Genomic DNA, 57,671 nt, shown 5'->3' on the forward strand with positions numbered 1-57,671 from the left:
CGGTGGCCGGCACCGCGGCCCTGACCGGCACCGCCGCGGCCACGCCGGCTGCTCCGACGCGGGTGCGCCCCACGGCCGCCTCCGCGTCGTCGGGCGCGTCCACCTGCGTCCAGATCCCGAACCGCTACAACAAGCCGTTCGAGGTCTGCGACGACGAACTGTTCGTCTTCATGGCCAACTACAAGCCCTTCGAGAACCCGGGCTTCTTCGACGCGATCATCGGCGACAAGCTCAGGGCCGCGTTCCCCGACCTGAAGATCAAGGCGGTCACCTGGGACTTCCCCATCCGCTACGAGGACCTGGACAAGGCCGGCGTGGTGCCCGACATCATCCTGGAGGACCCGCGCAGACGCATCGACCGCGACCTGGAGCCCCGGGGCTGGGTACGGGACCTCAGCGACGACCTCACGGCCCAGGGCATCGACCTCGGCTCGCTGAACCGGGCTGCGGTCGAGCTGGTCAAGTCCCGTTCGGACGGCGGGGTGTACGGCGTCCCGCTGTTCGTCGACGAGTACGTCCTGTTCCACAACAAGAAGATCTTCGATCTGCGCGGGGTCAGGACCCCGGCGAACGGCATGACGTACGACCAGGCGTACCGCCTCGCCAAGAAGCTGACGTTCGAGCAGGACCTGGTGGCATACAAGGGCTACCTCCAGCATCCCGACCTCTACCTGGAGTTCAACCAGCTCGGGCTCTACCCCTTCCTGCCCACCGGCAGCGAGAATCCGGCGCCCGAGGACATCGAGGTGAACATCACCTCGGCGGGCTGGAACCGGCTCGGCGACAACCTGGAGCGCTTTCTGCTCCTGCCGCACAACATCTTCACCACCGTCGACGACTTCCTGCTGACCGGGCATGTGGCGATGGCCGTGGACAGCCTCTGGAAGCTCAGCGCCTACGCCCTGAGCCCGCTCTACCTCCCCGAGGACGACGCCGACGAGTGGCGCGAGCTGGCGAAGAACATCGACCTCGGCGTCACCTCCCTCCCCGTGCTGGGCGGGGACTCGCGGTCGGTGTACCAGCCGAACACCATCGCCGCGTTCGTGCCGCCCCAGTCGGGCAAGCGCAGGCAGGCCCTCGAGGTCGTGAAGTGGCTGGTGTCGCAGGAGGCGCAGACCGAACTCGCCCGGTACGGCATGAAACCGGCGCTCAGGTCCGACGCCGCCCAGGCCGCGTTCGGTGAGGCGATCCCGGGGCTGGCCGGCGTGGACACCTCGGGCGTCTTCTGGGGGGACAACGCCGTCGTGAAGGGCTACGAGGAGACCGAGTACTGGGACCTCCCGCTGTACATGGTGTTCCGCCAGCATGTGCTCAAGGACGGCCTCGCGGTGCGCTCGGCGCTGAAGGTGACCGAGGCCAAGGACATCCCGGCCTACATCACATCGCAGGCGGCGTCCGGCAAGGACTGGTGACACCAGCAGGTAAGGCCCGGCGGATCCGTAACGCGAGGTACGGCTCCGCCGGGAGTTCCACCTCGAAGCTCCCGGTGTGCGTGGAGTCGAGGGTGCGCACGGTCATGTTCCAGGTGTCGATGACATCCACCCGACAGGGGCCACCGGGCAGTTCGAAGGGGCGGCGCGGATAGCGGTGCGGGCCGAGGTACTGCAGCCAGTACTCCCCCGGCGCCTCCAGGGTCGAGGCGTCGTACGTCTCGGGGGTGTGCGCGAGGCCCTGCGGCGCCTCGTCGAGGATCGAGCGCAGGAAGGCGACGCGGGGCGCGCTCGAACCGCGCAGCCGGCCGCCGTGGTCCTTCCAGGGGCGTGGCCCGTACGCCTCGCCGTGGGCGACGTAGCCGCCCCGGCACACCCCTTCCCAGACGCGGAACACCAGTTCCTCGGCCGACAGCGCGGCATCGGGTTCCGGGTCGTCCCCCTCCGCACCGCAGTCGTCGATGAGCACCGGCTTGCACAGATCCCCGGTGAGCCGTGAGACGGCCCGTACCTGCTGGTGGCGGAGGGAGGCGTGGGTGATCCAGGGGACGCCGAAGTCCGTGTGGACACCGCCGTGCACGGTGAGCGGGTGGTGGCCGCGGTCGTACTCCTGGACGTCGGTCTGCGCCTCGGGGTCCTCCGGGGCGCACCACCATACGTTGGGGTGCCCGGCGAGGCGTTCCACCGTATCCGGGATGTCGCGGCCGTGCAGCATCACCTCGGCCTGCACACCGATGGCGCCCAGGGCGCCGATCTGCTGGTCGAGCCGGTCGAGGGAGAGCGCGGCCGATGCGGTGAGCCGGACCCGGTTGAAGGGGGAGGCCGCCAGGGCGCGGAGGGTGTCGGGGTCGGCCTCGGGGACGGCGGTGGTCCAGGGGTGGAAGGGGGTGCCGTCCGCGTACCGGAAACGCGTTCCGTGGACGCGGACGGGGCCACGCTCAGGGCCTGTCATATCGCCCTCCGCAGGCGCAGTGCCAGGTCGGGGCGGCGGTCCAACGGGACGCGGACCCGTCCGCGATGGACCCCGGGCAGCGGGGTCACGGTCATCTCCCAGGTGTCGACGAGGTCGAGGCGCCAGGGCGCCCCGGTGTCGGGGAGGTCGATGTCGCGGTGGGCGTGGCGCCGGTCGCCGAAGTAGACATAGGTGTCCTCGGGCCCTTCCTCCCGCAGCCGGCGCAGGAAGGCGATCCTCGGCGGGCTGTCGCCGTGCAGCCGGCCGCCGCGCGAGATCCAGGCCGCGTGGTCGGGGTCCTGCTCGGGGTAGCACTCGCCGTGGCCGACGTGGCCGCCCGCGCTCACGCCGTGCCAGAACTGGCGCACCAGCGCGCGCCCGGTGAGGTTGCCCCAGCGGCGGCCGAGCTTCCCCTCGTAGCCGATCTCGTCGAGGACCACGGGCTTGGGGCAGCCGGCCAGCCACCGCGAGGTCTGGGCGGCGTCCCAGTGCTGGATGGACTGGTGGGTGGTCCAGGGCTTGGTGAAGTCGTAGCTGCGCTCGTACTCGTACATGCGGGTGCCGTTGTGGATCGACCGTGGGTGCTGGTAGGGGTCGTGGCGCTGTACGTACTGGCCGATGCGGTCCCAGTCCTCGGTGGTCTTGGCGGTGTTGAAGTCGTACTCGTTGGCGATGGACCACCACACGTTGCGGTACGCGGCGAGGCGGGCGAGGGCGTGGCGGACCAGGGAGAGGTCCTCCTCGCGGGTCATGTTGTCGACGCCCCAGTGGCCCTGGTCGTAGGGGTGGAAGAGGATGATGTCCGCCTCGATGCCCAGGTCGCGCAGGTCGCGTACGCGCCGCTCGAAGTGGGCGAAGAAGGCGGGTTCGAAGCGGGCCGTGTCCAGGGCGCCGGGGGTGCGGCCGGGGAAGGGCAGGCGGGGCGGGTTCATGGCCCGGGTGGGCAGCAGGCACATGCGGACCTTGTTGAACGGCGAGGCGGCGAGGGTGCGCAGGGTCAGCTCCTCCAACTCCTCGTCCTCGTCGTGGGTCCAGTGGTAGCAGGTGGTGCCGAACGGCTCGTACGGGGTGCCGTCGGCGTATCGGAAGCGCCGGGGACCCGCGACCCGGACGGGTCCGTGGTTGCCTGGTCCGGCCGCCACGCACATCAACTCACCGCTGTGCCCGTCCAGTTCGGCGGTGTCGGAGCGCGTGGTGTACGTCCACGGCCCGGTCCGGTCGGGCATGAAGCGGACCCGGTACACCCCTTGGCCGTCGTAGAAGCCGTCGACGCTCACAACACGGTGGCGGTGGCGGAAGTCGGCGCCGAACACCACGTCCCGGTACGGGTTTCCGGTTGATGGCCCGGTCAGCCGCAGTTCGTACACGTCCCACCGCTCGACGCCGCGCGCCGTCACGGGCGGCCGTCCCGGGCCCAGTCCTCCGTCACCGTCAGGTGTTTGATGGTCTTGCGCAGATAGGAGTAGGCGATGTGCAGCAGCCCGTCCCGGGTCTGGATGACGCTGGGGTAGGAGTAGCCGTACTCGTTGTCCCAGTACTCCGTGTCGGCGGTCTGCACATCGCGCCGATGGGGCCAGGTGCGGCCGCCGTCGTCGGACAGGGCGAGCGTGAGCGGGGTGCGCAGGGCCTTCTTCCGCCGCCCGGCGCCCTCCCCGACCCAGCGGTACTCACCGCGCTCCAGGCTCGCGTGGTTGTAGACCAGCGCCAGTGCCCCGCCGCGCAGCCGGATGAGCTGGACGGCGGAGTTGTTGTTGGGCAGCACGGTCCTGGTCGGCGGTGTCCAGGTGCGGCCACCGTCGGTCGACTCGGAGGCGTGGATACGGTCCGCCGCGCGGCTGCGGAACATCGCGAACAGCGACCCGTCGTCCCGTGGCACGGCGGTCAGCTGCACCAGGTGTTCGGCTCCGGGCAGTTCGTGCTCCTTCCAGCTCCCGCCCCCGTCCTCGCTGAGCAGCACGGTGCTGCGCTCCCCCGAGCGCCGGCACCGGTAGCCGGGCAGCAGCCAGGTGCCGTCGTCGAGGGTCAGCGGCGGATTGCGGACGAAGACACCGGGCCCCTCCAGCAGGACGCGTGGCGGGCTCCAGGCGCGGCCCCGGTCTGCGGACGTACGGGCGATCAGGCGGGCGGTGGTCTGGTCGTGGGGTTCGTTGGACGGGTGGAAGAGCCAGACGGTGCCGTCGGGCCGCTGGGTGAGCACCGGGTTCTGCTCGGAGCGGCCGGGGTCGGCGGACAGCGGCACCGGGGTGGTCCAGCGGTCGGATCCGAGGGGCAGCCGCGAGAGGACGACATTGGTGTCCCGGTCGCCCTCCTGCGGGCCGTTGAACCAGGTGCACAGCAGATCGCCGTCGTCGAGTTCCAGGAGATTGGCGGCGTGGCTGTCGCCGGGGTGGGCCACCGGCAGCAGCGCCTCGCGCACCCTCCCGTCGTGCGCCGAGAGCCGTACGACACCGTCGAACCGCGGGTCGCTCATGTGCCGTGCACTCCTTTCAGGTTGAGCCCTGCGGCGAAGTGGCAGGACACCGCCCGGCCCGGCGCCACCTCGCGCAGGGCGGGCACCTCGGTGCGGCAGGGGTCCTGGGCGTAGCGGCAGCGCGGGTGGAACGGGCAGCCGGGCGGCACCCGCGACGGGTCGGCCACCTCGCCGCGCAGCACGATGCGCTCACGGCGGCGCGCGCCCGGGTCCGGGTCGGGGACGGCAGACAGCAGTGCCTCGGTGTAGGGGTGCAGGGGCCGCTCGTACAGATCGTCGGTGGCGCCGGTCTCGATCACCTTGCCCACGTACATCACGGCCACCTCGTCGGCCATGTACTCCACCACGCCCAGGTCGTGCGAGATGAAGAGGTAGGTGAGGTCTGACTCCTCCTGGAGGTCCTTCAGCAGATTGAGGATCTGGGCGCGCACTGACACGTCCAGCGCGCTCACCGCCTCGTCGGCGACCACCAGCCGGGGCCCGGGCGCCAGCGCCCGGGCGATGCCGACGCGCTGCCGCTGGCCTCCGCTGAAGGCGTTGGGGTAGCGGCGCAGATACTCGGGGGGCAGGCCGACGCGGCGCAGCAGTTCGGCGACCCGCTCCTCGATCTCGGCGGTCCGCAGTCCGAGGTTGGCCCTGAGGGGTTCGCCGACGATCTGGAGCAGGGTCATCCGCGGGTTGAGCGAGGCGTACGGGTCCTGGAAGACGAGCCGGATCTCGTTGCGGTACGGCTTGAGGGCCCGCTCGCCGAGCGCCGCCAGGTCGACGGGGTCGCCGCCACCGCGCGGGTGGTAGCGGATCTGCCCGGAGGTGGGCTCGTGGACCCTGAGCAGACAGCGGCCCAGGGTGCTCTTGCCGCAGCCTGACTCCCCGACCAGCGCGACGGTGCGACCCGCCGGCATACGCAGGTCGATGCCGTCGACGGCGCGTACGTGGCCGACGGTGCGGCCGAGCAGCCCGCGGCGGATGGGGAAGTGTTTGGTCAGGCCGTGGACCCCCAGGAGGGTGGGGCCCGGCTGTGTGGTCATGCGCGGGTCTCCTCGTACAGCAGGCACCTCACGGCGCGCGCGGCCTCGGGGCCGGTGATCGGCGGCGGCACCGTCACATCGCAGCGCCCGGCCATGAACTCCTCGCAGCGCGGATGGAACGGACAGCCGTCCGGGCGCCGGGAGGGCGGCGGCACCATGCCGCGTACGGGCCGCAGCCGTTCCCGGGGCCGGGCGCCGAGCCGGGGCACGGATCGCAGCAGGGCCTTGGTGTACGGATGGCCGGGCCGGCGGAACACGTCCGCGAGGTCGCCGTGTTCGACGACCGTGCCCAGATACATCACGGCGATACGGTCGGCCAGCTGTGCCGCGACCCCGAGGTCGTGGGTGATGAGCATGAGCGCCATGCCCGTGTCCCGCTGGAGGGAGCGCAGCAGATCGAGGATCTGGGCCTGTGTGGTGACGTCGAGCGCGGTGGTCGGTTCATCGGCGATGAGCAGTTCGGGGCCGCAGGAGAGGGCCATCGCGATCATGGCGCGCTGGAGCATGCCGCCGCTCATCTGGAAGGGGTATTCGTCGATGCGCCGTTCGGGGGCGGGGATGCCGACCCGGCCGAGGAGTTCGACGGTCCGCGCGCGGGCCTCGGCCTTGGTGACCGGTTCGTGCAGCAGGATGGCCTCGGCGATCTGGTCGCCGAGGGTGTGCATCGGGCTCATGGACGTCATGGGCTCCTGGAAGACCATGGCGACGCGCGCGCCGCGGATGGACCGCACGGTGCGGCCGTCGGCGGTCAGCACATCGGCCCACCCGGTGTCCGTGCGGACCCGGACCTGACCGCCGACGATACGGCCGGGCCGGTCGACCAGCCGCAGCACGGAGCGGGCCATGACGCTCTTGCCGCAGCCGGACTCGCCGACGACCGCGACCACCTCGCCGCGCCGGATATCCAGGTCCACGCCGTCGACGGCCCGTACCACTCCGTCCTCGAGCTCGAAATGGGTGCGCAGGTCCCTGATCTCGAGGATCGTCTCGGCGGCTGCCACCACGAGCGCTCCTAACTCTTGTACGGGTCGGCGGCGTCCCGCAGCCCGTCGCCGACGAAGTTCATGGCAAGGACGGTGATGACGACCGCCACCCCGGGGAGCAGCAGCCATGGCGCGGTCTCCACCGTGCGGACGTTCTGGGCTTCCTGGAGCAGCACGCCCCAGCTGACGGCCGGGGACTGGAGGCCGAGGCCGAGGAAACTCATCGCGGTCTCGCCGAGGATCATCGCCGGTACGGCCATGGTGAGCGAGGCGATGACATGGCTGGACATGGACGGCACCATGTGACGGAAGATGATCCGGCCGCGCCCGCAGCCGTCGAGGCGGGCGGCGATCACGAAGTCCTCCTCGCGCAGGGAGAGGAACCGGCCGCGCACGACCCGCGCCAGGCCCGTCCAGCCGATCACCGACAGGATGGTGGTGATCGCGAAGTACCGCATCAGCGGACCCCAGTCGGGGGGCACGGCGGCGGAGAGGGCGAGCCAGAGCGGCAGGGTGGGGATGGCCATCAGGAATTCGATGATGCGCTGGATGACGGTGTCGGCCGCGCCCCCGAAGTAGCCGGAGATCCCGCCGAAGAGGAGTCCCAGCAGAAAGCTGACGGCGACGCCGATGAGGCCGATGGAGAGCGAGACCCGTGAGCCGTGGATGATCCGGGACAGCAGATCGCGGCCGGCCCGGTCGGTGCCCAGGAGATACACCTTCTGGCCGGGGTCCGCGGGGCCGATGAGGTGCCGGTCCCACGGGATGATCCCCCACAGGCGGTAGTCGTCTCCGCGGGCGAAGAGCCGCAGCGGGATGCGCTTGTCGTGGTCGATGGTGTGGATCTGCTCGAAGGTCTCCGGATCGCGTTCGGTGCGGAAGCCGTTGACGTACAGCTGGAGGCCGTCGTCCCAGCTGAAGTCCACCTTCACGATCTGCGGCGGAGCGTAGGTATGACGCTCGTCGGCGGCGCTCGGGGACCCGGGGGCCAGGAATTCGGCGAAGGCGACGACGAGATAGGCGCACAGCACGACGACCGCCCCGGCCACCGCCAGCTTGTGTCTGCGGAACTTCCGCCACACCAGGCGCCATGGGGAGGCGCGGCCGGGTTCCGGAGCGCGGCCGTCGGCGCCCGGTGTGGCGTGCTTGGTTCGCCTCGACATGGGCCCTCACCCGCCCCCGCCCTCGTAGCGATGCCGGATCCTGGGATCCCACCAGGCGAGTACGAGGTCGCTCACCAGGGTCCCGATGACGGTGAGTGTGGAGAGGATCAGCACGAAGCTGCCGACCAGGTACATGTCCTGGTTCTCCACTCCGCTCAGCAGCAGCGGCCCGGTGGTGGGCAGGCTCATCACGATGGAGATGATGGTCTCGCCGCTGATCAGGCCGGGCAGCAGCCATCCGACGGTGCTGAAGAACGGGGAGAGCGACATCCGCACCGGGTATTTGAGCAGGAGTTTCCACTCCGGCATGCCCTTGGCGCGGGCCGCCACGACGTAAGGCTTGTAGAGCTCGTCCAGCAGATTGGCGCGGGTGGTGCGGATCAGCCCGGCCGTCCCGGACATGCCGATGATGAGGATCGGCAGCCATAGGTGGCCCATCAGGTCCAGCAGCTTGCCCAGGTTCCAGGCGGCGTCCTGGTACTCGGGCGAGAACAGCCCACCGGGGCTCTGGCCGAAGTAGCGCATCCCGACCCACATGAGGACGAGCGCGAGCAGGAATTCGGGGACGGCCATCCCGATGAAGCCGAGGAAGGTGGCGAGATAGTCACCGGCCGAGTACTGCCGTACGGCGGAGTAGATGCCGATCGGGAAGGCGACCGCCCACACCAGCAGCAGCGTGGACAGGGAGAGGAAGAAGGACAGGCCGACCCGGTCCCAGATCAGATCCGAGACCGGGCGGTTGTTCCAGGCGAAGGCCTGTCCGAAGTCGCCATGGAAGAGGATGTTCGAGATCCACTTCCAGTACTGGGCAAGGAATGGCTGATCGAGTCCGTACCGCTGGCGCAGCCCGATCAGTTCCGCGTCGCTCATGAGCTCGCCGCGGTTCTCCGCCTCGGCCTGGAGGGTCGCGACATAGTCGCCGGGCGGCAGGCTGATGATGAAGAACGAGGCGAGCGAGACGGCCCAGAGGGTCAGGACCATCAGCAGCAGTCGGCGGGTGAGGAAGGACAGCATGTCGGCGGTCCGTCACGCCTTGCCGGAGATGAAGTACGTCGAGGGATTGCTGGGCCCCGGCGCCTGGTGTATCACGGCCCCGCTGAACTTCCTGGGCACGTTGTGGACGTTCTTCTTGACGATGCCGTATTCGGCGGGCGGGGTGGAGATGCCGAGGTAGTAGAACTGGTCCTTGGTGATGGCCAGGACCCGCCGGGCGAGGGCGAGCGCCCGATCCGAATCGAAGGTGAACCGCATCTGGTCGAAGAGATCCAGCTGCTTTTCGATCTCGGCGGGCGGCCTTTCGCCGTCCTTCCCGTTGCGGGTGTACCACCTGGCCCAGGCGCCGCCGTAGCGTGAGGAACCACGGGGGTTGGTGGGCAGGTAGTAGTGGTCCCCGCCCGGGCCGGTGCGCAGGTCGAAGGGGCCCCCGGCCCAGGTGGCGGCCTCCGACGCGCCGGCCTCGACGCGCTCCCAGTACAGCGTCTCCGCGACCCGCTGGATATTGGCGTCGACCCCGACCTTCTTCCAGTCGGTGCGGATCAGGTCGAGCGCGTCCACATGGTCGGGCATATCGGAGATGACCAGCACATTGAACGTGACGGGGGCGCCGTCCGCGGTGCGTCTGATGCCGTCGCCGCCGCGCCGGGTCAGCCCGGCCCGGTCCAGGGCCTCGTTGGCCTTGTCGATGTCGTACTCGGTGTACTGGCTGCCCAGTTCCTCGTCGAAGAGTTCGTTGCCGGGGAGCGGGGCGCACTGCCAGGGGCGGCCCTGACCGCCGTAGAAGGTGTCGATGATCTTCTGGCGGTTGATCGCGTACGACAGGCCGATCCGGAAGTCCTTGGTGGCGAACAGCGCGCGCTTGGCCTTGTCGGGGTGGGTCTGGTTAAAGCCGATGATCATGGTGTTCACCAGGTCCGGGGCGATCTCGATCAGTTCGTAGCCGCCCTTGCTCCGGTTGCGGGCGACCACCGGCTTGTTGCGGACCGTGCCGAAGTTGTAGAGCTGCATGCCGAGGTCGCCATTGGACACCTTCAACACCTCGACCTCGACGTCCTGCACCACATCGACGATGACCTTGTCGATATACGGCAGCTGGCTGCCGTCCGGGTCCACCTGCCAGTAGTAGGGGTTGCGCTCGGCGATCACGCTGCTGCCCTTGCCGACCGCGTTTCTGGCCACCCACGGGTTGAGGGTGGGCAGGTCCGGGTTGGCCCAGGGGTCCGCCTGGATGACCATGTAGTCGATCCAGCTGTTCTGGCCCGCCTTCTTGGCCAGGGCCTGGGCGCCGTCGTTGTGCCCCGCGTGGAACTTCTTCAGATAGTGGGCGGGCAGCACCATCGTCACACCGGAGGTGCCGGCGATCTCCTCCAGGAAGCCGGCCTTGGGCTCCTCGTACACATAGCGCACGGTGAGGTCGTCGACCTTCTCGAAACGGGCGGGGCGGCCGGACTTCGACAGCCACAGCTCATAGACGCCCGCGGTGTGCATCTCCTTGTCGGCGTTGAAGTCGGCGAAGGCGAAGGCGAAGTCATCGGTGGTGACGGGCTTACCGTCGGACCACTTCAGGCCCTTGCGCAGATGGAAGACGAACTCCCTGCCGCCGCCGCGCACTTCGTACTTCTCGCAGACGTTCGGCAGGATCTCCGTACGGGCCACTCCCCGCCACTCGGGCGCCCAGCGCACCAGCGGCTCGTATCCCATGCTGTAGCGCAGCCAGTTCATGTCCTCCTGGGTGAGCATCGCCGAATGCCAGGTGCCGCCGTAGACACCGGTCTTCTCCAGCGGTGTCACCTCGCGGGGCTTGTCGGGCAGGCGCTCGGCCACCGGGGGCAGGTCGCCCGCGTCGACCCGCTTCTTCAGCGAGGGCGCCTCCTTGCCCTTCTTCCCCTCCGACTCGCCGTTGTCGGCATCCGTCTCGAAGAATCCGCAGCCGGGCAGGCCGGCCACCGCCAGCATGCCGACACCGGCGCGCAGCAGGGCGCGTCGATCGAGAGTGGCGGCGCGGTACCGGGTGGCCCCGGGGGTACGTTCGGGAGTCATCTCCACGCTCCAGAGAGTCCACGGGGTGGGATTCCGGTTGGCATTCCAGATGGCATTCCAGTGCGGACCGATCCACCGCGCCTCACGCCGTCGTGATACGGGACGGCCGAGCCGATGTTCCCGTGCAGCAGGCTCTGGGCGGATGCTTCAAGGGGCATGTCGGTGGTATGCCATGAGTTTGTTGGCGGCCTGATGGAGCGTCAACCCCCCTCGCAGGAGTATTTCTTTGCCTCCGCCGACCCGCAGACGCCCGGTCTACCAGCGGCATACCATAGGGGTGGCACATCGTTCGGGAGTGGGAACAGGGGAGGCGGCATGATCCGACCGCGAGCGGCGGGGGCCCGCGAGGCGGAGTCACCGGCTCCGGAGCCCGGCCCCGCCGAGAGCCTGGAGACCCGGGCCCGCACGGCGATCGTGGAGTGGCTGACCAAGGAGAACCCGGCGCCCGGCCAGGCCGTTCCGGTGCGGGAGTTCGCCCGCCGCCTCGGCATGAGCCGCACCCCGGTGCGCAGCGCGGTCGGCCGGCTCTACGAGCGCGGTCTGCTGGCGTACGACGCCTCGGTCGGCTTCACCGTCGCCATACCCTCCCTGTCGAGCCTGTACGAGCTCTTCGAGCTGCGGCTGATGCTGGAGTCGCATAGCCTGCGGCTGTTCGCCGAGCGCACGGACCGCCAGGTCCCGGCCCGGCTGCGGGAGCTCGTGGACGAGGCGGCGGAGCTGGCCCGGCTGTCCCTGGAGGACCCCAGCCGCTATGGGGAGTTCCGGGAGAACGACGCCCGTTTCCACCGCGAGCTCGTCCGTCTTGGCAGCCTCCCCATGCTGCTGGAGCTCCACGACGATCTGCATCTGAGCCTTCATGTGACCCGGGCCGGCATGGAGGCGCCGATCACCGCCTCCCGGCTGGACATGGCCGTCGCGGAGCACCGCGCCGTGGTCGACGCGCTGGAGGGCGGCGACCGGACGCGGGCCAGGGATCTGCTGGAGGCGCATATCCTGCGGGTCCGCGACCAGATGATCGCCTTCCTCGCCCGGCCCCGCATGTAGCGCTCCGCCCTCCGTTCAGGCCTCGCGCAAAGCCCTCACGCCAAGCCCTCTTACGCCCAGGAGGCACCCGTGGACGGCCCCGTACTCCCCTCCCCCGGCGCGCGTACGGCACACCGCCCGCCGCACGGCGGGCGGATCCGCGTGACGGACGGCCTGTGGCGGCTGTGGCAGCGGGTCAACCGCGGCAGCAGCGTGCCGCTGGCCCTGCACTGGCTGGAGAAGTCCGGCGCCCTGGCCAATCTGCGCATCGCCGCGGGCGAGGAGCAGGGCGCCTACCGCGGGCCCGTGTACGCGGACTCCGATGTGCACAAGATGCTGGAGACGGTGGCCTGGGAGCTCCAGGCGGGCCCGGAGGACACGCTGGCCGGGTTCCTCTCCCGTACCACCGGGCTGCTGGAGCGGGCCCAGCGGGACGACGGCTACCTCGACTCGTACTACCAGGTGGCCGAGGTCGGAGGCCGCTACGGCCGGCTGGTCGACAGCCACGAGCTGTACTGCGCCGGCCATCTTTTCCAGGCCGCCGTGGCCGCCCACCGCGCCACCGGGGATGGACAACTGCTCGCGGTGGCGCGGCGGTGCGCCGACCACCTGTGCGCGGTGTTCCTCGAGGACCCCGGGCCCGGGCTTGACGGCCACCCCGAGGTGGAGACGGCGCTCGTGGAGCTGTTCCGGACCACCGCCGATGTGCGGTATCTGACCCTGGCGGCGCGGCTGGTGGAGCGGCGCGGACACGGCCTGGTGGGGCGCCACAAACACGGGGCGCGGCACCGTCTCGACCACCTTCCGGTCCGCACGGCACCGGCGGTGACCGGGCATGTCGTCCGGGCACTGTACCTGGAGGCCGGGGCCGTGGACGTGGCCGTGGAGACGGGCGACGACACACTGCTCCAGGCGTCGGCCGCCCGCTGGGAGGACATGGCGGCGACCCGGACGTCACTGACCGGCGGTCTTGGCTCACGCCAGGTCGGGGAGGTGTTCGGCGAGCGCTACGAGCTGCCGCCCGACCTGTCGTACAACGAGACCTGCGCGTCGGCGGCGAGCATCCAGTGGAGCCGGCGGCTGCTGCTGGCCACCGGCGAGGGGCGCTACGCCGATCTGGTCGAGCGCACCCTGTACAACGCCTTCGCGGCGGCCCGCTCGCTGGACGGACGGAAGTACTACAAGGGCAATCCGCTGCAGCGGCGCCCCGACCACGCGGAGGCGGTCGGCGATCCACGCAGCCGCGACGAGTGGTTCTACTCCGCCTGCTGTCCGCCGTCGGTCACCCGGCTGGTGGCCTCGCTCCCCCACTACGCCGCGACCACGGCGGGGGACACGCTCTTCCTCCATCTGTACGCGCCGATGGACCTGTCCTACGCCCACGCGGGTGGCACGGTGGGGCTGCGGATCGACACCGACTATCCGTGGCACGGGACGGTCACCGTCACCGTGGAGCACGCGCCGGCCGGCGAGTGGGCGCTGGGGCTGCGGATTCCGCCGTGGAGTACGCGGACGTGGCTGACCGAGCCGGGCGGCGCGCGAGAGCCGGTGGCCGGCGACGCACAGGGGCGGGTGGTCGTCAGGCGGCGCTGGCGGGCCGGGGAGCGGGTGGTGCTGGAGCTGGACATGGCGCCGCGGCTCACCGTGCCGCATCCGAGGATCGACGCGGTGCGCGGCTGTGCGGCCATGGAGCGGGGGCCGCTGGTGTACTGCTTCGAGCAGCTGGACCAGCCTGCGGACACGCTGGTGGACGAGCTGGCGCTGCGCGCGGACACCGCGCTGCGGGTACGGGACGAGGCGGACCTGCCGGGTCTTGGCCGTACGGTGATGATCGAGGCGGACGCGGTCGCCGTCACCGGCCCGCACGAGGCGGGGCTCCCGTACCGCACCCACGGCGCCGTCGATACGCGCCGGCCCACCACCGCCACCGCGGTGCCCTACTTCCAGTGGGACAACCGCGGTGACGGCGCGATGCGGGTGTGGGTGCCGCTGGACGAGAGCGGCGCGGTAAATACTTGATTCAGTTGCTGATTCAGTTGTTGATGCGGACCTTGCTGAACTTCGCCGTCGGGTAGTGCGCGACGGCGTTCGCCTCCTTGTTGCCCTCCACCACCAGCCCCGCGTAGACCCGTGGCCCCATGGGGACGCGCTCGTAGCCGACGCGTGTCCACTGGAGGGAGTCCGGCGAGACCTCGGCCGTGAACTCGTCCCCGCGCAGGGTGATACGCAGCCAGTACGGCTTGTTGCTGAGCATCTCGTCCTCCTCCCACGGGTAGTTGCCGACGTTCATCTCCGTGCCGTGGGAGTGCATACGCTTGGCGGTGGCCTTGATGCCGCCGTTCGCGATGTAGATGCCCATGAGGCAGAACGGGGAGTCGGGCGTCAGGTCCTCGCGGATCATGATTCCGGCGAGGACGTCCTGGTACACCACGCTGATCGAGTCCAGGCGTGCGATGAGCTCGACGACCTCGTCGTCGGGGGCGTCGATGGCCCGGTACACGAAGTGACAGGAGTCCTGACGGCCCTTGATCTTTCCGGAGCCGCACACGGTGAACACCCCGCCGTCCAGCGCCGCGGCCCCCGCGATGGGCACCGCCCCGATGTCGACCGCCGTCCAGGGCGCCACCGAGGTGGAGCGGTTGACGTGGACGGGCACCATGCTCGATGTGGTGGCGGTGCCGGTGCTGTCGGTGGCGCGGGCGGTGAGGTGGTGGGTGCCGGCGGGGGCGCCCTGCCAGACGATCTCGTGCGGGGCGGCGGTGGTTTCGCCGAGCTTCTTGTCGTCGGCGTAGAAGGCGACTGAGGCGATGTTCGCGCCGTCTGCCGCGGTGGCGGTGGCGCGGATGGTGAGGTCGCTGGTGCCGCCGTCACTGGCGAAGATCTGGTCGATGGCCGGGGCGGTGAGGGCGACGGCCGGGTTCGGGGCGCCGGTGGGCCCGATGGAGTTCAGATAGAGCTCCAGGTTGCTGTAGCCGGTGTCCGGGTCGATGGCCCGGCCGTCCGCCGGGTCGTCGGGGTCGAGGCCGTGTGCGCGCTCCCAGTCGTCGGGGATGCCGTCGTGGTCGCTGTCCTTGGGAGGGTCGGCGGAGGTGAGCGGCACCGGGCCGCCCACCTCCTTCTGCGAGTTGATGCTGCGTCCGGTGCCCTTGCGGACATCGTTGACCAGCCGCGCGTCGATCGCGTCCCGGCGCGGCAGGATGGCCCCGGCGCCCGCCAGGACCGCCTTGTACGCCTGTTTCGGGGTCTGTTCCTCGATGGGGCTGGGGAAGGCCACCGGCTCGTCCAGCAGGGTGGCGCCACCGGGCGGGAAGCGGACGCCGAGCCGGTTGTCGGCGGTGACCTTGCGGTGTCCCTCGATGAGGTTGCCGTCGACGTACCAGATCCCGCCGCGGTTGGGGGCGATGATGACGGGCGCGATCTCGGCGACGGTGTTCGGACCCGGCTTGTAGTAGTTGCCGACGATGTTGATGCCGTCGGCCCACTCGCCGCCGTACGCAGAGGTGTAGCCGTAGTTGTAGATCACGTTGTTGCGGTGGTCGGCCTTGAGGGCCATGTCCTCGACAAAGCTGAACCGCGGGTTGCGACCGCCGTTGTGGACCAGCAGGTTGTGGTGGTACGTGACGTTGTCGCCGCCCCACAGCCCGCCGTAGCCGTGTCGTCCCTTCTCGTGCGCGGACATGGTCAGCCCCTCGGCGATGACGCACCACTGCATCGTCACGTTCTCGTTGCCGTACGGCGAGCACACCTCGTCGACCGCCCAGCTGAACGAGCAGTGGTCGAGGATGACGTTCTCGCAGCGCTCCATGCCGAAGGTGTCGATGGGGGTGCCGAGGGTGTCCGTGCCCCGGAACCGCAGATGGCGCAGGATGATGTTGCCGACGTCTTTGATCTTGGTTTCGTTGCCGACGACGCAGATGCCGTCGCCGGGCGCGGTCTGGCCGGCGATGGTGAGGTTCGACCCGGTGATGTCCAGGCCGCCCCCCAGTTCGATGGTGCCGGAGACCCGGAAGACGATGGTGCGGTCGCTGCCGGACACCGCCTCGCGCAGCGAGCCGGGACCGGCGTCGGCGAGCGTGGTGACCTCGTAGACCTCGCCGCCGCGGCCACCGCTGGCGTATCTGCCCCCGCCCTCGGCCCCGGGGAAGGCCAGGACGCCGTCCACGGCGTCGGCGGCCGCGGCGAGCTTGTCGTCCGCCCGCGCCGAAGGCGTCCACAGTGCGGCGGCGCCCAGCAGCGCGCCGGTGCCGGCCACGAACGCGCGCCGGGCCAGCGGCCGCGCCCCGTCCCGTGGCGCCTCCCGTCTGTTTCCTTCGCTCATGTCCCGTTTCCCTTCGGTCGCAGCAAGTGGTCAGGTCGCCGTGTCCGGTCGCGGAAGCTCTCGTTGAGTTCGGTCAGCAGCCTTCCGAGTGGCCGCCCGTCGGCCAGCCCTTCGCGCAGCAGCCGGGAGGCGGACCGCTGGAAGTCCGGATAGCCGGCGGCGCGCGGGCGCACCCAGGCGTGTTCGACGGTGGCGAGGGTGGCGCGGTAGAAACCGCCCCAGCGGCTGTTGGTGCGCGGGTCCAGCCAGGCGGCGCGGTCGGACGGCTGGCCGCCGGTCACCGGAAACAGCTCGCACTGCACCGGTTCGGCGAGCAGCCGCCGCAGATGGTCGCGGATGGCCTCGCGCACCAGCGGGTCGTCGGTCCGGCGGCGCGAAACGGCGAGCCCGGCGCCGCCGAGCACACTGCCCGGCCGTCCTCCGGGATAGTGGGCCGGGGCGTCGGCGAAGGTGAGCGGGTACGGTCCCGACTGTGTGGCGGGGGCGTAGCCGTACACCAGCGGACAGTAGGCGGGCCCCTCGGCGGAGGCCATCGCGGCCAGCAGCCCCACCGGGCCGAGCCGCCACAGCCGCGGGTCGCCGCGCGCCAGCAGCCGGGCCATGGTGTCCAGAGCAGCCCCGCCCGTCTCCCGCGAGACGAACTCCGGTCCGCGGCCCGGCTCCTCCCCCAGCGCCACGCACAGCGCGCAGAACGTGAGCAGGGCGTGCGGGCCGCCCAGGCAGAGGGTCAGCGGGACGGGCAGCGTCAGCACCTCGTCCCAGGTCCGCGGCATCGGGTGGTCTGCCATCAGATCGGGGCGGGCCGCGGCGACCTGGGCCGCGGCGTCCAGCGGCAGCGCCCAGAGCCGGCCGTCGAGCACATGGCTCTCGTAGCAGGCGCCGACGGTACGGCCGCGCCAGTGTTCCAGCTGGGCCGTGGGGAACAGGTCGTCCATCGCCACCAGACATCCGGCCTCCACCGCGGCGCCGAGGCCGATGTGTTCGACGACCAGGAGATCGTAGTCACCGGCGAGGCCGTCGATCGGCGCCGTCTCGAAGGCGGCCGGTGGCTGCCGGTCCCAGCGCAGTGGCAGACCGACGGTCTCGCAGCCGGGCGGGACGGCGGCGTCCAGCCGGGCCAGTTCCTCCAGCGGCGCGTAGCCGCGCGGGTGGTCCCAGGTCAGTCCGCGCAGCTCGTCCGTCACGGCGGGCGGCGAGCCGGTCGGCATGATGTCCATGTCATCTCCTGACGGGCGTGGGCCGGGGCCCGCCGGGCCGCTCGCAAGGGAGTGGCGGCCCGGCGAGGGCCCACGCGGGTGCGCCTGTGCGCTCAGCCGTCCGAGCCGGGCAGCGGATAGGGGAAGGAGGGCTTGACGCCGATCTTGTCGTACTCCATACGGGAGGGATCGAAGCCGTTCTGCCAGTTGGCGTTCTCCACGGTGTTGCACTGGTAGCTCTGGTACTTGTCGTCGGTGACCTTGCCGACCTGGATGTCGGTGAGGGTGAAACCGCAGCCACCCGCGTCCATGTGCACCCCTCGGGTGCCGCTGTCGGGCATGGAGTCGTCCGGTATGACATCGCCGACGACGAGCTGCGAGACACGGTTGTTGCTGGTGTGCGGCTCGGTGTTGTCGACGCCGTAGGTGTAGAAGGCGCCCATGTCACCGCTGTCCAGACCGGCTTTCTCGATGCGCAGATACTTGAAGGTGTTGTTGCGCGCGTACGAGTCGCCGGGCCCCACCTCGGGCATCACCTCCAGGGTGACCCCGTAGCGGGCGCTGTGCTCGAAGTAGCTGTAACTCACCTCATTGGAGCTGGTGTTGAGGAGTTCGACACCAGCCGCGTCGCCGGGGACGAGCTCCCCGTAGTGGGTGATGTAGTTGTCGGTGAACAGGTGGTGGCCGGTGATGTCGCCCTCGCCCGGGTAGCCACCTTCGACCTTGATGCCGTCGCCGCCGAGGTTTTCCAGCAGGCTGTCGCGGACGGTGAGGCGGTCGTTGGCGAAGAGCGCGTAGACGGCGGTGAAGCCGGTGTCGGAGATCCGCATCCGCTGGAGGGTGATACCACTGCTGTTGGTGACCGTGACGGCCCCGAAGCGGTTGCGGTTCATCTCGATCTGCCGGTCGTACACCGGGTACTTGTGGACATCGCCCGAGTCCCCGTCGCTGATCCAGCCGTAGCGGTACCAGTCGACGAAGTCGGTGTACTGCAGGGCGAGGCCGTCCAGGGAGATGTCCGCCACCCGCCGGTCGGCCGCCGCTCCCGCGAACTTGAACAGCGTCTTGACCGTGGGGCGCATGACGGTCACGTCATCGATGTCGCCACGGGGCTTGTAGTAGAGCTGCCCCTTGCCGTAGTCCAAGTAGTACTCCCCGGCCTGGTCGAGGAAGTCCAGGGAGTTCTGGAGGAAGTAGCGGGAGCCGCTGCGGGAGTTCATCAGCGCGTACCGCGTCCAGTGGGACAGCGTCATCTGGTTCTTGGCGGGGTTCCAGTCCCTGATGGGCACGGTGTCGGTGAACCAGCTCCAGCTGCCGCCGGACCAGACAACCGCCTGCGCGTTGCTGAGGTCCCAGGACGCCTGCCACTCACCGGGCTTGGAGTACAGCCACTGGTGCACGGCCTCCTTCTCCGGCTCCTTGAGCACGGAGAAGAGATACGGGGCCCAGGTGTCGTCGGTCCCGCGGTTGGGGTAGCGGGCGGTGGTGGCCCGTTTCCCGTCCTCGAACAGGGTGTAGAAGCGCCGGTCGGTGCCGACGTCGGCGCGGTAGATGCCGTCCTTGTACGCGGTCCAGCCCGTGACGGGCGCGGCGCCCAGGACACGGGCCTTGCCGGGCCCGTCGTACGAACGGTAGACGACGCGGTGGCCGCCGTTCCCTGAGTCGCGGTCGTCGAACTCGACGGTGCGGCTGACCGGGTAGTCGCCCGCGCGCAGGTTGACCACGATGTCGCAGCGCATCGTCCCCGGCCGGTTGAGGCCCTTGGCGCGGATGTGGTCGCGGGCCTGCTCGATGGTCCGCCACGGGGCGTCCTTGCTGCCCTTGGCCGTGTCCCGGCCGTCGGGTGCGAGGAAGAGCTGCGTGGGCCGGCAGCCGGTGGCGGCCGCGTCCGCGCGGTGGCCGGGCAGCGCCGCGCCGCCGATCAGCAGCAGCGCGCCCGCCACCGCCAGGGTGAGCCTGAGCTGTGGTCTTCGGATGGTGCGCAACACGGTCGTAGTCCTCCTTGTGTGGGGGTGCGTCAGGCCAAGTCCTGGTCGCGCCAGCGCTCGTACTCGGCGCGGGTGTCGGCCGTCAGCGGGTAGTAGTCGGTGAGGGCTCCTCCCTCCTCGATGCGGGCGCGGCTGAAGCGCTCCCACTGCTCGTGCTCGCGCGCGGCGGCGATCACGGCGGGCGCGGTGCGCCGGGGCACCACCACGGGCCCGTCGTCGTCGGCCACCAGCAGATCCCCGGGCAGCGCGAGCACTCCGCCGCAGGCCACCGGCACGTCGTACGCCCAGGGGAAGAGCTCGGCCTGCGAGGCGTAGTGGGGGGTGACGCCGGTGGCCCAGACGGGCACGCCGGTCTCGCGCACCCGCGGCGCGTCGCGGATACGGCCGTCGACGACGATCCCGGCGCCGCCCTTCTGCCGGAAGTAGCGCACCAGCATGTCGCCGAAGCAGCCGGTGTACGGGGAGCCGTAGGCCTGTACGACGAGGACGTCGCCGGGTTCGATGGTCTCCAGGACGGCCCACAGGGCGGTGTGCCGCTCCACGTACTCCTGGCCGAGGCCGGAGGCGATGTCCTCGCGCTGCGGCATGAACTGCAGGGTGCGGATCCGGCCGGCGATCTTCAGACCGGGGGCGAGCGGCCGCGGTCCGCAGACGAAGGTGCGGCGGATGCCCTGCGCATGCAGTTTGGCGCAGGCGGTGGCGGCGGACACCTCGGCGAGCCGGGTCAGGACCTGGGGGTCCGCGGGCCCGGGGGTATCCCCGCGTACCGGCAGCTCCCACACGGGTTCCTCGTCCACGAACGGTCTCCTCACTGTCGGGTCACTGTCGGGGCGCTATCGGGTCACTGGCGGGGGCGGGCCGGTCTACGGGGCGGGCTGGTGTGCGGGGCGCTGGGCCCGGGGGGTGAGTCGCAGATCGAGCCGGACGCGGTGGCCCGGGGGCAGCTCAACCTCGATCCGCGGTCCGCCGACCGGCAGGTCGACGGTGCTGATGGCGGGGTCGGGGACGGTGTACGAGCGGGGGTCTCCGGGGTAGCCGGGTGCGGCCGTATCGACCAGGGCGCGGTCGATGCGGTGTTCACCGAAGGCACCGGCCTGGACGACCACCGTGCGGACACCGGACAGGCCGGTGTGGACGAGTTCGACGCGGACCCGGTCGGCGGTGACGGTGTCCACGAGGGCGGCCACGTCGGGGGGCAGCCCCGGGCGGCCGCGCTCAAGGTCGTAATAGGCGAGACGGGTGGGCAGCAGACCGCCGTTGTAGAGCACCTGCGGGGTTCCGGTGGTCAGTTGCAGCAGCGCCTCGGTGAGGACCGGGTTGAGGCGCTGCCAGTGGTGGATGTGCAGCTCCGCCGGGTCGGTGGTGTCCGCGTCGATCAGCGCCATGCGGCGGGCGGCCTGACCGAGGGCGGTGCGCAGGATCGCGGCCGGGTAGCCGGGGTTGTCGCCGCTCAGGTAGGCCAGCCAGGGGGCTTCGTGGCCGCCCTCCTCCTTGTTGCGGAACGCGCGGACGGTGCGCCAGTCGTAGCCGCACACCTCGCGGAGGCGCCGCAGGCGGTCGTGGTCCTCGTCGGCGAGCGAGGCGTGCCATAACCACAGGGGCAGGGCGATCTGGGGCGGCTGGTAGTCGAACCAGCCCCCGTCGTCGTACCGGTTGGGGACGAGGAGGGTGGGGCGGTCGGCGTCCTCGCCGAGTTCGGCGAGCCAGCGGTCGGACGTGCTCATCTCGGTGTCCGTGACCGCGCCCCGGGCAGCGTGGGCGAGGACTTCGTCGAGCGGTCCGCGGCCGAGGGGCAGCAGGTCGGTGGTTCCGGTGAGGAGGACGGAGTTGACGGCGGCGATCACGGCGGCGTTGCCGACGCTGTAGAGGCCGTGCGGCCAGGTCCACCCGTACAGGCCGCCGTACCAGCGGCCACCGTGGTCCTCGCCCACCTCGCCGGAGGGTCCTACGTTGTCGGGCAGAAAACCGCCGCACGCACGCGCCCTGTGCTGCCAGGCGGTGAGGTAGTCGAGGGCCCAGTCGCGGTGGCGGTCGTCGTGGTCGTACAGCCAGGCGTTGACGGCAAGGCTGGTGGCGGCGAGGTTGACCGCGGTGTCGCCGCGGCCGAGGCGGGCGTTCATGGCCTGGCCCATGCGGCGGGCGCGGGCGGGGTCGGCCAGGTCGTCCCAGGTGCGGATGGAGTCGAGGTCGCGCAGTGGCAGGCCGTAGGGGCGCATCACAGCCAGGTCGGCACCGTAGGAGGCCCACTCCTTCTGCAACCCGTACCGGGGGCCCGCGGCGCCGTTGTGCGGGGCCCGGATGGTGTGCGTCGCCGGATCGAAGTTGCCCGCCGGGGAGCCGGGCAGATACAGCTCGGCGAAGCGCAGGGCCCGGGCGCGGAACTCCTGGTCGGCCGGGTCGGCGGCGCAGATGCCGTAGAACAGCAGCATCGACTCGCCCAGGTGGAACCAGTCGTATCCGCGCTCGAACTCGTCCACGGCCAAGCCGAGCTCGGTGAGCTGGGCGGTGACTCCGGTCCAGTGGTGTTTACAGGCGTCCAGCAGATCGTCAGCGCCGCCCAGTTGGTACAGGACGGGCCAGTTGAAGAACGCCTCGTAGAAGTCGTCGCCGCCGTCGCGGTCGGCCACCGGTCCGCGGTAGCGCAGCCGGCCGTCGGGTTCGCAGTAGCGGTGGGCGAAGGCCCGCCACGCCTCGTCGAGCACATCGAACAGCCTGCGCTGCAGCACCGCCCACTCCGGCGGTGCGCCCAGCGGAACGGTGGCGGTCACCCGGATGGTGTGCGTCATGGGTCAGCCCCTCGTCGCCCCGGCCGTGAGGCCGCTGATGATGTGCCGCTGCATGAACACGAAGAAGACGAGCGGGGGCGCGATGGCCAGCAGGAGGGTGGGGAAGACGACGGTGTAGTCGGTCTGGTACTGGCTGACCGCCGCGTATACGCCGGTGGTGACCGTGTACAGGCCGCTGCCCGGGCCGAGGATGATCTGCGGGTTCACGAAGTCGTTCCACACCGAGAAGGTGTTGAGGATGACCATGGTGGCGACCACAGGCCGCATCAGCGGAAAGATGATCCGCCAGAAGGTGCGGATGCGTCCGGCGCCGTCGACGGCCGCCGCCTGGTCGAGTTCGCGGGGGATGGTGGCGATGTATCCGGCGTACAGGAACACCGAGAACGGCAGTGTCAGGACCGTCTCGAAGAGGACGAAGCCACGGACGGTGCCCATCAGGCCGAGGGTCTTGAGGACGTAGACGACGGGGATCACCAGCACCTGGCCGGGGATGAACGTCCCGGCGAGGAAGAACAGCATCAGCGCCCGGTAGCGGCGCCGTGTGCTGCGGGCGATGACGTACGCGGCCGGCCCGGCCAGTACGAGGGACAGGACGTTGACGCACACGACGAACAGCAGTGTCACCGCGTAGCCGCGCACCATGTCGAACCGCTCGCTGTCCAGGGTCCGTTCGAGGTACTGGAGAGAGCCGCCGCCGTCCGGCAGGCCGAACGGATCGGTCAGGATCTGCTGCTGGGACTTGAAGGCATTGACCACCAGGACATACAGCGGCACCAGCATCAGCACGCTGACGGCTCCGAGGAACACCAGTCTGGGTGCGCCGCCAAGTCGCCCGCGCCCACGCGGGGCTCGGGCAGCTTCACCACGGAGGCTCATGAGTACACCGCCATCTCCGACCGCCGCCGCAGCCGGGTCACGAGGAGAGCGAGCGTGGCCGTGACGGCCATCAGGACCACGGACTGCGCGGAGCCGAGTCCGAGGCGGCCGTCGTGGAAGGAGTTCCAGAGGATGAGATACGCGATGGTGCGGGTCTCCCCGGCCGGTCCGCCCGCGGTCAGCGACACCACCAGGTCGTAGGTCTTGAGCAGGGTCACCAGGGACAGAACGATGTTCACGGTCACCGACGGCCCGAGCGCGGGCAGTGTGACATGCCGGAACACCTGCCACTTCGTGGCGCCGTCGATACGGGCCGCCTCGGTGAGGGAGCGGGGCACGGCCTGGAGCCCGGCGAGATACAGGACCACGTTCACGCCGAACGCCGACCACACCACCAGGCACACCAGGGTGGCCAGCGCCCAGTCGGGATCGGCGAGGAACGGCAGGACCTCGCCTCCGTGGGAGGTGATCAGGCTGTTGACGGCTCCGGTGGTGCCGAGGATGGCGCTCCACAGGAATCCGATGACCAGCGCGCTGAGGACATGGGGGTAGAAGAGGACCATCCGGAAGAAGGCGTTGACGCGCGAGGAACCGTTCAGCAGCAGCGCGAAGCCGAGGCCGAGCACGTTCAGACCCACCGTGCCGAGCCCGGCCAGCAGCAGCGTGACGGTGATCGAGTGGCGCAGATCCGGATCGTCCAGCAGGGCGGTGTAGTTGGCGGTGCCGACGACCGAAGGGTTTGCGCTGAAGCCGTCCCAGTCGGTGAGGCTGAGATAGCCGGCCAGCGCCACCGGTACGGCGAGCAGCCCGGTGTAGAGCACGGTGGCGGGGAGGATCATGATGGCGGTGGCCAGCCCGCCCCCTCGTACGCCGGACCGCCGGCCGCGGCGGGTGAGACCGGTTTCCCGATCGATGCGCATCGTGTCCCTTCCTGTGCGCTCGCGGACATGGTGTGGCTCAGGAGGAGGGTTGCTCAGCCCCCGACGACCCGGGGCCTGAAGAATGGGGCGTTCAGGAACGGTCGCGGACCCAGCGGTCGACGGCCTTCGCCGCGTCGTCGGGCGAGCGCCCGGTGTACAGGCTCTGCACCGCGGTGTTCCAGGCGGCGTTGAAGCCCCGGGGCAGGGTGTTCTCGCCGTATCCCTCGCCCTGCGCGACGCTCGCGGGAGCCTCGTCGAGGATTTTCTGTATCTCGCCCTCCAGCGGGCTGAAGGTCCGCTCGGAGCCACGGCGGAAGTTGCCGTCCTGCCGCAGTTGGCTGTCGACGGCCTTCTCGTCGGTGACCAGCCACTTGACGAGTTCGAGGGCGAGTTCCCGCCGCCCGCTGTCCTTGAGGATCATGTACGGCATGGACATCGTGGCCCCCTGCGGGCCGGGATGGCGCTGCCCCTCCTCCACCGGGGCGGGGAACACGCCCACCTCGAAGCCCTTGTCGGCGGCCCTGGCCTCCGCCGCGGTGAACCAGCTGCCCATGACGTACATCGCGGACTTGCCGGAGAGGAAGTCGGTCTCCGCGTCGGCGTATTTGAGCCCCAGCGCGTTCTTGTCGAGGTATCCGCGCTCCAGCCAGGTCTTGTACAGCCGCAGATACGGGAGCATGACCTCCCCCACCGTGAGCTTTTCGTCGCGCACCTGCCCGTACCAGCCGGGGCGGCTCTGGGCGAGGGAGGGGTCGGAGAGCTGGAGCAGCTGCAGCCCGGTGACGAAGTCACCGGCGGTCCGCAGCGGCAGACGGCCCGCCTTCTTCAACTTGCCCATCGCCTCGGTCAGTTCCTCGAGTGTCCTGGGCGGCCGGGTGATCCCGACCTCGGTGAAGGCTTCCTTGTTGTAGAAGACGAGCGACTGCGCCTGTTCGCCCACGCCGACGGTGTAGGCCTTCCCGTCCAGCATGGCCTCCTTGGCCAGCGGGGTGTCCGCGACCCAGGGCTGGTCGGTGAGGTCCAGCATCTTGGGCGCCAGCGTCTCGTCCACGACCAGGGTTTCGACGATGTCGGGGGCGTCACCGGCGGCCAGCTGCTGCTGGAGGGTGTCGGCCACACCCGTGCCGGTCGGCGCCTCGATCTTGACGTTCACCCCCTGGTGAGCCTTCTCGAAGGGCTCGACGAGGTCGTTCCAGAACTCCTGTGTGAGGTTGGGTGTGATGTTGACCAGGACCCGGAGCGTCTTGCCCCGCCCGCCGTCGCCACCGGAGCCGCCGTCGGAGAAGCCACCGCCTCCGCATGCCGTGAGCCCCAGGGCCAGCAACACCATCGCGGCGCCCGTCTTCCGTCGTGTCCGTCGTCGGAGCATCGGTCCTCCAGGAGGGCTCAGGTTCAGGGACTCTTTGGGGCTCCAGGCTTTTATTGGGTCAGTTATCGAGCAACGATTACTTCATAAGTGCGTTGTGACACGATGGTCAAGTCGGTACGCACAGCCAAAAGTTGATGACGTAAATACTGCAGGTACATGTCATGACCCATAAGTTCCTCACACACGGGAGGGGGATGGCTCATGGTCGCGCCTGAGGGGTCGGAGGAGTCCAAGGAGTCCAAGGCGCCGCGGATGCCCCGGCTCGGCGCGGCGGACCGTGACACCCTTGTCCAGTGGTCGGCGCGGGACTCCGGCCCGCTGTGTCTGCGCAGCCGTATCGTGCTCGCCTGCGCCGAGGGCCACTCCACCCGTCAGATCGCGCAGCGGCTGGGCGTCAGCCCGGCGACGGTGGCCAAGTGGCGGCAGCGTTTCCTGGAACACGGCCCGGCGGGGCTGTCCGACGCCCGCCGCTCCGGCCGTCCGCGCAGCCCGGGACGCCAGGACGCGGAGCGCCGTGTCGCGGCGGTGCTGGACCTCGCGCACGAGGGCGAACCCGTGCCGTCGACCCGGGATCTGTCCGAGGAGCTGGGCCTGTCCCAGTCGACGGTCGCCCGCATCCGGCAGGAGCAGGCCGGCCGGCGTACGGCTCCGTCCGCCCCCTCAGGCCCGGTCCCGCGGCCGGCACGCACGGCCCTCGACGCCCCGCTCCCCCGCCAACTGCTGTCCGACCACGTCTACGCGCGGCTGCGCGACTGGATCGTCTCCGGCGAGCTGGTGCCGGGCCAGCGCGTGGTCGAGTCGGAGATCGCGCGCCGGATGGGCACCAGCCAAGCTCCGGCCCGCGAGGCCATCAAACGGCTGGCCCACGAAGGGCTGGTGAACTCCCTGCCGCGCCAGGGCACGTATGTGACCCAGGTGTCCGACCGGCAGGCGCGGGATGTGCGCGAGATCCGTGTGATGTTCGAGATGTACGCGGCCCGCAGGGCGACCGGCCGCCTGGACGCCGAGTGTCTGCGGCGCCTGGCCGAGGACATCGACGCCATGCGCCGCGCGGCGGACGGTGGCGACATCGGGGACTTCCGCGACGCCGATATGTCGTTTCACCGCACGGTGTGCACGGCCGCCGGCAACGCGGCGCTGCTGCGGCTGTGGCACATCATCGAGCCGAGCATGTGGGGGCTGCATGTGCTGGGCAACCCGCGCTACCGGGGGGACTGGCGGGCGATGGCCGAGCTCCACGCGGAACTGCTCGCCGCGCTGCGCGACGGCGACCCGGACGAGACCGCGGCCCTGTTCGCCGCCCATGCGGCGGGCGAGGCATCCCGCTACCGCCGCGGCCACCTCCCGTCATGAACTGTCCATGAACCGTCAGGGCTCCCGGGCGCAGTTGACCTCGAGATCCCAGAGGATGACGGAGAGGGCGAAGGGGCTGATGGTGTGGTCGCCGTGGGTGGCATCCTCCAGCAGCTCCCAGTGGCCACTGCCGATGCCCTGGACGCGCTGCCGCACCACGGGTTCGTAGGCCCGGTGTCCGACACCGTTGAAGCAGCATGAGTCGAACCGGTTGAGGATCTGCGTCTGACGGCGGTGCTCACCGACCGACGCCAGCGCGTACAGGTCCGGGAAGTCGCAGATCCCGTAGAAGGCGGGATGCCGGTCCCGCCGCTGCTCCCAGTCCCCCGTCGTCGGCCTCGGGCTGGGCGGCGCCGAGCGCAGGAAGAAGGGCAGCGACCCGGCGGTCGGATAGCTCCGGGTGATCCGTGGGTCGAGCGCCGGGTACACGGTGGTCGCCCAGCCTCCCCCGGAGAACCCGATCATCTGCAGCGACGGCGGCTCGTACACCCTCCGCACATGGTTCACGGCCACCGCGAGCGGTTCCAGGAAGAAGCGCAGGGTGGAGAAGTCCGCGCTCTCCCAGGGCCCCAGATCGTTGTGCGACTCCACGACGACCGAGGTGTCGGGGTCGGTGGGCTCCCGCAGCTCCTTCGGGTTCCAGTGGTACAGGGGCATGGCGAACAGCAGCACGCCGTACCCGGCGTCCAGCAGCGCCTGGGCGGTGCGCCGCATGGTGTCGGGCACCTCGCCGTGGCCGTTGTGGTAGAGCGCGAAGCGGCCGTGCGCCGTACGGCGCGGCAGCAGCAGGAAGACGACGGATGTCAGCCCATACGGCAGACGTACGGTGAGCCGGTCGATCCGGTGCACGCCGCTGAACTCGGGCAGCTCCGGGGCCATGACCCCGCGCTCCACCTCGGGCAGCGCGTCGGGCAACCGCCCGTCGGTGGACTTCCACACCTCGGCGATCAGCGCGGTCCGCAGCCGCTCGATGTCCGCCCGCGTGTGCACCGCCATCAGCGCCTCGACGTCGACGCCGACGACGTCCTGCGGCAGCGTTTTGTACGCCGCGCTGTGGGCGTCCGCCACCTCCTGGTTGACGGGCGCCACCGGGCGCGGCCGGTCCCGGCCTCCGCGAGGCGCGTCAGCCGCGTCAGCCGCGAACGCCGTGCCGGGGGCGCCGAGCGCGGCAAGCGAGCCGGCCGTCCCCAGGACACTTCCCAGAACACTCCTCCGGCGCATGGGCAGCATGCCGGTCCCTCACCTTCCCTCTCGTTGATCGCTCGCGTCGCGCGGGTCCCAGCCGTCCAGCAGCGCCGCGGGGTCCCGCCACCGTTCGGCCTCGGCCGCGGTGAGCTGACGGGAGCAGGCCAGCCGCCCGGCGGTGTCGACGGGCCGGCCCGCCAGGTCCTCGCTGCCGTATTCCTGGAACCGCAGCTTCTGGCCCGACGAGCAGTCGAACCCGGTCAGCCCCCAGCCCACGGGCGCCACATGGGAGTCCATCCAGGTGTCGATGAACACCGCCTGGCTGCCGGGGAAGCGGCTGTCGATGCGGCTCAGCAGCACACTTCCGTCGGCCACCCCGGCCGCGCGCGTCAGCCGGGTACGGACGAACACGTTGCCGGGGCCGTCCTCGCCGTTGCGGACCTGGCTGAGGTAGCCGCGGTCGAGCGCCTTGAGCTCGGAGTCCTGGATGAAGACCCCGCCGGTCCCCCAGACGAAGTCGACATCGCCCTCGACATAGCTGTCCGTCACGAAGGCCCGCCCCTGCAGACGCAGACTGTCCTGGTAGCTGAGCACGCGCACGCGGTCGAGCACGATGCGGTCGCCGTTGCCCCGGAACGCCTCGGCCTGCGAGCCGCCCTCCGGGGTGAGGTTGTGCACGGTGGCGTCCTGGAGCCGGAAGTCGTCCGCGTCCACGCCGAAGGCCGCGCGCCAGCAGTTGTGGCGGTCGGGATACGGAAGCACCCGACGCGGGCAGTAGCTCTGCTCCGGCGGTACGTCGGCCATCGCCGCGTCGCCGTTGAGGACGCTGTTGTTCGGATAGCCGATGACGGTACGGCGCGCCCCCGCGCCGCGCACGGTCAGCTGCGGTCTGGACTGGGCGACGTACACGATCTCCCGGTAGAACCCCGGCGCCACGTCGATCCGCACCGGACGGGTGTTGCCCTCCGGTACGGAGTCGACCGCGCCCTGCACCGTACAGAAGTCGCCGCCGCCCCGGCCGTTCACGGTCAGCCGGGAGGAGCCGGGCGCCGGGTCGCGCCGGGTGCGGAAGCGCCAGGTGTCGGGGGATTCGATGCCCTGGTAGCCCTCGAAGAAGCCGGGCTCCACCGTCACGTAGTACTCCTGGCCCGGGGCCAGTCGCCGGTGCAGCTGGACGGCGGCGGTACGCCCGTCCACGACCACCGGTTCATAGGTCCAGCGGTGCACCTCGCCGTAGTCGGACCGGGCGCCCCCGATGGACCGATGATACGTCGCCGGATCGGCGAGATCGACGACATCGGCGAGGGCGCCGTCGGCTTGGTGGACACTCAGCCGCCCTTTGACGCCCAGCCGTACGGCGGTCCCGAAGGTGAACCGCAACGAGGTGTCAGCGCACACCCCTCGGCCCAGCCCCCGCGGTTGCAGCGCTACAGCGGACGGGGCAGCGGCTGATGGAACGACAGCGGACGGGGCGGCGGCCAGCGACAGCAGCAGGGCCACGACGAACGGACGTAACGCTCCCATGGAACCCGCTCCTCAGCTCCGGCATCCCTATGGCATACCAGGCATGGAAGCACAGCGGCCGCGCGCTGAACACCCCTTGGTATCAGGGAATGTCGTCCGGGTACGGGCTGCCCCCGACCAGTACGTTGCGTACGGTGACACCGGTCGCGTTCTCGATCAGCGGATCCTTCGCGGGCCGGGGGAAGGTGAGGTTGTCCAGGCGCACCGTCCGCACCGGGGCCTCGGCAACGGCGCGGATCCGGAAGGGGATTTCACAGGGGCCACCGACGGACCAGTTCCGCGCCGACAGCCGCGACACCTCCGGGTAGCGATCGCCCCCGGATCCCCCCATGTACTGAAAGGTGACCTCGAAGGGCACATAGGTCCACGCCGGGCAGGCCACATCGGTGACATGCACGTCTTTGATGTACCCGCCGCGCGTCGAGGTCGATTTGACGTTGAGGATCCAGGCGACGCTGGGCTCGTTGAGCGAGCTGTCGTACGGGATCCGCAGCCGACGGGCGACCACGTTCTCCACTCCCCCGCTCATCTCGCTGCCGACGGCCACCGCAGCGCCACCGCCGAGGTAGCGGCAGTCCTCGATCAGAACGTTCCTGGACGGGACGCCGACGCGCCAGCCGTCTTGGTCCCGGCCCGATTTGATGGCCACGCAGTCGTCGTGCGTGGCGAAGGTGACCCGTCTGATGACGACGCTCTCGCAGGAGTCGGGGTCGCAGGCGTCGCCGTTGGGCCCCATGCTCTCCACGACGACGTCCTGCACGGTCACATTGCGGCACAGCACGGGGTGGATGTTCCACATCGGCGAGTGACGCAGCGTGACGCCTTCGATGAGGACGTTCCGGCAGGAGTAGGGCTGGATGAAACTGGGGCGCAGATAGTGGCCGGCGCCGAAGACGCGCTCCTCGACCGGCACTCCTTCCACGCCCATGCGCTCCAGCGCCGCCCAGTCCGCCCGCTGGTTGGGCATCCCCGGCTGCCATCCGTACTGTCCCGAGCCCACCCAGAACCACCAGTGCTGGTTGTCGCCCTGTGCGTCGAGGACGCCCCCGCCCGTCACCGCGATGTCGTGCCGGCCGTCGGCGTGGATCAGCGGCGAGTAGTTGTAGAGCTCGACGCCCTGCCAGCGGGTGCGGACCACGGGCAGATAGGCGGCCGGGTCGGTACTGAAGAGCAGGGTCGCGCCCTGGGCGATATGCAGATCGACGCCGCTGAGCAGATGGATGGCCCCGGTGGCCCACCGCCCCTCGGGCACCAGGACATGGCCGCCGCCGGCCGCGTGGCAGTCCTTGATCGCCCGGTCGATGGCCTCGGTGCAGTCGGTCACCCCGTCGCCGACGGCCCCGTGTCGGGTGATCGGAAACCATGCGTCGGGGAAGCTCGGACGAGTGACGCTCTCGCTGATCCTCCTGGCACGTTCGCGCAGCTCCCGGTCGAGTGAAGCGCGATGCCGGCCTGGTGTGCCCTGTCCTTCCGTACGGTCGGCGGCCCGGCTCGGTGCGCTGCCCAGCAGTGGTATTCCGCTGGTCAGCAGTGCGCCGAGACCGAACAGCCGCCGTCTGGCCAGGTCTGCCATGGTGACCTCCCAGGTTGTCGGAAATGTTCAAGCGGTGGCGGGCCGGATGTCGTAGGCGGTGCCTCGACGGGTGGCGAAGACGGTGACGCCCTTCTCGGGGTGGTCGACACGCACCGCCTTTCCGCCTGAGGTGACGGTCACCGGCGACGGAGTGCGCAGCCTCAGTTCATGGCCGCCGGTGGACCGGATCTCGGCCCGGTGCAGTGCGTGATCGCGCCACGCGAGGTCGACCGTGAACCCGCCGCGGGCCAGCAGCCCCCGCACCGCGCCGTCCGGCCATGCCTCGGGCAGGGCGGGCAGCAGCGCGACCTCTCCCGAATGGCTCTGCAGCAGCATCTCGGTGATCCCCGAGGTCCCGCCGAAGTTGCCGTCGATCTGGAACGGCGGGTGGAGGTCGAACATGTTGGGCGCGGTGCGGGCCGGGACCAGCAGGTTGGACAGCCGCTTGTACGCCTCGGCGGCGTCGAGCAGCCGCGCCCAGAAGTTGATCTTCCAGGCGAGCGACCATCCCGCACCGGCCTCACCGCGCAGTTCGAGCGTGCGCCGGGCCGCCGCGGCGAGTTGCGGACGGGTCCGCGGATTGATCTCCTCACCCGGGAACAGACCCCATAGATGCGAGATATGCCGGCTGCGCGAGAGGGCGGCGTCCCCCTCGTAGTCCTCCAGCCACTCCTGGATCTGGCCGAGATAGCCGACCTTGGTCGGGGCGAGCCGGCCACGGGCGGTGGCGGCGGCACGGCGCAGCTTCGGGTCCTCGCCCAGCGCCTCGGACGCGCCCTCGAAGGCGGTGAAGAGCTGCCGCAGGATCTGCATGTCCATGGTCGGTCCGGCGCACATGCTGACGTTCTCGCCGTCGACCTCGTGGTGGCCCACCTCGGGAGAGTGCGAGGGGTTGGTCACCAGACAGCCGGTCCTGGGGTCTTCCTGAAGTGTGTCGAGGAAGAACTCGACGGCGCCCCTCATCAGCGGGTAGTGCCGTCGCAGGGTGTGTCTGTCGCCGGTGTAGAGATAGCGCTCCCAGATGATGCCCGCCAGCCAGGCGCCGCCCGTGGGCCACACGCCGTAGAAGGCGAAGTCGACCGGTGCGGTGCCGCGCCAGCCGTCGGTGTTGTGGTGCGCCACCCAGCCCGTGGCGCCGTACATCTGACGCGCCGTGCGCGCCCCGGTCTCGGACAGGTCGTGGATCAGGTCGAAGAGCGGATCCCAGCACTCCACCAGGTTGGTCGGCCCGGCGGGCCAGTAGTTCATCTCGCAGTTGATGTTGAGCGTGTACTTCGATTCCCAGGCCGGTGTGAGGCTGTCGTTCCAGATGCCCTGGAGATTGGCGGCGTGCCCCGGAGTGCGCGAGCTGGAGATCAGCAGATAGCGGCCGTACTGGAAGTACAGAGCGGCCAGTTGCGGATCGGTGTCCAGCTGTCGGCGGGCGATGCGTTCGTCGGTCGGCAGCGAGGCCGCCTCGGACGTACCGAGGTCGAGGTCGACGCGGCGGAACAGCGCCCCGTAGTCCTTGGTGTGCACCTCGCGCAGCGCGCGGTACGGCCGGGCCGAGGCGCGCTGGAGATGGCGTCCGGCGGCGGCGCCGGAATCGCCGGCCACGTCGTCGTAGCCGCGGTAACTCGTGCCCATGGAGATCAGGAGGGTCACGGCGTCGGCGCCTTCGACGATCAGCCGGCCCCCCTCGGTACGCACCGTTCCGCCGTCGGCCTCGGCCCGGGCCAGGGCCTGGAAGCGCACCTCGCCCGGGCGTCCCTGCCAGGCGGCGCTGATGCCGTCGAGCCGGATCGTGGCGGCGCCCACGGAACCCGTGGTGCTCTGCTGCGGGCTGGAGAACTCCGCCTCGAACGAGACCGAGGCCCGCCGATCGGCGCTCAGCCGCACCACGATGACCTGGTCGGGCAGGCTTGCGAACACCTCACGGGTGTGCCGCACCCCATCGCTGACATACGTCACCGACGTGATCGCCGTGGTGAGGTCCAGCTCCCGGCGGTAGTCCGTGTGCTCGCCCGCACCCGGAAACGCCAACCGCAGATCGCCCACCGGCTGGTACGGCGCCTGCTCGCTCGGGACGCCCATGAACGACGAGTCGGCCAGCCGCTGCGCCGCGCCCCACTCGTCGGCGAACACCAGCCGTCTGAGCTCCGGCAGCACGTCCAGCGCGCCCGGCGGGTCGTAGTCGTGCGGGCCGCCGCCCCACACGCTGTCCTCGTTCAGCTGCAGCCGCTCGACGGTCACCCCGCCGAACACCATGGCGCCCAGCCGGCCACAGCCCACCGGCAGCGCCTCCAGCCACTCCTGGGCCGGCCCGCGGTACCACAGCCGCCAGGGCTCGGGCCGCGCCTGGTCCCGCGGGGTGGCGGCCACCGCGCCGGCCGGGGCCGCCGCTCCGGCGGCCACCGCGCCGGCCGCGACACCGGCGCCGGTCCACAGAACACCGCGGCGGGTGTAGTCATTTGTCTGAGGTGTGTTTGTCTGTGGTGTGTTCGTCTGTCGTGCGAAGGACATGAGTTGCACTCCCTGGGGATGGAAGGACACCGGGGGTACAGCGCTCGGGCGCGGCGCAGTCGGCCACCGTTCACCTGGGCACCTGACGCTTCAGACGATCCATCAGACGATCGCATGGATGGCCCGCTCTGGACAGACACCGATGCCACTCCATGCGGCGCCACGCCGGGATATATCGTGTCCGGTGCCTGAGAGGAGCGAGGAAATGAGCAGCCGGACGGGATGGATAGGGATCGCCGCCGCAGCGGTGGTCGCGGTCGCCGGATGCGGCGGAGGGGACGACGGCGGTTCGCGGGCCGCAGAGTCGGACCGGCCATCGGAACCGCAGCGGACGTCAGCGGCGCCCTCCCCAGCCACACCGTCGCCCTCGGCTTCCTCGCCCTCGGCACCGGCCGCCACCCGGCTCTCCCCCGCGGACCTTCAGGGACGGTGGTGGACATGGGCGGCGTCGGAAGAGACGTCGACGAACCCGGTCGCCGACGAGGACGGGCGGTCGTGCGACCGTAACCAGCCGGACGACGTGTGGTTTGTGGCCGGGACCTTCGGCGGGCAGGTCGAACGGGCCTGCACCGTGCCAAGTGGCCGCCCCGTCGCCTTCCCCCTCATCAACCTCGTGGGCGGCTCAGCGGACTGCGCCGACTTCATGAAAACGGCCTCGGGCACGGCGAGCCTGGACGGCCGGGGCATCAGCCCGGATCGCTACCTCGGGACGACGATCACGGTGACGGCCGCGCCCGGGAACCCCGTGACCGATTCGAGCGGCCGCTTCAGCGGGACGGGATGCGGGCTGTGGGTTCAGCTGCCCGCGCTCATGGCCGGGAAGCACACGCTGAAAATCCGGGGCAGGTCGGCGGACTTCACGGTCACGGTGGACTACGCGTTGACGGTGGCGGCGCCCGGCACCGTCTGAGTCACCCAGGCGGCAGGCGTAGTCCCGCGATGAGGAGTTCGACCAGTCGTCGTGCGTCGTAGTCGGGATTGTGCTCGGCGCCGATGCAGAGGTTTCCGACGCCGCGCATGAGCTGGATGGCCGCCACATCGGAGCGGATCTCGCCGGCATCGACCGCGGCGTCGAGCAGCTCGGTGCACACGGGCACGAGGCGGTCGAGGAAGTAGGCGTGCAGCGTCTCGAAGCCGGCGTTGTCGGACTGCAACACGGCGGCGAGTCCGTGCTTGGTGACCAGGAAATCGACGAAGAGGTTGATCCACTGCCCCAGCGCGGCATGCGGGGTCGCGCTGCTCGCCAGCAGGGCCGGACCGGCCTCGGCGCATGCCTCGACCTGGTGCCGGTAGACGGCGATGATCAGATCCGCTCGCGTCGGGAAGTGGCGGTAGATCGTGCCCACCCCGACGCCGGCCTTGGCCGCGATGTCGCGTACCGGCGCTTCCACGCCTGACGCGACGAAGACCGCGGCGGCCGCGTCGAGCAGGGTCTCCTGGTTGCGCCGGGCGTCCGCCCGCTTGGACCGGGCCGCGCGTCCCGCGCCCTCGTCGCTGTCGTTCACCGCACCGCTCCTTCCACCACCCGGCCATCAACGAACTTGCCAAGCGGAACAACGTTCCGTATCGTCTTTTCCGGAACGAGGTTCCGCTTTCTCATGATGCCAGAGCAGGGACCCGGCAGCCAAACCACGCATTGTCATCACGCGATACCGCCACGCTTCATCCGCAGTGGAGGAACACAGTCATGCAGTACCGCACCTTGGGCCGCACCGGTGTGCAGGTCAGCTCTCTCGCGCTCGGCGCCATGAACTTCGGCAGCATCGGGCGCACCACCCAGGACGAGGCCACCGCCATCGTCGATGCCGCTCTCGAGGGCGGGATCAACCTCATCGACACCGCCGATATGTACAGCGCGGGCGAATCGGAGGAGATGGTCGGCAAGGCCATCGCCGACCGCCGCGACGACATCGTGCTGGCCACGAAGGCCGGCATGCCGATGGGCGACGAGCGCAACCATCGGGGCAGTTCGCGCCGCTGGCTGGTCACCGAGCTGGACAACAGCCTGCGTCGGCTCGGTGTCGACCACGTCGATCTCTACCAGATCCACCGCTGGGACCCGAACACCAGCGACGAGGAGACACTGTCGGCGCTCACCGACCTCCAGCGCGCCGGAAAGATCCGCCACTTCGGCTCCTCGACGTTTCCCGCATACCGCATCGTGCAGGCCCAGTGGGCCGCCCGTGAGCACCGCCTGAGCCGTTATGTCACCGAGCAGCCCAGCTACTCGATCCTGCAGCGCGGTGTCGAGAGCCATGTGCTGCCCGTGACCGAGCAGTACGGGCTCGGTGTGCTGGTGTGGAGCCCGCTGGCCGCGGGCTGGCTGTCAGGCGCGATCCGCGAGGGCCGGGAGATCACCACCAGCCGCTCGACGTTCATGCCGGAACGCTTCGACACGACCATCCCCGCCAACCGGGCCAGGCTCGACGCCGTCGAGCGGCTGGCCGAGGTCGCCGACGAGGCCGGTCTGACCATGATCCAGCTCGCGCTCGGATTCGTGACCGCGCATCCCGCCGTGACCAGCGCTCTCATCGGCCCCCGCACCCTGGACCATCTGCACACGCAACTCGCCGCCGCCGACACCGTGCTCCCGGCCGATGTGCTCGACGCCATCGACGCGATCGTCGCGCCCGGTGTCGACCTGGCCGCACACGAGAAGCACGACACTCCGCCCGCGCTGCTCGACCCGTCGCTGCGGCGCCGCTGACCGTACGGAAAGGATCAACAGCTCCATGCCGTACACACCCCGGCCACGTTTTGGCATCATGACCGCCCCGATGCAGGTCGACTACCACGACGTCCTCCGAGTCTGGCGCGAGGCGGACACCATTCCGGAGATCGAGCACGCCTGGTTGTTCGATCACCTCATGCCGATCGGCGGCGACCCGAACGGACCGACGCACGAAGGCTGGACACTGCTCTCGGCCCTCGCCGCCCACACCCGACGGCTGCGGCTCGGTCTGCTGGTGACCAGCAACCGGTTCCGGCCGCCCGCGATGCTGGCCAAGATCGCCACGACCGTCGACATCGTCTCCGGCGGACGGCTCGACTTCGGCATCGGCGTCGGCTCACGCCCCAGCCCTCCCGCGGCACACCGCGAGTACGCGGCACACGGCCTGCCCTTCCATGACACCGCACACGCCGTGGGGAGCCTCGCCGAGGCCTGTACGGTGATCCGGCGGCTGTGGACCGAGGAGGAGCCGTTCGACTTCGACGGCTCCTACCACCAGCTCACCGGGGCGTTCGGCAATCCCAAACCCGTCCAGCGCCCCCATCCGCCGATCCTCATCGGCGGACGCGCGGCCTCGACCCTGCGCGTGGTCGCCGAACACGCCGACATGTGGAACATCCCCGGCGGCGACATCGACGACGTCGTCAAGCGCAGTGCGCTGCTGGACCGCTACTGCGCCGAGATCGGTCGCGACCCCGCCTCGATCACCCGCTCGATCCACCTGTCCGTCTCGTACGACCGGCCCGGCGCCACCCGGGACGCGATCGACGAGGCGATCGACGCCGGCTTCGGGCATATCGTCCTCGGACTGTCGACGCCCTACCCCGTCGACGTGGCGCGGTGGGTCGCCGACGAGCTCATCAACACATCGGCCCGGGGCAAGTCCTCGTAGCACCCACGTACGGGCCGTGGCGCGCGGGGCTCTACCTCGTCCCTGCCAGGACCTCCGCCGCGGCCACCCCGGACGCCGTGGTCGCGCCATGAGTGGAGATGTGCACCGCGCCGGGGGCGGTGGCGCCCGGCAGGCCCATCTCCACGACGATCGCGTCCGGGCGCGCGGTGACGAGGTCCGCCAGGGCGCCGCCCATCCACGGGTGCCGGGAGGCGTCCCTGACGACGACCACCAGCGGGCGTCCGGAGGCGGGGGTCAGCGCGGACGCCTCCAGGGTGGCTGCCCGCGTCCGCAACTCCTGCGGATGGATCCGGACCGAGGTCGTGCCGGGAAGCCGCTCGCTCAGCGGTGCGGCGACGCCCCAGGGGGTCTCCTTGCCGATGGCCAGATTGGTGGCGGGCACCAGCTCCACCACATGCGGCGGCGCGGCCAGGGGCAGCGACTCCGCCACGGAGCCGGTCATACGGATGGCCCGGCGGGCGGCGACGAAGCCGATGGCACCGTCGACCGCACCGGCCGGGGCGGACCGGCCCAGCTCCGTCGACCACTCGGCGAACGCCCGGACCCGCTCCGACGCCTCCGCCAGCCGCTCCTCGGCGAGTTCCCCGGCGGCCACGGCGTCGACGAGGGCGGTGGCCAGCAGTTGGGCGGTGGCCTCCTCGGCGCTCTCCCCGCCGACGCAGATGGCGTCGGCCCCGGCGGCGACGGCGCGCACCGTGGCCCCGTCGATCCCGTAGCGGTCGGCGACGGCCCCCATCTCGATGGCGTCGGTGACGATCAGCCCGTCGAATCCGAGCTCCTGGCGCAGCAGGCCGTCGAGGATTCGGCGGCTGAGGGTGGCGGGCAGCTCCGGGTCGTAGGCGGGCACCAGGAGGTGGCCGCTCATGACCGCGCGGCCCCCCGCGTCCAGTGCGGCGCGGAACGGCGGCAGGGCCTGGGCGGCGATTCGGTCGAGGTCGGCGTCGTAACTGGGCAGGCCGTGGTGGGAGTCGACGGCGACGTCCCCATGGCCGGGGAAGTGTTTGGCGCAGGCGGCGACTCCGGCCGACTGGAGTCCTTTGATCCACGCGGCGGCGTGCCGGGACACCGTTTTGGCGTCCGCCCCGAAGGACCTGACCCCGATGATGGGGTTGTCCGGGTTGGAGTTGACGTCCACGGTGGGCGCGAAGTTGAGGCTGATGCCCGCTCCACGCAGTTGGCGGCCCAGGTCGGCGGCGACGGACTCGGTCAGCTCGGTGTCGTCCACCGTCCCGAGGGCGAGGTTGCCGGGGCGGGTGGAGCCGGTGGCGGACTCGATCCGGGTGACATCACCGGCCTCCTCGTCGATCGCTACGATCAACGACGGGTTCTCGGCGCGGAGTTGCGCGGTCAGCCGGGCGAGCTGGTCCGGGGATTCGATATTGCGCGAAAAGATCACGACGGAGGCCAGGCCGTTGCCGATGTCACGCAGGATCCACTCCGGCGCCTCCGTGCCCACGAACCCCGGTTGCAGGACGGAGAGTGCGAGTCGTCGCAGGTCCGTGCCGGGCTTGCTGGTGGACATCGACCACGCCTTTCGGGGAACGCCAACACACCGACAACACCGACGCCGCTCACGACATCGATGATCTTTGGTACAGACCAACGGATCGTCGCCCAGTCGAATCGCCGGTGTCAAGGCGCCGACCGCCGGGGCCGCTGCCAACAGGCCTAGGGAATTCCCTTGTTGACAACGTATATGGTCTAGTCCATTTTTATGAAGGCGTCAGTACCTCACGGAGCGCAGTGAACACTACGCCCCGGCACGTTTTGGAGCACTGCATGCCCAAGCCCGACCATTACTTGTTCCGGTCCCCCTCGGACGTCCCCTACTTCAGCTCGGACGGCGAGACCTACCTCGCCCGGGCCCAGCTGCGGGACCTCACCAAGACCCACCAGTTGCGCGTGTTGTCCGAGGACGACTTCGCCTTCTGGCAGACCTACGGCTATGTCGTGGTGAAGCAGGCGATCCCCGCCTCGGCGGCGCGCCGGTTACTGGACTTCACCTGGGACTTCCAGGGGCTCGACCCCGACCGCCCGGACACCTGGTACCAGGACCGCGAGTGGCGCTCCGACCTGGACCGTGAGCTGCATATCTACGGGTTCGTCGAGGCATACCACCACCAGCTCATCTGGGACAGCCGCCAGACGCAGCGGGTCTACGACGCGTTCGTGGACGTCTGGGACTGCGAGGAGCTGTGGGTCAGCCTGGACCGGCTGAACCTGAACCCGCCGAACGTCAAGAACCGCGACCGGGCCCTGATCGCCCCCACGGAGCGGGGGTTCGACATCACACTCCACTGGGATGTCGACACCACGCTCAGTGTGCTGCCGCAGCGGGTCCAGGGCATCATCGCCCTCCATGACACCGAACCGGAGCTCGGCGGCTTCCAGTGCTGCCCCGAGTTGTTCCACCAGTTCGACCACTGGCGGGCGTTCCAGCCGGCCGACCGCGATCCGATCCGGCCGAAGATCGACCGGGCCGAGATGCCCGTCGTACGGCCGCAGCTCGAGGCCGGGGACCTGCTCATCTGGAACGGGCTGCTGGCGCATGGAGTGGCGCCCAACACCTCGCAGAACGGCGTACGGGCGGTCCAGTACCTCGCGATGATGCCCGCCCTCGAATCCCACGAGGAGCTGCGGCGTTCGCGAGTCGAGTCATGGCGCCACCTCACCACGCCCACCTGGAACGGCACCCTGCTCGGCGACGCCGACAAACCCGAAGCCCTCAGGTACGGCACCGCCACGCTGGACGATCTGGGCGCCAAGCTGCTCGGGCTCACCTCGTGGGACGGGACGGACACCAACCAAGGCGAGCGAAGCGGCGAGGAAGCAGCGTGCGACGCATCTGCCTGACACTCCCCACCAACCGGGCGTGCCCCGCGATGGTCACCGCCATCGGTGAGGAAGCCGCCTACGCGGCCGCGCACTTCGACGTCGAGGTGCAGCTGCTCGTCCTGGACTCCTCCGACGCGTATCCGGAACACGCACGGGCTCTGAGCTCCGCGCACGGGGTGCCGCGCGTCGTCGTCCACCACCTCGACGAGGCGGAGCAGCGCGACTTCCTGCGCCGGGTGATTCACCGGACCGAGCACACCAAGCATGAGCTGCTGCTCGACCTCATGCTTCCGGCCCGGCTCTCCTACGGCGCCTGCACCAACCGCGCGTTCCTGATCTCCGTGGCCCTCGGATGCGAATCCGTCCACCGCAGGGACTCCGACAGCCGCTACCAGGTGCTGCGCGGCGAGACCGTGTTCCCCGTCCACCAGGAGCTCCTGTCGCTCGGCAAGCGCGCGGCCGACGCGGCGCACGGTGTCGGTGAGACGGCGCTCGCTCCCGAGAACACCCACAAGCGGGTGGCGATGGTGGCCGGCTCCTTCCTGGGCGAGCTGTCCGTGGACATCGACGAGATCCGCCGGCTCGATCCGGAGGTCTACTACGACGTGGTCGGCCTGTGGGCGCCCGGCCACTGGTCGGACGAGCAGAAGCGGGAACTCGTCGAGGAGTCCTTCCAGGGGCCTGGGACCGGCCCGTTCACCGGCGACCGGACGACCTTGACCGTCGTCGACCCGATGCATGTGGACATGTGCAACATCAGCTTCCACCAGGTGCATGAACGAGTACCGCTGCCACCCGCCACCGACACCATCGGCAGCGACTACTTCCTCATCCACCTGGTCCACGCCGCCGCGCTGCCCGGCGTGCTGCACAACCGCCACATCGTGAACTTCTACACCGGGGAACGCCGCACCGACCCGGGGTTCATGGCCTACCAGCTGCGGTTCACCAAGTTCTTCCTCTCGATGCTCTACTTCAACTTCCTCTACGACGAGATGGCCGAGGCCGGCGAAGCGCTCCTCGACGACCAAGGACAGGTTCGGGCGTCCGCCATCGCCGAGCTGGCCAGGAAGAGCACCCTGCTCGACCAGGCGGAGAACGTCCAGCGCCTCGACACCATCGAGGCCGCGTACCGGAAGCTCGGTGGCAGATACGCCACCTTCGCCGCCTTCCTGGCGTCGCGCCGCGAGCGTCTGCTCGACGAGGCGCAGAGCGACATCGCCGACTTCGCCCTGCTGGTCGAGGTGTGGGAGGCGCTGGTACGGGCGGCCCGCGACACCGCCCTCGCACAGGCTCCGGAACGTCCGGGGCGAAGGTCACGATGACGCACGAGGGCATAGCAGGCACAGAGCCTGCAGTGGGCATACGCTTGTCCGCCGCGCTCGCGGCCACCACCGACGACCGGATCGTCTTCGACCTCACCGGAATCGAGGAGCGCTACGAGTCCCTGCTCCGGGAGTTGCCCGGGGCAGCCGTCCGCTTCGCGATGAAGGCATGCCCGGTCGACGAGGTGCTGGCCCAGCTGGCCGGGGCGGGCGCCGGGGTCGACGCGGCGAGCGTCCCGGAGATGGAACAGGCGCTGCGGGCGGGTGTGCCGATCGGCAGAGTGCACTACGGGAACACCGTGAAGTCCGACCGGAACATCGCCGACGCCCACCGGCTCGGCATCAGGGACTTCGCGACCGACAGCCTGGAGGACGTGGCGGCCATCGCCGAACACGCCCCCGGCGCCCGGGTGTTCTGCAGGCTCACCACCGACACACGAGGAGCGCTCTGGGCGCTGAGCGACAAGTACGGATGCTCGACCGCCGACGCGGTGACCATCCTGGAAACGGCGCGGAAGCTGGGTCTGGTGCCCTCCGGCCTCTCCGTACACGTCGGCTCGCAGCAGATGACACCCGAGGCCTGGCGCGACGCCTTCGAACGTCTCGCGGACGTCCTGGCCACCCTGGACCGCCACGGGATCACCCTGGACCACATCAACCTCGGCGGCGGCCTCCCCGTCCCGGGCTGTCTCGACAAACACGGCAGGCCGCTCGATCCCCCGATCGACAAGTTGTTCGCCGTCATCCGGGAGGGCATGGCCCACCTGCGCACCATCGGCGGACACCACCTCGGCTTCATCGTGGAGCCGGGCCGCTACCTCGTCGCCGGACAGGGAGCCATCCGGGCGCATGTGTCCCGGCTGTCCGCGCGGCGGGGCCCCGACGGGCGGCGCCAGTACTGGCTGTATCTGAGCTGCGGCAAGTTCAACGGCCTGTACGAGATGGACGAGTTGCAGTACCCGCTCGTCTTCCCCACCCACGGCGGCCCCGGCACCCGCCATGTGCCCGCCGTCGTGGCCGGACCCACCTGCGACAGCGATGACGCCTACCACCACGAGCGCGGCCTGGTCCAGGTGCCCGAGGCGCTGGCGTCGGGCGACCCGGTCTGGGTGCTGTCCTGCGGCGCGTATGCGATCAGCTATATGACCCAGGGCTTCAACGGCTTCGGCCCGCTCCCCTACACCTGCATCGACGGCGGCGCCACGGACGAGTCCGGCAGGTCCGGCGGGTCCGGAAAGGCATGTGCCGGATGAACGACGAGGTGCGCATCCGCCATATCGCAGAGCACGACTGGGACGGCATCACGGCGCTGGAGTCCCACACCTACACCGGCCTCGGCCTGTCCGAGGGACGGGTGGCGCTCGAATCCCGCGCGCGCGTATCGCCCGCCACCTGCCGCGCGCTGGAGGTGGGCCCCCATCTGGTGGGCTATGCGCTGGCGCTGCCCTATCCGATGTACCGGTACCCGGACCTGGAACGGCCCGAGGAGACCGCGTACCCGTCCACCAATCTGCATCTGCACGACCTGGTCATCGCGGAGAACTTCCGGCGCAGGGGGCTGGGACGGCGCCTGCTGCGCCACCTCACCGCGTCCGCCAGGGCACACGGATACGAGCAGATCTCGCTGGTCGCCGTCGGGGGCAGCGCGACGTACTGGTCGGCGCGTGGCTTCACCGCCCACCAGGAGGTCGTCCCCCCGGACGGCTATGGCCCGGACGTCATCTACATGTCGAGGGCGGTGCCGTCCGGCGTGTCCGCTCATGGCGCGTCATCGCAGAAGGAGCAGGTTTGATCCACATACCGCGGGTCCGAGATCCCTTCTACCGGAGCCAACTGGCGATCGCCGCGCTGTTCTGCTCGCTCGGCTTCCAGTACGCCACCTGGGCCTCGCGCATCCCCGCCCTCAAGGCCGATCTCGGCCTGACGGCCGCGGAGGTGGGCTTTCTGCTGATGGCCGCGGGGGTCGGCGCGAGTGTGTCGTTCCCCCTTGTGTCGATGCTGATGAGGCGGCTGGGCTCACAGCGCCTCGCGCTGCTGTCGGCCCTGGGCCTGACGCTGGTGCTCATCGCCCTGGCCATGGCGCCGAACTACCCCGTCGCCCTGGCCGTCGTGTGCTGCGACGGGGTGCTCGTGGGCTGTCTGAACGTCGCCATGAACGCACAGGGCGCCGCGCTCGAAGTCCGGCACAAGCGCAACGCCATGGCCAAACTGCACGCGACGTTCAGCGGCGGCTCGCTGCTCGCCGCCCTCCTGGCCTCCGGTGTGAACGCGATGACCTCGACGGTCGCCGTGCACTTCGGCGTGGCCGCCGTCGTCCTGCTGCTCCTGTTCGGCTACGCCCGCACCAGGCTGCTGGCGGAGGACGAGGCCGCCGAGGAGAAGCGGGACGAGACGATGAGCCGCAGCGGATGGTCCCTGCCGACCCGTATGACGCTGTGGATGTGCTGCGCCATGGTCTTCGGCACCGTCACCGAGGGCGCCATCAACGACTGGTCGGCCCTCTATATGACGGATGTCGTCAAGGCGTCGGCACAGCTGGCGCCCCTGGGGATCGCCGTCGTCTCGGGCATGATGGTCCTGGCCCGGCTGTTCGCCGACGGCTGGCGCGAGCGCTGGGGCGATGGGCGGGTCGTCGTCCTCGGCAGCGCCCTGGCCGGGGCGGGGCTGGCCCTCGCCCTGCTGAGCGGCGGTGTGGTTCCGGCCCTGCTCGGGTTCTCCTGCGTCGGCCTCGGCATCGCGGCCGTGACCCCTTGCGTCTATGTCGCCGCGGCGAAGCAGGGCCCGGACGCTCTGGCCCTGGTCGCCGCCATGGGCACGACGGGCCTGCTGGCCGGGCCCCCGGTCATCGGCTTCGTGGCGAACTCCAGCAGTCTGGTGTGGGGCCTGGGCGTCGTGGCCGCTTCGGCGGTCGTGGTGTCCCTGTGCGGTACGCGCGTCCAGTGGACGACACCGGCTAACGCCTTGGGAGCGGGAGCTCCTGGCCGTTGACGTAGACCCGCCGGAAAGTCAGTTCGTCGGTGTAGGCGATGCTGTCGGGGTTGAGGATGCCCGTGAATGTGGAACGGGAGAGGCTGACGCCCCGCAGATGGTCGGTCTCCAGGCCGACCAGTTGCAGTACGGCGCGGGCGTTGTCGATCTCCATCCGGTCCATGTGGATGTTCCGCACGGACACCGGCAGCGTCCCGCCCTCGCCACCGTTGTAGTTCATGTTCACGAACACCACATCGCGCTCGACGTTCTGCCCGGTGAAGTTCCGGATGTGCAATCCGTCGATATAGCCGCCGCGCTTCTTGCTCGCCTTGACGTACAGCGCGTGCTTGACGGGGTAGCGGCCGGGGAAGTCCGGCGAGTTGATCTCGCAGTTCTCGGCGAAGACATCGCGCACCCCGCCGGACATCTCACTGCCCACCGTCATCCCGCCCCAGCGGCCGGAGAACCGGCAGTCGCGTACGACGATGTTCCGGCTCTCCACGCCGACGCGGTGGCCGTCCTCGTCGCGGCCGGACTTGACGGCGACGCAGTCGTCGTTGGTGTTGAAACGGCAGCCGGTGATGAGCACGTCGGAGCAGCACTCCGGATCGCATCCGTCGGTGTTGTAGAGCGTGCTGTCCACGGTGACATCGCGCACGGTGACGTTGTGCGACAGCACGGGGTGCACGGTCCACATCGGCGGGTCGACGATGGTCAGACCGCTGACCAGGACATTGCGGCAGCGGTAGAACTGCACCATCTTCGGCCGCAGATAGTGGCCGTCGCCGAAGACACGCTCGGCCACCGGCACCCCGGTGGAGCCCATCTGGCGCAGCAGGCTCTGGTCGGGACCCTGCAGTCCGCTGGTGCGGTACCAGCTCTCCCACGGCCCGAGCCGCGCCTGCCCGTCGAGTGTGCCGCGACCGGTGACGGCGACGTCGCGCTCACCGTAGGCGTAGATGAAGGGTGAGTAGTTGTAGCACTCGGTGCCCTCCCAGCGGGTGAACACCGCCGGCAGGAAGTCGCGCGGATCGGGGCTGAAGGCGATGGTGGCGCCCTCGGTGACGTGCAGGTCCACGCCGCTGCGCAGATGGATCGCGCCGGTGAGGAAGCGCCCTTCGGGGACGAGGACATGGCCGCCACCGACGCGGTGGCAGTCGGCGACGGCGGCCCGGAACGCCTCGGTGTTCATCGTCCGCCCGTCGCCGACCGCGCCGTAGTCGGTGACGGGGAAGGTCCGGCGGGGGAAGGCGGGCGGCCTGATCCGGGCCAGGATCTTCGGCACCGGGCTCCATGCCCCGGTGTACGGGGCGGCCGCGTATGCGGACCCCGCGGCGGCGGTCAGTTGGGGAAGCAGCGCGCCTGCCGCCAGCAGACCGCCGGTGCGCAGCGCGGAGCGGCGGGAAGGTCTGGGGTGCATGGCCTGACTCCTCGGCGTCGTCGGTGTTCCAGGAGCGTTCCAGAACCCTTTCGCGACCTTGGTCAGCGCTCGGACTCAGCCGAGGGAGATCCGGTCGAGGTCCGGGGCGGACTCGGTGGCGTTGGAGATCTCGATCGTGTTGGCGCCGGGTTTCAGGGTGATGGGGACGGAGGTCGTACGCGGGGTGGTGTTCCCGGTGTCGGTCACCGTCACCACGGTCGGCGGGCCGCCGTTGACGCTGATCTGGAACGAGCGGGTGCCGTTGACCGTGTAGTCGAGGTAGAGCGTGCGCTGCCCGCCGTCGGGGACGACGACGTCGGGGAAGGACACGGCCGCCTGCTCACTGCCGCCGATGTTGCGCACCTTCTCGGCCCCGGAGCAGGGTCCGCAGCTCGTGATGCCGGTGCTGCCGAGCTGGTTGGCCGAGTCCTCCGCCTCGCGCGCCCAGATCCGGCCGGCGGGCAGCGGCCGCACCCGGACGGGGTCCGATACGGACTTCTGCCGGCCGAGCAGCGTGAAGTCCGCCGTGACGGGGATGTCGGGCGAGCCGGCGTCCTGGCCGGGTGGCGAGGTGAGGGTCCAGCTGCCCGTCAGCGTCTGGCCGAGCCGCAGCGACCGGGCCGTGACCGGGCCGCCGTCCGCGGTCCAGCCGGCCGGCAGCCGCGGGGCGAGGCTGACGCCGTCGAGCTGCTCGTCGTCGTCGAGCCGGAGCGACGCCGTGACGGTGATCGACCGCTGACCGGGGCCGACCCACTGCAGACCGTGTGGCCGGACGGTGAGCGTGGTCTTGGGCGTGTACGAGGCCGGGGGCAGCGGCGCGACCGCGATCCGGTCGAGGCCGGGACCGCGGGCGGCCGTGGAGAAGATCCGTACGGTGTTGGCGCCGGCCTTCAGCGGCACGGAGACCGCCGTGCTCTCCGGCACCCCTCCTGCCCTGTCGGGGTTGTTCGCGACGACGGGCACCTCGACCGGCGCCGCGCCATTGACGCTCACGGACAGGGAGGAGGTGGCCACCGCGGTGTGGTCGAGCTGAAGCCGGTAGTCGCCGTCCTCGGGGGCGCGGACGTCGCGGTACGTCACGGAGTTGCGCAGGCCCCCACCGAGCCCGACGACCCGCCGCGCACCCGAGCAGGCGCCGCACTCGCCGGAGCGGGCCGCGCCCGTCAGCCGGTTCTCCCGTGCCTCGGCCTCCAGCGGCAGCGGGGTGCGGGTGGGCTTCGGGCGGCCGTACGCCACCTTGATCTCGTCGATGCGCAGCTGGTCGAAGAACTCCGGCGCCTGCGGGCCGCCCCACAGGCTGCGTGCCTCCAGCTTGAGATAGCGGGCGTCTTGGTCACCGATGTCGATGGTCTGCACCCCGCGGGCGCTGCGCAGCGCGCCCGCGCGCACCTGCGTCCAGCGCTTGCCGTCGCCACTGGCGTAGACGCGGTAGTCCTTGATGCGGGCGGAGTCCTCGGGGCGGCCGAAGGACGACCGTGCGTGCGTCGGGGACCATTCGCGCTGGTTCACCGCCAGCGCCGTGGCGCGTTTGCGGGCGCCGAGGTCGAGCGTGACGGAGACGGGCAGCTCGCCGTCGCTGTCCCAGTAGGTCTCGTGGTTTCCGTCGGCGAGGTCGGCCGCCGGGTGTCCGGCGCGCGCGGACGAGGCGGTGGCGTCGACGCCGGACTGCGGGTAGTAGGGCTGACGGCCGTCGGTCTCGACCTTGAACACCGTGTCGTACGGATCCCAGTCGCTGATGCCGAGGATCGACAGGTGGCCACCGGACTGGCTGAAGCGCATCGCCTCGCCGGTGCGCAGGTCGGTGACGCGGCGCACCGTGTAGCCGTTGTCGCGCAGCCGCACCAGATCGGTCCGCGGCCGTGTGACCACGTGTACATACTGGGTGCGGTCGCCGTCCTCGCCCCGGCCCACGGTGACCACGCCGTGGGCGCCGTCGTTCCAGAAGCCGGGCTGCATACCGCCGTACATATAGCCGCCGCCCTCGACGCCGTACACCGACTCCCGGACGGGCTCCACCCACCGGCCCATGAAGTCGTTGAACTCCTCCTGCTGTGGCGGCAGTTTGCCGTTCACCATCGGTGTCTCGGCCATGAGCGATTTGATGGAGGCCCCGGCGTTGGTGATGTAACGGCCGGTGCTGAGCCGGGCGTCGACCTGGTGGTCGCCGCCGTCGTACCACCAGTCGCCGGTGGTCGGCAGCTTGTAGTCGGCCTCGGTCAGCCGTGGCATGGGGACGGTCACGGCGGCGGGGTAGTCGTACGCCGGGGTCATGCCGGTCTTCTGTTCGTTGCTGACCGTGTCCATGATCGGCGTGTCCTCGTTGTTGTTGCTCAGCAGCCAGGACGGTCGGCGCTCACGGATCTGCTCGTAGAGGCCCTTCTCCTCCCAGTACTCGTTGTCGTTGTCGATCCAGAAGCCCGACAGGTCCGGGTAGTTCTGCATGACCTCGAAGAACAGGTCGTAGCTGAACATGCCGAAGCCGCGGCGCGTGGTCAGGTCGACCTGCTGGCCCTTGTACGCCGAGTAGGCGGCCGAGTCCAGGGTCTCGGTGCCCGACTCGTTGTGCCACTGCGGATCGTCGGTCATGTAGAGGATGATGTGCACGCCCTTGGCCTTGCCCGCGGCGACCAGTTCGCCGAGCAGATCGCGCTCGGTGGCACAGCTGCCGGGGATCTTCGAGGGCCAGGGGCGGGCGTAGCCCAGCCGACTGTGGAAGGTCGCCAGCACGATGTACGAGGCGCCGAGCTTACGCGCCTCGTCCACCCAGTAGTCCGCGCTCCAGCCGCCCTCGGTGACATCGCGCTCCCACTCTTGGCAGTTCTGGTGCTTGGGGTAGGTGAACATGCCCCAGTGCAGAAAGAGGCCGGCGGTGGACGCGCGCAGCCACTCCTGCCGCGGATGCTGGACCTCGGCGTCGGCCGCGGGGGCGGAGAGAAGGCCGACGGCCAGGGCGAGTACGAGTGCCGCGCACAGGGTGCGCCACCACGTGCGCGCGGCGCGGGCTGCTCGGGCTGTAGGGATGTGTAGGGGGCGGAGCGGGATCCTCAGCGTGGGCATGTCCTGTCCTCCGTGAACGTTCCCGTGAGCGTTCACGGAGCACTGTCCGGCCCAGTCGGCCGCCGTGTCAATATGTGGGAAACGGCGGGATGTTACGCGGATGCGGTCCATTGACGCCCGTCGCCGCCGCGGCGATGATCGGGGCGGGAGCGTTCACGTGAGCGCTCTCGTACGCCACGTACGCGGGGTGGGAGAGGGGTGGGGCCGTGCCCCCGAACGCCAGGCGGCGCCGTATCACCATCGACGACGTGGCACGTTCGGCCGGGGTGTCCCGGCAGACCGTCTCCCGCGCGGTCAACGACAAACCGGAGATCGACCCCGCCACCCGGCAGCGGGTGCTCGAGGTGGCCCAGGCCATGGGCTACCGCCCCAGCCGCTTCGCCCGTGGCATGGTCGGCCCGGGGCTCACCACGCTGGGCCTTGTCATCGCGGATGTGCTCAACCCCTTCTTCCCCGAGGTGGTCTCCGGCGTGCTGGCGGCGGCCGACGAGCGCGGCTGGCAGGTCGCCGTCTACAGCACCGGGTCCGCCCTGGAACGGGAGACCGCGGTGGCCGCGACCGTGGTGGACCATGTGGACGCCTGTGTCGCCTTTCTGCTCGACCCCGCCGCCATCGAGCTCGTCCAACGCTCCGGTATGCCCTTCGTGCTGCTCGACAACGAGCACCGGCCACCGGCGGTGAGCGGGGGGCGGATCGACTTCGCCACCGGGATGCGCCAGGCGGTCGGCCACCTCGTGGAGCGCGGCCACCGCCGGATCGCGATGCTCGACGACCGCGGACGCCCGGACGCCGGGGACCGCGGCACCCGGCACTCGCTGTTCCTCCGGGCCGCCACGGAGTTCGGGCTGCCCGCCGAGGAGGGATGGGTGTTCCCGGCCGTCAACTCCCTCGGCGGTGGCGCGGCGGCCATGGACGATGTGCTGGACACCGGTTTCGGGGCGACGGCCGTGCTCGCGTACAACGACCTGATCGCCATCGGCGCCATGCGCCGCGCCCGCGACCGCGGGGTGAGCGTGCCGGAGGACTGCGCGTTCGTCGGTTGCGACGGGTTGACCCTCAGCCGACTGGTGGACCCACCGCTGACCACCCTGCTAGTCGACAAGGAACTCCTCGGCCGGGCCGCGGTGCAGCAGGTCGCCGCGCTGATGACCGGCGCCCAGGCGCGCGAGACGGTGATCGTGCCGCGACTTGTCGTACGCGCGTCTTCCTGATCTGGTTCCTGATCCGCGCCCGGCCTCGCCGCCGCCGTGGCAGGCATCGTGGCAGGCATCGTGGCCAAAATTAAATCAGTCGGTTGACTTATCGAAGTGCGCTGGGTTGACTGACGCGCAGACCGCAATCATGGAGCAAGGAGACTTTCCCTCGTGAGTGGTGTTCCCCCCACACCCCCCGGCCTCACCCCCTCCTACCCCGGGCAACTCGGCTTCGATCCGGACGAGTTGCGATCCCGCTACCGCACCGAGCGCGACCGCCGGATCCGCCCCGACGGCAAGGCCCAGTACCAGAGCACCACCGGCCAGTTCGGCTACTTCGAGGACGACCCCCACGCCGACCGTGGGTTCACCCGCGAACCGCTGCGCGACCGGGTCGAAGCGCTGGTCATCGGCGGCGGGTTCGGCGGCCTTCTCGCCGCGGCGCGGCTGCGCCAGGCCGGCGTGGAGTCGATCCGAGTGATCGAGAAGGGCGGCGACTTCGGCGGCACCTGGTACTGGAACCGCTACCCGGGCATCCACTGCGATATCGAGTCGTACATCTATATGCCACTGCTGGAGGAAGTCGGATACGTCCCGAAGTGGCGGTACGCGCCGGGAGAGGAGATCCGGCTGCACGCCTGCGCCATCGCGCGCCGCTTCCACCTCTACGACGACGCCTGCTTCCAGACGCAGGCCACCGAACTGCGCTGGGACGAGGCCGAGTCGGAGTGGATCGTCTCCACCGACCGCGGTGATGAGATGCGGGCGCGCTTCGTCGCGGTGGCCGGCGGGACCCTCAGCCGGCCCAAGCTTCCCGGCATCCCCGGGATCGAAAGCTTTAAGGGGCACACATTCCACACCAGCCGCTGGGACTACGCCTATACCGGCGGAGACGCGGGTGGCGGCCTGGACAAGCTCGCCGACAAGCGCGTGGCCCTCATCGGCACGGGCGCGACCGCCATCCAGGCTGTGCCGCATCTCGGGGCCGACGCACGACACCTGTACGTATTCCAGCGCACACCGTCCTCGGTGGATGTGCGCGACAACCGGCCCACCGAGCCGAAGTGGGCCGAGTCGCTCGGGCCGGGCTGGCAGCGGCGGCGCATGGAGAACTTCCTCAAGGTCGTCACGGGCGTACGGGCCGACGAGGACCTGGTGAACGACGCCTGGACCAGCAGTGCCCGGCTGTACGAGAAGATGATCCCGACCAACAGCTATGCCCACATCGAGCCCGAGGAACGGGAACGCGCCTACGAGATCTCCGACTTCCAGAAGATGAACGAGTTGCGGGCCCGCGTGGACGCCCTCGTGGAAGACCCGGAAACGGCGGAAAAGCTCAAGCCCTGGTACCGCTATATGTGCAAGCGGCCCACGTTCAGTGACACCTATCTCCAGACCTTCAACCGGCCCAATGTCACCCTGGTGGACACGGCCGACACCCATGGCGTGGAACGGATCACCGATAGCGCGGTGGTCGTCGGCGGGGTGGAGTACGACGTCGACTGCATCGTCTTCGCGACCGGATTCGAGGTCGGCGTCTCGGGGGTCATGTCCGGGAAGCTCCCGGTGTACGGCAGGGGCGGGGTGTCCCTGATGGACTCCTGGAAGGAGGGTCCGCGGACACTGCACGGTTTCTACAGCCACGGCTTCCCCAACCTCTTCCAGCTCGGCCCGGTGCAGAACGCCAGCGCCGTCAATTTCGTCCACGTCCTCGACGAGCAGGCGCGCCATATCGCCGAGGTCGTCGCCGAGGCGCGCAAGCGCCGGGCCCGGTATGTCGAGCCGACCGTCACGGCACAGGACCAATGGGTGGCGACAATCCGCCAGAGCGCCGCTGACCTGCAGAAATTCCACGCCGAGTGTACCCCCGGCTACTACAACAACGAGGGGCAACCGCGTAAACGGAGCGAGTCCTACGGCGACGGCCCGGTCGCTTTCCATGAGTTGCTGCGACGCTGGCGTGGTGCGGACGACGGGATGAACGACGTCCTGGTCGAGGCCCAGTGAAGACCGGGAGTTCCGAGAAGGTGGGCAACGACGCGATGGTGTCACCCAGCCGGTTCGACGCGACCGGCCGCAGCCGAGCCACCAGCAGCCGTTGGGAGGTGAAGCGGCTCAACCAGCCCAACCGGCTGTGGGGTTCCAACGGAGTCGCCTTCGGACCCGACGAGCGGCTGTACGTCGCCCAGTTCCTCGCCGGGCAGATCAGCGCCGTCGACCCTGCCACCGGGGACGTCGAGGTGATCGTGCCGATGGACAGTCCGGTCCAGTCACCGGACGACCTCGCCTTCGGGGCGGACGGCTCGATGTACATCACCGACCTGGTCCCCGGCCGGGTGTGGCGCCGCAGCCCCGAGGGGGCGTACACCCTCGTGTCCGACGAGGTCACCAACCCCAACGGCATCACCTGCATCGGCGACCGGCTCTTCATCAACGAGATGAAACCCGACGGCCGCCTGATGGAACTCTTCCCCGACGGCGGTGGCCCGGTGGTACTCACCGAGGGGCTGGCCATGGGCAATGCGATGCAGCTCGGCCCGGACGGCCATCTCTACTATCCGCATATGCTCAGCGGCCAGGTCTGGCGGATACCGCCGGACGGCGGTACGCCCGAGGTGGTCGCGGAGGATGTGCACCAGCCGGTCGCGGTCCGCTTCGACCAGGGCGGTGTGCTGCATGTCCTGTCGCGGGGCGTGGAAGGCATCGTGACCCGCATCGATGTGCACGGCACCGGGTCCCGGGCGCTCGTCCACAGCGGTGTGGTGGGCCTGGACAACGCGGCGTTCGACACCGAGAACAGAATGTTCCTCTCCAGCTACGCCAGCGGCGGCATCATGGAGATGCACTCCGACGGCAGGACCCGCGAGATCGTGCCACGCGGGCTCGACGGGCCCTACGGGGTGACGGTCGATCTCGGTGGCACGGTGTACGCGGCCGACCACTACCGGCTGGCGAGCCCCGCAGTCTCCGCCGAAGTCTCCGTCGACGACGAGCCGGGCACCGTGGCCACGTCCGCCTTCCTGTGCTTCTCCCATGGGATCGCCGCCGACGGCGAACTGCTGCACCTCACCTCGCAGTTCGGTGACGTCCACACCCACGACCCGGTGCACAGGACCACCCGGAACCGGGCATCCGGGCTGAAGCAGCCCCTGGGGATCGCCGTGGGGCCGGACGGCTCGCTCGTCGTCGCCGAGGCGGGCGCCGGCCGGGTCGTGGCCATCGACGACAACGGCACCATCACTCCGCTCGCCGAAGGGCTCGATCACCCCGTGGACGTGGCCTTCGACGAGGAGGGGCGCTGCTATGTGAGTGACGACCGGCTCGGGGTGGTGCACCGGATCGACGACGGGGAGACGGTGACCGTCGCGGACGGTCTCGGGGCGCCGCAGGGCCTGGTGGTCCTGGGTGACGAGCTGTTCACCGTGGAGACCGATCACCGCAGGCTCCGGGCGATCTCACTCACCACGGGGGAAAGCAGAATCGACGCGGAGGACCTACCGGTCGGACCGCCCCCGGGCGTCGTCCCCCGCGCCCAGCCCGCGCTGTTCGCCGGCGGCCTGCCGGGAATGGCCATCCGGTTCGCCGGCCTCGCCGTCGCCCCGGAGGGCTCCCTGCTCCTGTCGGCCAACGGTGAGGGCACCGTACTCCGGCTGACCCCGGTCCGGACCGGCGCCTGACAACTGCCCTGGGAGAAGCGGGAGAAACGGGAGAAGAATGACGCTCGCATCGTCGTCTGGGCTTCGTATAGGTCCAGACGGCGATGGGCGACGCCTCTCCGCATAACCTTCCATTTGACACCTTCCCCTCCTTCCCATCAGCTTTGCCGGAAGCATTGCAGCCTACCGAAGCATGGGTTAGCCTCTTTAGCTGTTGTGGAGTGACGGGCCTGAGCGACCTCATCGCGCATGTTTGTTGAAAGAGTTCCGCCCATAAAGACGCCGCCCGATATTGGGAATTGGCGCGGCTGACTCGGATCACCCCGTTCCGCTTGACACAGCAGGAACCTGTGGGAACAGCCGACCAGAGCGGCGACGCCATTGCATCGGGCCGACTCAGCCCGAATGACATGTTATGACATGTTCCTCTTCAACCTCATCGGCCGTTGGCCCTTCTTGGCCCACGCCCGACCTCCCCGAGCCTGGAGCGCCCACCGCCGCGCTCACCACGGGGCTGCTGAACAGTGCCTTCACCCCAAAGAGCGGAGAAACCACTGATGATCAGCCAGCTGACGACGGGACAGCGAGAGGACTGGAGGCGGTTCCGGAAGTTCGCGGATACGGCCCTGGCGCCCCGGGCGGATATGTGCGACGCGGAACAGGAACTTCCGCGGCCGATTGTCAAGGACCTCGCGGATGAAGGATGGATCTCCTCGCTGTTGCCGGCGGACTGGGGCGGCTCGGCCAGGGACACCGTGACCTACGGCCTGATGTCCGAGGAGATGGGGCGGGCCTGCTCCACGGTGCGCAATTTCGTCGCCGTCGAGGACATGGTGTCCCACTCCATCTGGAAGTGGGGTACGCCCGCGCAGCGCGCACGCTGGCTTCCGGCCGTCGCCGCGGGCGAGGCCGTCCTCGCGTTCGCCCTCACGGAACCCGGAGTGGGCAGCGACGCCAAGAGCGTAACGACCGAGGCGCGGCCCGACGGCCCTGATCTGGTGCTGAACGGCGTGAAGGAATGGATCAGCTTCGGTCAACTCGCCGATGCCTTTCTGGTATTCGCCCAGTACGAAGGGCACCACACCGCTTTTCTGGTGGACCGCGACTCTCCGGGCATATATGTCGAACCGCTGCGAAACCTGCTCGGCCTGCGGGGCTCGATGCTGGCCCGCATCACTTTCGACGACTGCCGTATCCCCTCGGACGCCATGGTCGGCCGCCCCGGCTCGGGGCTCGCGTTCGTCGCGTCGTCCGCGCTCGACATCGGCCGTTACAGCACCGCATGGGGGTGCGTGGGACTCGCCCAGGCGTGCCTCGACGCGTCGACCGGGTACGCCGAGAAGCGCACGCAGTACGACAGCGTGATCATGGAGCATCAACTGGTGCAGCGCATGCTCGCCGACATGATCACCGGCGTACGGGCGGCACGGCTGCTGTGCTGGGAGGCCGGGGTCGCGAAGGAGACCAGGGCCGCGGACGCCGTCCATCAGACGCTGGTCGCCAAGTACTTCTCCTCCACCATGGCCAATCGCGTGGCCTCCGACGCGGTGCAGATCCACGGGGCATGCGGCATCGGCGGCGACTCGCCGGTCGCGCGTCCGTTCCGCGACGCCAAGGTCATGGAGATCATCGAGGGGACGACGCAGATCCACCAGACGCTCCTCGGCCGCTGGAGCAGTCGCGTCCACCATCCGGCCGACGACGCGGTCCAGTTATGAGGCAGTCTCATGACGCATCCCTCTTCCCCACCGGCCCTGTCGCCCGCGCAGGAGCAGGCGTGGCTGCTGAGCCGACTGGTACGGGACAGCCCGCTTCCGCATATGGCCTGCCGACTGGAACTGCACGGCACCCTCGACCCGGGCGCGCTGGTTTCCGCGTTTCGTTCGGTCCTGTCGCGACACCCGTCGATCGGCGCTCGCTTCGACGCGGTGGACGGCACCCCAAAAATGCCGCTCGGCGCCCGACCCGACATACCCGTCACACACCATGACGTCTGTCCACTCCCACGGAGTGAACGCACCCGTCGAGTCGACGAGTTGGTGGCCGACACCGTACGGGCCCCCTTCGACCCGGCGCGGGGGCCACTCGTCCGGGCCGGTCTGATCCGGGGCGGGGAGCGGGAACACTTCCTCGTGGTGGTGACGCACCGTCTGGTGTGCGACCGAGCGTCGCTGGAGCTTCTGGTGTCGCAGACCGCTGCCGCCTACGAGGCGCGAGTCACCGACCAGCCTGACACCCCACCGCAGGCCGCAGCGTCGTACGTCCCGGAGCCGCAGGCCCCAGCGCCGCACCCCCCGGAGAACACCCCCGAACCACCCCCCGCGCCGGAGCTCCCCTGGGACCGGCCGGTCCCCCTCCACCGCGATCTGCGCGCCCAGGTCGTGCCCTTCGACATCCCCGAACCGGCCTCGACAACACTGCGCACATGGGAGGGCGACGGCCTCGACTCGGCGCTGCTGGCAGCGTATCTGGTGCTGCTGCACCGCTACAGCGGGCAGACGGATCTGATCGTCTCCGTTCCGGCTCCGGGCCGCAGCCACCCGGACGACGCCGGTGTACTGGGCTGCTTCGAGTCAGAGGTCGCGGTACGGTGCGCGATCCACGCCGCGCTGCCGTTTCGGGAACTGGTCCGCGAGGTGCGGCGGCAGTCGGAGGCAGCCACCGCCGGACACGGCGCCGCGCTCGGCCGTCCCGGATTCTCGTACCGGGACGCCCCACGGATCGGCAGCGATGTGGCCGGCCTCACCATGGCGTACCGGCCGGAGTACAGCCCCGCCATCGTGGGTGATCTGGCCCTCCATCTGACGGATGACGGGGACCGGCTATCCGGCCACCTGCTCTTTGCCACCGATGTGTTCGACGAGTCCACAGCGCGCCGCGCCGTCGGACACCTCAGCACACTGCTCCTCGGCGTGGCCGAGGACCCCGATCGGCCGGTGGCCGAGCTGCCCCTGCTCACCGCGGACGAGGAACGCATCGTCGACGAGCTGAACAGCGTCGCGGCCGATCCGCCGGACCGGACGTTCTCCCAGCTCTTCGAGGAGCAGGCCGCCCGTACCCCGGACGCCCTCGCGCTGCGGGCCGACGGCACAACCCTGACGTACCGAGAGCTCAATGCCAGGGCCAATCAGCTGGCCCACCTGTTACGCGAACTGGGCGTCGGCCCCGAAGCCACCGTCGGCATCCGCATGGAGCGCTGTCCGGAGATGGTGGTGGCGGTCCTCGGCATCCTCAAGGCGGGGGGCGCCTACGTACCCGTGGATCCGCGTGACCCCGTCAAGCGCAGGGAGGACATCCTCGGCGACGCGGGCGTCAGCACCCTTGTGGTGGCGGGAGCGGCCGAGCCGGGGGACCTGGAGACGTACCGGATCGTCGCACTCGACACGGCGTGGACCGCCTTGCGGGGCAGGCCCGCACAGAACACGGCCGTCGCACCCGGTGCCCTGTCACACGCCGCCTATCTGCTCTACACCTCCGGCTCCACAGGCAGGCCGAAGGGGGTGGTGGTGGAGAACCGTCAGCTGGTCAGCTACACCAAGGCCGTCATCCGCCGGTTCGGGATCGATGGGCCGATGCGCTGCGCCATGGTGCAACCGCTGACGGTGGACTCCAGTGTGACCATGCTGACCCCGCCACTGTGCACGGGCGGTGAGCTGCATCTCATCGCCCGGGACACCGCCCTGGACGCGAACAGGCTGGCGGACTGGGCGGCCAGGTGGGGCGTCGACTTTCTGAAGATCGCGCCCTCCCATCTGCGTGCCCTCCAGTCCTCGCCCCGCTTCGCCGAGTTGCTGCCCCGCCGACTGCTCGTCGTCGGCGGCGAGGCATCGGATTGGCGCTGGTTACGGGACATCCAGCGGAGCGCGCCCAGCTGCCGGGTGTTCAATCACTACGGC

General features: G+C 70.0%; 41 protein-coding genes (1 of these 41 running past the window's edge). 17 read left to right on the forward strand and 24 right to left on the reverse strand.

The features are described from left to right. A partial coding sequence (locus ACWDSL_RS12870) for an ABC transporter substrate-binding protein (RefSeq protein ID WP_450484615.1) occupies positions 1-1,412 on the forward strand: 1,412 nt, incomplete at its 5' end. Here the strand turns inward: ACWDSL_RS12870 and ACWDSL_RS12875 are convergent. Genes ACWDSL_RS12875 through ACWDSL_RS12910 form a run of 8 tightly spaced genes read right to left on the reverse strand, consistent with a single transcriptional unit; the run spans position 1,378 to position 11,062 of the window. Then, positions 1,378-2,382: a DUF5605 domain-containing protein gene (locus ACWDSL_RS12875; protein ID WP_450484617.1), complete on the reverse strand. Its 1,005-nt coding sequence runs from the start codon at positions 2,380-2,382 to the stop codon at positions 1,378-1,380. The two genes, ACWDSL_RS12870 and ACWDSL_RS12875, sit on opposite strands and share 35 nt — an antisense overlap. After that, positions 2,379-3,779: a DUF5060 domain-containing protein gene (locus ACWDSL_RS12880; RefSeq protein WP_450484619.1), complete on the reverse strand. Its 1,401-nt coding sequence runs from the start codon at positions 3,777-3,779 to the stop codon at positions 2,379-2,381. The genes ACWDSL_RS12875 and ACWDSL_RS12880 overlap by 4 nt, the downstream gene beginning before the upstream one ends. Then, positions 3,776-4,852: a sialidase family protein gene (locus ACWDSL_RS12885; RefSeq protein WP_450484621.1), complete on the reverse strand. Its 1,077-nt coding sequence runs from the start codon at positions 4,850-4,852 to the stop codon at positions 3,776-3,778. Before ACWDSL_RS12885 ends, ACWDSL_RS12880 begins: the two co-directional genes overlap by 4 nt. Next, a complete protein-coding gene (locus ACWDSL_RS12890; RefSeq protein ID WP_450484623.1) occupies positions 4,849-5,880 on the reverse strand; it encodes an ABC transporter ATP-binding protein in 1,032 nt (343 codons plus the stop codon). Before ACWDSL_RS12890 ends, ACWDSL_RS12885 begins: the two co-directional genes overlap by 4 nt. Continuing rightward, a complete protein-coding gene (locus tag ACWDSL_RS12895; RefSeq protein ID WP_450484625.1) occupies positions 5,877-6,881 on the reverse strand; it encodes an ABC transporter ATP-binding protein in 1,005 nt (334 codons plus the stop codon). The genes ACWDSL_RS12890 and ACWDSL_RS12895 overlap by 4 nt, the downstream gene beginning before the upstream one ends. Positions 6,882-6,892: 11 nt before the next feature. After that, entirely contained in the window at positions 6,893-8,026 is a 1,134-nt protein-coding gene (locus tag ACWDSL_RS12900; protein ID WP_450484627.1) for an ABC transporter permease, read from the reverse strand. 6 nt (positions 8,027-8,032) lie between these two features. Beyond that, positions 8,033-9,040, reverse strand: coding sequence for an ABC transporter permease (locus ACWDSL_RS12905; protein ID WP_450484629.1), 1,008 nt, complete (start codon positions 9,038-9,040; stop codon positions 8,033-8,035). A 12-nt stretch (positions 9,041-9,052) separates the two neighbouring features. Beyond that, entirely contained in the window at positions 9,053-11,062 is a 2,010-nt protein-coding gene (locus ACWDSL_RS12910; RefSeq protein WP_450484631.1) for an ABC transporter substrate-binding protein, read from the reverse strand. A gap of 315 nt (positions 11,063-11,377) precedes the next feature. On the opposite strand from ACWDSL_RS12910, the gene ACWDSL_RS12915 reads away from it, so the two are divergent. Further along, positions 11,378-12,106, forward strand: a complete 729-nt coding sequence (locus ACWDSL_RS12915; protein WP_450484633.1) for a GntR family transcriptional regulator — start codon at positions 11,378-11,380, stop codon at positions 12,104-12,106. A 69-nt stretch (positions 12,107-12,175) separates the two neighbouring features. After that, the gene (locus ACWDSL_RS12920) at positions 12,176-14,104 is read left to right on the forward strand and encodes a glycoside hydrolase family 127 protein (protein WP_450484635.1); all 1,929 of its coding nucleotides are present in this window, start codon (positions 12,176-12,178) and stop codon (positions 14,102-14,104) included. Between the two features lie 13 nt (positions 14,105-14,117). On the opposite strand, the gene ACWDSL_RS12925 is transcribed toward ACWDSL_RS12920, so the two are convergent. The 8 genes from ACWDSL_RS12925 to ACWDSL_RS12960 form a co-directional block, all read right to left on the reverse strand. Beyond that, positions 14,118-16,403, reverse strand: a complete 2,286-nt coding sequence (locus ACWDSL_RS12925; RefSeq protein ID WP_450484637.1) for an Ig-like domain-containing protein — start codon at positions 16,401-16,403, stop codon at positions 14,118-14,120. Then, positions 16,400-17,620 carry a carbohydrate ABC transporter substrate-binding protein gene (locus tag ACWDSL_RS12930; RefSeq protein ID WP_450484639.1) on the reverse strand — a complete coding sequence of 407 codons (1,221 nt, stop codon included), beginning with the start codon at positions 17,618-17,620 and terminating at the stop codon, positions 16,400-16,402. Before ACWDSL_RS12930 ends, ACWDSL_RS12925 begins: the two co-directional genes overlap by 4 nt. A gap of 92 nt (positions 17,621-17,712) precedes the next feature. Further along, complete coding sequence (locus tag ACWDSL_RS12935) at positions 17,713-19,587, reverse strand: right-handed parallel beta-helix repeat-containing protein (RefSeq protein ID WP_450484641.1); 1,875 nt, start codon at positions 19,585-19,587, stop codon at positions 17,713-17,715. A 29-nt stretch (positions 19,588-19,616) separates the two neighbouring features. After that, the gene (locus ACWDSL_RS12940; protein ID WP_450484643.1) at positions 19,617-20,384 is read right to left on the reverse strand and encodes an RraA family protein; all 768 of its coding nucleotides are present in this window, start codon (positions 20,382-20,384) and stop codon (positions 19,617-19,619) included. A gap of 66 nt (positions 20,385-20,450) precedes the next feature. Continuing rightward, complete coding sequence (locus ACWDSL_RS12945) at positions 20,451-22,373, reverse strand: hypothetical protein (protein WP_450484645.1); 1,923 nt, start codon at positions 22,371-22,373, stop codon at positions 20,451-20,453. 3 nt (positions 22,374-22,376) lie between these two features. Then, entirely contained in the window at positions 22,377-23,180 is an 804-nt protein-coding gene (locus tag ACWDSL_RS12950) for a carbohydrate ABC transporter permease (RefSeq protein WP_450484647.1), read from the reverse strand. A 65-nt stretch (positions 23,181-23,245) separates the two neighbouring features. Next, complete coding sequence (locus tag ACWDSL_RS12955) at positions 23,246-24,169, reverse strand: carbohydrate ABC transporter permease (RefSeq protein WP_450484649.1); 924 nt, start codon at positions 24,167-24,169, stop codon at positions 23,246-23,248. Positions 24,170-24,260: 91 nt separating this feature from the next. Then, positions 24,261-25,538, reverse strand: a complete 1,278-nt coding sequence (locus tag ACWDSL_RS12960) for an ABC transporter substrate-binding protein (protein ID WP_450484651.1) — start codon at positions 25,536-25,538, stop codon at positions 24,261-24,263. 201 nt (positions 25,539-25,739) lie between these two features. On the opposite strand from ACWDSL_RS12960, the gene ACWDSL_RS12965 reads away from it, so the two are divergent. Next, positions 25,740-26,891, forward strand: a complete 1,152-nt coding sequence (locus ACWDSL_RS12965) for a helix-turn-helix domain-containing protein (protein WP_450484653.1) — start codon at positions 25,740-25,742, stop codon at positions 26,889-26,891. Positions 26,892-26,906: 15 nt separating this feature from the next. Here ACWDSL_RS12965 and ACWDSL_RS12970 read toward each other — a convergent pair whose 3' ends face one another. The 4 genes from ACWDSL_RS12970 to ACWDSL_RS12985 all read right to left on the reverse strand — a co-directional run bounded on the left by ACWDSL_RS12970 (position 26,907) and on the right by ACWDSL_RS12985 (position 33,675). After that, positions 26,907-28,121, reverse strand: coding sequence for a hypothetical protein (locus ACWDSL_RS12970; protein ID WP_450484655.1), 1,215 nt, complete (start codon positions 28,119-28,121; stop codon positions 26,907-26,909). Positions 28,122-28,130: 9 nt separating this feature from the next. Beyond that, positions 28,131-29,600 (reverse strand): pectinesterase family protein, encoded by a 1,470-nt coding sequence (locus tag ACWDSL_RS12975; protein WP_450484657.1) that lies wholly within the window; start codon positions 29,598-29,600, stop codon positions 28,131-28,133. A gap of 82 nt (positions 29,601-29,682) precedes the next feature. Further along, a complete protein-coding gene (locus ACWDSL_RS12980; protein ID WP_450484659.1) occupies positions 29,683-31,173 on the reverse strand; it encodes a glycoside hydrolase family 28 protein in 1,491 nt (496 codons plus the stop codon). A 27-nt stretch (positions 31,174-31,200) separates the two neighbouring features. Then, complete coding sequence (locus ACWDSL_RS12985; protein ID WP_450484661.1) at positions 31,201-33,675, reverse strand: glycoside hydrolase family 95 protein; 2,475 nt, start codon at positions 33,673-33,675, stop codon at positions 31,201-31,203. A 205-nt stretch (positions 33,676-33,880) separates the two neighbouring features. On the opposite strand from ACWDSL_RS12985, the gene ACWDSL_RS12990 reads away from it, so the two are divergent. After that, on the forward strand, positions 33,881-34,585 hold the full coding sequence (locus ACWDSL_RS12990) for a signal protein (RefSeq protein WP_450484663.1): 705 nt from the start codon (positions 33,881-33,883) through the stop codon (positions 34,583-34,585). Position 34,586: 1 nt separating this feature from the next. Here the strand turns inward: ACWDSL_RS12990 and ACWDSL_RS12995 are convergent, their stop codons facing one another. Then, the gene (locus ACWDSL_RS12995) at positions 34,587-35,180 is read right to left on the reverse strand and encodes a TetR/AcrR family transcriptional regulator (protein ID WP_450484665.1); all 594 of its coding nucleotides are present in this window, start codon (positions 35,178-35,180) and stop codon (positions 34,587-34,589) included. A gap of 182 nt (positions 35,181-35,362) precedes the next feature. Here ACWDSL_RS12995 and ACWDSL_RS13000 point away from each other — a divergent pair, with 182 nt between their 5' ends. Next, the gene (locus ACWDSL_RS13000) at positions 35,363-36,382 is read left to right on the forward strand and encodes an aldo/keto reductase (protein ID WP_450484667.1); all 1,020 of its coding nucleotides are present in this window, start codon (positions 35,363-35,365) and stop codon (positions 36,380-36,382) included. Between the two features lie 25 nt (positions 36,383-36,407). Continuing rightward, positions 36,408-37,298 carry an LLM class flavin-dependent oxidoreductase gene (locus ACWDSL_RS13005; RefSeq protein ID WP_450484669.1) on the forward strand — a complete coding sequence of 297 codons (891 nt, stop codon included), beginning with the start codon at positions 36,408-36,410 and terminating at the stop codon, positions 37,296-37,298. A gap of 31 nt (positions 37,299-37,329) precedes the next feature. Here ACWDSL_RS13005 and ACWDSL_RS13010 read toward each other — a convergent pair whose 3' ends face one another. Beyond that, positions 37,330-38,841, reverse strand: a complete 1,512-nt coding sequence (locus ACWDSL_RS13010; RefSeq protein ID WP_450484671.1) for a glycoside hydrolase family 3 protein — start codon at positions 38,839-38,841, stop codon at positions 37,330-37,332. A gap of 257 nt (positions 38,842-39,098) precedes the next feature. Here ACWDSL_RS13010 and ACWDSL_RS13015 point away from each other — a divergent pair, with 257 nt between their 5' ends. From ACWDSL_RS13015 to ACWDSL_RS13035, 5 genes are read left to right on the forward strand one after another with little or no spacing between them, the layout of a single operon-like run. Further along, positions 39,099-40,172 carry a phytanoyl-CoA dioxygenase family protein gene (locus tag ACWDSL_RS13015; protein WP_450484673.1) on the forward strand — a complete coding sequence of 358 codons (1,074 nt, stop codon included), beginning with the start codon at positions 39,099-39,101 and terminating at the stop codon, positions 40,170-40,172. Beyond that, complete coding sequence (locus tag ACWDSL_RS13020) at positions 40,154-41,479, forward strand: DUF6271 family protein (RefSeq protein ID WP_450484675.1); 1,326 nt, start codon at positions 40,154-40,156, stop codon at positions 41,477-41,479. The genes ACWDSL_RS13015 and ACWDSL_RS13020 overlap by 19 nt, the downstream gene beginning before the upstream one ends. Then, complete coding sequence (locus ACWDSL_RS13025; protein ID WP_450484677.1) at positions 41,476-42,732, forward strand: type III PLP-dependent enzyme; 1,257 nt, start codon at positions 41,476-41,478, stop codon at positions 42,730-42,732. The genes ACWDSL_RS13020 and ACWDSL_RS13025 overlap by 4 nt, the downstream gene beginning before the upstream one ends. Beyond that, complete coding sequence (locus tag ACWDSL_RS13030; RefSeq protein WP_450484679.1) at positions 42,729-43,271, forward strand: GNAT family N-acetyltransferase; 543 nt, start codon at positions 42,729-42,731, stop codon at positions 43,269-43,271. Before ACWDSL_RS13025 ends, ACWDSL_RS13030 begins: the two co-directional genes overlap by 4 nt. Beyond that, on the forward strand, positions 43,268-44,467 hold the full coding sequence (locus ACWDSL_RS13035) for an MFS transporter (RefSeq protein ID WP_450484681.1): 1,200 nt from the start codon (positions 43,268-43,270) through the stop codon (positions 44,465-44,467). Before ACWDSL_RS13030 ends, ACWDSL_RS13035 begins: the two co-directional genes overlap by 4 nt. Here the strand turns inward: ACWDSL_RS13035 and ACWDSL_RS13040 are convergent. Together ACWDSL_RS13040 and ACWDSL_RS13045 are read right to left on the reverse strand one after the other, a co-directional pair. After that, positions 44,433-45,869: a glycoside hydrolase family 28 protein gene (locus ACWDSL_RS13040; protein ID WP_450484683.1), complete on the reverse strand. Its 1,437-nt coding sequence runs from the start codon at positions 45,867-45,869 to the stop codon at positions 44,433-44,435. The two genes, ACWDSL_RS13035 and ACWDSL_RS13040, sit on opposite strands and share 35 nt — an antisense overlap. A 75-nt stretch (positions 45,870-45,944) precedes the next feature. Beyond that, on the reverse strand, positions 45,945-48,926 hold the full coding sequence (locus ACWDSL_RS13045) for an alpha-L-fucosidase (RefSeq protein WP_450484685.1): 2,982 nt from the start codon (positions 48,924-48,926) through the stop codon (positions 45,945-45,947). A gap of 206 nt (positions 48,927-49,132) precedes the next feature. Between ACWDSL_RS13045 and ACWDSL_RS13050 the strand changes: the two genes are divergently transcribed. The 5 genes from ACWDSL_RS13050 to ACWDSL_RS13070 form a co-directional block, all read left to right on the forward strand. Continuing rightward, positions 49,133-50,137, forward strand: a complete 1,005-nt coding sequence (locus ACWDSL_RS13050; protein WP_450484687.1) for a LacI family DNA-binding transcriptional regulator — start codon at positions 49,133-49,135, stop codon at positions 50,135-50,137. Positions 50,138-50,290: 153 nt separating this feature from the next. Further along, positions 50,291-52,126: a flavin-containing monooxygenase gene (locus tag ACWDSL_RS13055; RefSeq protein ID WP_450484689.1), complete on the forward strand. Its 1,836-nt coding sequence runs from the start codon at positions 50,291-50,293 to the stop codon at positions 52,124-52,126. A 35-nt stretch (positions 52,127-52,161) separates the two neighbouring features. Then, entirely contained in the window at positions 52,162-53,796 is a 1,635-nt protein-coding gene (locus ACWDSL_RS13060) for a hypothetical protein (protein WP_450484691.1), read from the forward strand. Between the two features lie 536 nt (positions 53,797-54,332). Continuing rightward, positions 54,333-55,493, forward strand: coding sequence for an acyl-CoA dehydrogenase family protein (locus tag ACWDSL_RS13065; RefSeq protein WP_450484693.1), 1,161 nt, complete (start codon positions 54,333-54,335; stop codon positions 55,491-55,493). 9 nt (positions 55,494-55,502) lie between these two features. Continuing rightward, positions 55,503-57,671: the 5' portion of a non-ribosomal peptide synthetase gene (locus tag ACWDSL_RS13070; protein WP_450484695.1), read on the forward strand. Its footprint extends 987 nt past the window's final position; the window shows 2,169 of its 3,156 coding nt (coding positions 1-2,169); the start codon lies at positions 55,503-55,505; its stop codon lies off the right edge, out of view.

The sequence above is a fragment of the Streptomyces sp. NPDC000941 genome (assembly GCF_053599555.1).

Coding starts and splice junctions, on each gene's coding strand:
- ACWDSL_RS12875 (WP_450484617.1), bottom strand. CDS start 2,382: ATGACAGGCCCTGAGCGTGGCCCCGTCCGCGTCCACGGAACGCGTTTC.
- ACWDSL_RS12885 (WP_450484621.1), bottom strand. CDS start 4,852: ATGAGCGACCCGCGGTTCGACGGTGTCGTACGGCTCTCGGCGCACGAC.
- ACWDSL_RS12890 (WP_450484623.1), bottom strand. CDS start 5,880: ATGACCACACAGCCGGGCCCCACCCTCCTGGGGGTCCACGGCCTGACC.
- ACWDSL_RS12900 (WP_450484627.1), bottom strand. CDS start 8,026: ATGTCGAGGCGAACCAAGCACGCCACACCGGGCGCCGACGGCCGCGCT.
- ACWDSL_RS12905 (WP_450484629.1), bottom strand. CDS start 9,040: ATGCTGTCCTTCCTCACCCGCCGACTGCTGCTGATGGTCCTGACCCTC.
- ACWDSL_RS12910 (WP_450484631.1), bottom strand. CDS start 11,062: ATGACTCCCGAACGTACCCCCGGGGCCACCCGGTACCGCGCCGCCACT.
- ACWDSL_RS12915 (WP_450484633.1), top strand. CDS start 11,378: ATGATCCGACCGCGAGCGGCGGGGGCCCGCGAGGCGGAGTCACCGGCT.
- ACWDSL_RS12925 (WP_450484637.1), bottom strand. CDS start 16,403: ATGAGCGAAGGAAACAGACGGGAGGCGCCACGGGACGGGGCGCGGCCG.
- ACWDSL_RS12930 (WP_450484639.1), bottom strand. CDS start 17,620: ATGGACATCATGCCGACCGGCTCGCCGCCCGCCGTGACGGACGAGCTG.
- ACWDSL_RS12945 (WP_450484645.1), bottom strand. CDS start 22,373: ATGACGCACACCATCCGGGTGACCGCCACCGTTCCGCTGGGCGCACCG.
- ACWDSL_RS12955 (WP_450484649.1), bottom strand. CDS start 24,169: ATGCGCATCGATCGGGAAACCGGTCTCACCCGCCGCGGCCGGCGGTCC.
- ACWDSL_RS12960 (WP_450484651.1), bottom strand. CDS start 25,538: ATGCTCCGACGACGGACACGACGGAAGACGGGCGCCGCGATGGTGTTG.
- ACWDSL_RS12965 (WP_450484653.1), top strand. CDS start 25,740: ATGGTCGCGCCTGAGGGGTCGGAGGAGTCCAAGGAGTCCAAGGCGCCG.
- ACWDSL_RS12970 (WP_450484655.1), bottom strand. CDS start 28,121: ATGCTGCCCATGCGCCGGAGGAGTGTTCTGGGAAGTGTCCTGGGGACG.
- ACWDSL_RS12975 (WP_450484657.1), bottom strand. CDS start 29,600: ATGGGAGCGTTACGTCCGTTCGTCGTGGCCCTGCTGCTGTCGCTGGCC.
- ACWDSL_RS12980 (WP_450484659.1), bottom strand. CDS start 31,173: ATGGCAGACCTGGCCAGACGGCGGCTGTTCGGTCTCGGCGCACTGCTG.
- ACWDSL_RS12985 (WP_450484661.1), bottom strand. CDS start 33,675: ATGTCCTTCGCACGACAGACGAACACACCACAGACAAACACACCTCAG.
- ACWDSL_RS12990 (WP_450484663.1), top strand. CDS start 33,881: ATGAGCAGCCGGACGGGATGGATAGGGATCGCCGCCGCAGCGGTGGTC.
- ACWDSL_RS13000 (WP_450484667.1), top strand. CDS start 35,363: ATGCAGTACCGCACCTTGGGCCGCACCGGTGTGCAGGTCAGCTCTCTC.
- ACWDSL_RS13005 (WP_450484669.1), top strand. CDS start 36,408: ATGCCGTACACACCCCGGCCACGTTTTGGCATCATGACCGCCCCGATG.
- ACWDSL_RS13010 (WP_450484671.1), bottom strand. CDS start 38,841: ATGTCCACCAGCAAGCCCGGCACGGACCTGCGACGACTCGCACTCTCC.
- ACWDSL_RS13015 (WP_450484673.1), top strand. CDS start 39,099: ATGCCCAAGCCCGACCATTACTTGTTCCGGTCCCCCTCGGACGTCCCC.
- ACWDSL_RS13025 (WP_450484677.1), top strand. CDS start 41,476: ATGACGCACGAGGGCATAGCAGGCACAGAGCCTGCAGTGGGCATACGC.
- ACWDSL_RS13030 (WP_450484679.1), top strand. CDS start 42,729: ATGAACGACGAGGTGCGCATCCGCCATATCGCAGAGCACGACTGGGAC.
- ACWDSL_RS13040 (WP_450484683.1), bottom strand. CDS start 45,869: ATGCACCCCAGACCTTCCCGCCGCTCCGCGCTGCGCACCGGCGGTCTG.
- ACWDSL_RS13045 (WP_450484685.1), bottom strand. CDS start 48,926: ATGCCCACGCTGAGGATCCCGCTCCGCCCCCTACACATCCCTACAGCC.
- ACWDSL_RS13060 (WP_450484691.1), top strand. CDS start 52,162: ATGGTGTCACCCAGCCGGTTCGACGCGACCGGCCGCAGCCGAGCCACC.
- ACWDSL_RS13065 (WP_450484693.1), top strand. CDS start 54,333: ATGATCAGCCAGCTGACGACGGGACAGCGAGAGGACTGGAGGCGGTTC.